We start from the raw sequence: 55,146 nt of genomic DNA on the forward strand, positions 1-55,146 counted from the left end.
GCCACCCAGGTCACCGACGCCGCCAAGGACATGGTCCAGGACCTCAAGGAACCAGCCCAGGAAGCGATGGAGAACGTCAAAACCACCGCCACCGAAGGCGTCCAGAACGTCAAAGCCGAAGGCCAAGGCGCCGTCACCGACGTCAAAGACCGCGCCGCCGACGCCAAAACCAACGTCCAAAACACCTAAGCACCAACGCGGTACCCAAGGCATGAGCATCACCTGACAGGCCGGCCCCGCCATACCGCGGAGCCGGCCTCTCAGTTTTGCGCCCTTAGCGAGAGGACAACCCCATGGCCACTCAGGATTCATCCGAGACCAGCACAGCCAAAGCAGGCCAGGCTCCGGATCCGAACGACTCACGGAAGCCGGACAGCCCCAGGGACCTGGACAAGCCGAACTGGAAGTACATCGCCAAGAAGACCCTGCGGGAGTTCAGCAAAGACCAGTGCCCGGACCTCGCGGCAGCCCTGACCTACTACGCAGTCCTATCGTTGTTCCCGGCCATTCTGGCACTGGTTTCATTGGTCGGAATCTTCGGGGACGCGCAGAAAACGACGGATGCCCTGCTCCAAATAGTGCGGGGATTTGTCCCCGCCGAGACGGCCAATACCGTCGGGGGCGTTGTCTCGGATCTCGCCAACGCACCCGCTGCCGGGCTCACGCTCGTGCTCGGCCTTGCCACCGCCCTGTGGTCGGCCTCCGGCTACGTCGGGGCTTTCGGCCGGGCCATGAACCGGGTATACGAAGTGGACGAGGGCCGTCCGTTTATTAAGCTCCGCGGCACCATGCTGGTGGTTACGCTCTTTGCCGTTGTCGTCGTCGCCATCCTCGCCGGCATGCTGGTCCTGAGCGGGCCGGTCGCCGAGGCAGTGGGCGGCCTCATTGGGCTCAGCGGCGCGTTCCTGACAATCTGGAATATTGCCAAGTGGCCTGTCATGGTGGCGCTCATTATCGTGATCATTGCTGTGCTCTACTACGCAACCCCCAACGTCAAGCAGCCCAAGTTCAAGTGGATGAGCATGGGTTCAGGCATTGCACTGTTCGTCTTCCTGCTCGCATCCTTGGGCTTTGGGTTCTACGTGGGCAACTTCGGAAACTACAACAAGACCTACGGTGCCCTGGGCGGGGTGATCGTGATGCTGCTGTGGCTGTGGATCCTGAACATGTCCCTGCTTTTCGGTGCCGAGTTCGACGCGGAGACAGAGCGTGGCCGCCAGCTCCAGGCAGGCATCGAAGCCGAGGAAACCATCCAGCTTCCGCCGCGTGACACCAAGAAGAGCGAGAAGCTGCAGAAGCAGGCGGAAGAGGATATCCAGCACGGCCGCGAACTCCGCGAAAAGTACAGTGCCGAGAACGGGGGGAATGGGGACTCCGGCGGGGAAGGGGACCGGAGCGAGCGTTCCAGCCAGTCCGCGGAGCGCCACCGCGACAGGGTGCGGGACAAGCTCCGTGAGCGGGGTACCGGCAGCGAGTAGGAGGGTGGCCCCGGGGCGGCCGAAATGGCAGGCGCAGCCGGCGCCGCCTCCGGGGGCTAGGCAGGACCTTCAAGATAGGAGAAAATTGTTGTGAAGGTCCTGTTCAGGTTTCCCGGGTCAGCAAGGTGGTCCGGGACAAGGCGGGGCCGGCGGTGAGATGGCCTCTTCTGAGACCGAGGCCAGTCCCCCCAGTCGCCGTCGGCCCCCTCGATCCCCGCACGCGACGGCGCGACTGGACAAAGTGAACCGCCCTGCAATAGTTTCATGTTTACCCTGCGCGGACTCACTGGAGCCATGCAGGGCCGCTGAAGCAGATACGGCGGCAACACGGTCGACCCCGAATGAGCGAACATGCCTGCCACCCATTTTGAACAATTTATTGCTGAAGCAGTTGTCGCGGACAGGGAGCCCGGACTGGGCCTTCGCCGGGATGAACTCTATGGGCTCTACACCAGTTGGTGCCTGCTCCAGAAAGAGCAGCTTCAGGCACCGGAGGCCCTGTGGGAGGCACTGCAGGTCCACGGAATTAACCCGGACAGCAACAACCTGTCCATGACAGGCCCCGCCGCCGCAGACTACATCGTGGCCAGCGCCCCGGACTTGGTCTGAGTTCTTGTCCAAGGCCTGTTGAAGCTGCTCTTGGCTGGTTAGCATGGAGATCATGGCCGGTGAATTACCGTCTGCCGGCCACCAGCCGAAGGGAGAATCACCATGGGTTTGGATGACAAGATTGACAATGCCGCGGAAAAGATGGGCGGCAAAGCCAAAGAGGGTGCAGGCGCGGCCACGGACGACGAAAGCCTCCGCGCCGAAGGCAAGATGGACCAGTCCAAGGCCGACCTGAAGCAGGCCGGCGAAAAAATCAAGGATGCTTTCAAGAAGGATTAGGTCCGGGAAACCATAACCGCGAAAAAGGGCGGCTGCGGTTCCGCAGCAGCCCTTTTTCGTTCCTCCGGCTCCGGGTTCCCGGCCAGCTTCCCGGGAACCCGGCTAGGCAGGTTCGGTGACGGGTGCCGTGGCCGCCATGGTTTCGGCATTGACCATCCAGGCCAGCTGCTCCAGGCGCTCGATGACGGCATGGAGGAGATCAGCGCTGGTGGGATCTTCCTCATCCACCTCGTCGTGGACGTCCCTCATGGTCTGCACGGTCCGTTCAAGACGGGCGGTCATAAGTTTGACGGTGTCCTTGGTGCTGACCAGCCCTTGTGGGAACTCCTCCAGGCGGCTGCCGGAGGAGACGGTGCTGCTGCGGCCGTCAGGCAGGGCGTGCAGTGCCCGCATCCTCTCCGCTGCCTGGTCGGCGAAGAGCCTGGCTGCGGCAATGATCTCGTCCAGCTGCAGGTGCAGGTCGCGGAAATTGGTGCCCACCAGGTTCCAGTGGGCCTGTTTTCCCTGCAGGTGCAACTCAATGAGGTCAGTGAGCACCATCTGCAGGTTACTGGCAAGGGTGGGCGACGCTTTCATCATTTACCTCCGCTGCGGCTGCGTATCCGGCTGGGATCAACCGGACAATTACTATAAGCATACTTACCAGTTTGATGCAGGCAGTGACACCGGGGCACAGGCCGGCGCTACTTGATCCGGGCCAGTGCGAATCCGTCCCAGCCTTTGGAGCCCACCGTTTGAATGACGGTGGCATCAAGCCGGGGATGCTCGCCCAGCAGCTTCAGTGCGTCAACGATTCCCGGCGCGTTAACAGGATCCATGTCCGGATCCAGCACCGCACCTTCCCAAATGGTGTTATCCAGGACCACGGTGGTCCCGGGGCGGCCGAGTCGAACCGCCCATTCCAGGTAGCGGCTGTTGTTCTCTTTATCAGCGTCGATGAAGATGAAGTCGAAGGGTTCGCGGTCCTCCTCCGCCAAGGCCGCGAGCGTATCCAGGGCAGGTCCCAGCCGGATCTCCACCTTCTGTCCCAGTCCGGCGAAGTCAATATTCGCCCACGCGACTTCCGCGTGCTTGGGGAGGAATTCGCACGTCACCAGCGTGCCGTCGTCGGGCAGGCCCTGCCCCATCCAAATCGTACTGAAGCCCGCCAGCGTGCCAATCTCCAGCACCCGCCGGGCGCCGGACAGCTGGACCAAAAGCTTGAGCAGCTTGCCTGCGTTGGGCGCCACCTCGATGGGCGGCATACCGGCATCAGCTGCGGATTGCACTGCCCGGAGCAGGGCGGGATCGGGATGTACCACCACGTCGGACAGGAACTTTTCGGTGGCGGTCCACTCCGGGCGCGGCTTGTGCTCAAACATGGGCACAGTCTGGCACGGGCTCCGGCGCGGGTCCAGACAATTTGCGCTTCCCGAACCCAGCTGGCCCGGCAGGCAGCCGGCGCTTAGGGGTCCGCCGCCTCAGGAGGGGCCGTCAGCCAATGCTGCTTCGAGCCGGTCCACCTTGGCCGTCAACTCGCCAGAGTATCCCGGCCTGATGTCCGCCTTGATGACCAGGGAAACGCGGCTGCCGTAGTGGCCCACAGCCTCGGTTGCACGCTTTACGACATCAAAGACTTCGTCCCATTCACCCTCGATGGTGGTGAACATTGAATCCGTTGTATTGGGCAACCCTGACTCCCTGACGATTTTCACAGCGGCGGCGACGGCGTCGTGAACGGAGGCGTCCGCGGGCCGGGAGCCTTCAGCGGGGGTACCGGAGGGGGCAACAGAAAAGGCAAGCAGCATAGGGCCAGTGTGCCATGGTGAGGAGGCAGGGCGCAGGCGGAGCACGCCGCTGCGGCCGTCACAAAACCCCCTACCCCCCGGTAACGGTGATCGGCAGGACCACCATTGCTAACCTTTTGGCATGAGCCTCGCAGTCGCCCGCAAGCCGCTCCGCGCCGACGCAGCGCGGAATGTGGACAAGATCATTACGGCGGCGCGCCAATGCTTCCGCGAATTCGGCCCGGAAGTTCCGCTGCAGACCATTGCAGCGACGGCGGGCGTGGGTCCGGCCACCTTGTTCCGGAACTTCTCGGACAAAGAGGAGCTGGTCCTTGCAGCGCTTAACCGGCAGCTCCGGCTCACCGTTGATCCGGTGGTGGACGGCGCCCTGGCCGATATCGATGCCGCTGCAGGGCTGCTGCGTGTCATGGAGGCCCTGATGGCCGCCGCCAGCGACGACGCCAACCTTCTCGGGGCGGTTGCCGGCCGCCGGGAACTGCTCACCGGCATCACGGGCTCATTGATGGAATCGATCAGCATCCTGCTGGTCCGCGGGCAGGGCCAGGGAAGCCTGCGCGAGGACATCTCCATGACGGACATGTTCCGGCTGCTGGCCATGCTCATTGGGGTGGTGGACACCATGGAACCGGGATCAGATGCGTGGCGCAGGCCCCTGGCCCTGGTGGAGGATGCCATCAGGACAGTGCGGCCCAGCCGCCCGCTTCCTGTCCATGTGCCGGTGCCGGCCGCACCCCTGACGTCTCTCCCCTGACAGGCCAAAAACGGGACGCTGCCTTCCGCAAGGCGGCCCGGAGATGGCCCCGGACGCGGGGGACCGGCCCGGCGGGCCTCCCCATTGTGGGCGTTCAGCAGGTGCAATACACTTCAAGTGGGTTACGCAGCCAGCCTCTCTGAACTTTCCGGATGGAGCCCTCCATGCCCCAGTTCCTGCACTTCCAGCCCACGGCCGCATCGTGATGAACACCTCCAGGCTTCTGCACTACATCAACGATCCGCGGGGTCCAGAGGAAGTTCTGCCCACATTGTCGGGTGAGGAACTCGCGAAACTGTTGGATGCCCTTTTCCAAAACCTTGACACTCCCGAACCCGAGTTCGGCGCGCAGGCCTGGTATGAGATGGCAGTCGAAGAAAGCTTGCGACGGTCCACGTCGGCCGGTTCACGTGCAAGGGAAAGCGCTGCTGCAAGCGAAAGCGCCGCGCACGGAGTGGCATAACTGGCTGCTGCCCACAGCGGTTGTCCGGCCGGGCTTTATTCGGGGGCTTTGTCCGGGATGGCCGCCTGCCGGCCCACCACCTGTTCCGCCAATCTAGCCGCCGTTCGCTGCTGCCCTCGCCCGGAGTTCCTCGCCCACCATGGCCTGCAGCGCCAGGACCTGGGACGCCGGATGACAATCCATCCCACTTGCCAGGCTCTCTGACAGGGCTTCCAAGTCTTTGTCGGGACATCGGACAAGCCGGCGAATCGCCTGAAGAAGCGTTTGGCCGGGAGCCCAGCCTGGCGTCGTGAATTCTTGTGGAAGAGGGGGCGTCCGGCTTTGTCCCCGGTCGCGTGCAGTTGATTTTCCATCGTCGCCGTTCATACGAACCGTTCGTGGCCAACTGCATAGCCGTTTTCATACTACAACCCGCCGCTCCCCGCGGCAGTGACTGGCGTCACGCCGCCGGGACGTTGCTCAGTTCCAGCCCAGCATCCTCAACACTGCCGCAGTTCCGGCGCCCAACACCACCACCACCAGGAAGGGCGCCCGCAGCGCGAGTGCGATCGCCGCGGCCGCGAGCGCGCCCAGGCGTGCGTCCGCGGCCAGTGACTGTCCGGAAGCCACGGTGTTCACAACAGTGAGGGACGCCAGCAGACCGATGGTCATGGTTCCCGCCACCCTGGACATCCGGGGGTCCTTGAGGAGCCTGGCCGGGACAAAGTAGCCCATGAGCTTCCACGCGTAGGCCATGGCACAAGCGATGAGCAGCCAGATCCACAGACTCATGCGTCTGCCCCGGAAACGCCCTTGCCGCGCTGCCGGTCCTCACCGCCGCGGTGTTCGGCGCCCCGGTGGTGATGCCCGCGGTAGGGCTCGACATCCGGTTCCAGGCCCTCGTCGCTCCGGCCATGGCTGTACCAGCCGATCGCGGCTGCCACGACGGCCGCGACGAGGATTGGCACCCCCGCCGGAACGAAAGGCACTGCAGCCACCGTGGCAACAGCGCAGGCCACTGCGATGGCGATCGGTTCGCGGCCCTTCAGCCGGGGCCAGAGCAGAGCCAGGAAAGCAGCCACTGCCGCCCCGTCAAGTCCCCACTGCTTCGGGTCGCCCAACCCGCTGCCGGCGAGTGCCCCCACCGCTGTGAACAGGTTCCAGAGCACATAGATGCCGATGCCCGCTGCCCAGAAACCCCGGCGCTGCTCGGCGGGATCGGTCTGGCCTGTGCTCGTGGCGGTGGATTCGTCGATGGTCACCTGCGCCGCGACGTATTTCCGCCAGCCGGTGGGGTGCAGCAGTGCGTTGAGCTGCATGCCGTAAATTCCATTGCGCATCCCCAGCAGCGTGGCGGCGCTCATGGCTGCGATGCCCGATCCGCCCCCGCTTACAACACCGATGAAGGCGAATTGCGAGCCGCCGCTGAACAGCAGCAGGCTCAGCGCCATGGTTTGCCAGAAGTCCAGCCCCGATGTAACGGACAAGGCGCCGAAGGACACTCCGTACAAGCCCGTGGCAACACTGATGGACAGTCCCACCCGAACGGCAGGGGATGACAAGAGCTTCACACCCGGGCTCCCGGCTGGCGCCCGACAGGGGCCGATGCAGGCTTCCGGAGGCTCCAGGCCCACAGGATGAGAGGCGCTTGAAGCGGGAGCCGCAGCGTGTGCACTGTGCGCTGGCCGGGTGTTCCAACCGGGCTGTAGGCGCGGCGCAGGGCGTCGACGTGCCCGGCCAGGAAGACGGTGAACATGGCGGCGAGGGCAGTTGCGGTGGCCTTGCGCGCCGGCGGAACGAGGATGCCGGCGGCGGCCGCCAGCTCCAGCAGGCCGCTTACCGCGATCCACTCCTCCCTGGTCATCACCGCGAACGGCCGACGGCGGTCCGGCTCGCTGCCGTCGTCCCTGCCCTCCAGGCAGAGGTAGTCAGGCACTACCTGGCGGAAGAACAGGGGGTCGCGGAAGTGCTTCATGGCGCTGGCCAGAAGGAGGGCGCTCATGGCTGCAGCGGAAAGGCTTTGGAGGGCCCGGCCGGACCGGGGAAAAGGCATGCCTCCACTCAATCACAAGCGCGGCAGGGCCCGAAAACCAGCCCGGTCCACTGGACCCGTTATGCCCAGGCGAGCGCAGAACTTCCGTACGGTGCCGGCGGGCCGGGATAGTCGAGCGGTTGCCCGTCCACCACGAGGGGCGGGCCGACGTAGCGCAGGCCCCCGTAACTGCTGGCCGTGCTGCGCAGTTCGGGTGCGGGCAACTGCCGTAGTGGAAGATCCGGTGGCGGGGGCTGGAGGCTGAACAGCTCCTCGGCGGTGCGGACAAGGGACAACCGGGCCGATCCGCCCAGCCCCAACTCCTGGCGCCGGGCGAGCAGGGCGATGGCGGCCGCCGCCACGCCGTAGCCAGTGGCGTGGTCCAGGGCCTGGACAGGGAGCGCACCAGGCCGCCAGCCGTCGTCGTGATGTTCCGTCCCGTAAAGGGAGGCGATTCCGGTGGCCGCCTGGACAATGCTGTCGAAGCCGCGAAGGCCGCTCCACGGGCCGGTGCTGCCCCAGGCGTCCAGCGTGACCACCGCCAGCCCGGGCCGGGCCGCCAGCAGAACGTCCGGTTCAAGCCCAAAGCGCTCCAGGGAGCCCCGCCGGTATCCACTGATGACCACGTCGGCAGAAGCCAGCAACTCCTGCAACTGGTGCCGGTTCCCAGGGGCTGCAAGGTCCGCCTCGGCGCTCCGCTTGCCAAACCCGGTGTCCACGAACTGGTCCATAATTTCAGGAAGGCCTGGCGGATCAATCCGCAGGACGTCGGCGCCGAGCGCTCCCAGCAGGCGTGTGGCAACCGGCCCGGCAATAACCCGGGTCAGGTCCAGAACGCGCACGCCAGCCAAGGGGCGGCGTGGGTCGTCGCCGGACAGGCGGCGATTCCGGGCTGTCAAAGGTTCTCCGGAAGCAAAATTCACTTCGATCCAGGGACCACTGCCGTCCGCGCTGCCCATCCGGGAATTGAGCCACTCATTGCGGCTTCGGACGGCAGCGGCAACTCCTCCCCTGGCTTGAATCGCCGCTTCTGCTTCGAGCGAGGTCATGCCGGCAAGTGCCGCCGCCACCCCGTCTGCCGTGCTGACGTCCAGCGCCTGCATCAGCCGCTGTTCATGGTGCGGGTAATTGGCGTGGAGCCGGATCCAGCCGTCGCGGGTGCGCCGGAAACCGGACAGCGGGGCAAAGCCCTGGATGCCCCGCCCGCCAATCCGCAGATAGCCGTACGAATCGAACGCAGCCGCAGTCAGGGCAGCCGTAGTGCCGAACCGGCCCGGAGTTCCTGCCAGGAGGTTCAATGCTGCAGCGGCAGCTCCTACGGACGCCAGGGCCAGGCCTTCCACGTCCAGGAGGCCGCCCCACCACCGGCGCGGGCCGGACCAGGACCAGTCCGCCTTTCCCAACTCCAGCCCGGCGTCCGCGAACACCGGCACCAGGTCACGGAACAGCGGGGGAAGTTCACTGCCAGCCTGCACCATGGCCTAACTACCTTCCTTGCGGCGAGGCCACGTGCAACTGCCCCAACACGCGCGCGGGCACGTTGGTGGTGATCTCGTGGATACCAAGGCCCTGGCACAACGCCACATCCTGGTCCGTGTCCACGGTCCACACCCGGAGGCGCCGGCCCCGCTCCTGCCACCGCAGGATGGTGCCCGGATACCGGCGGACGTACTCGACGCCGGGACCGGCCAGTCCGGCTTCGCCGACGTCCAGGATCCGTTCCCCTTCCAACTGGGCAGCTTTCATCACGTTGGCTATAGCTCCCCCGGTAATCAGCCCCAGGCCCAGTTCCTCGCGGAGTTCGCTCACGTCCACGTCATCCACCAGCTGGCAGACGTATTGCGCCGGAACTGAACGGAGCAGCCGGCGGACGGATTCGGGGCTGAAGCTCATGAAGGTCACCGACACGTTGTCTATGCAAGAGTCCGCCGCACCCCAGCCCGAGGCCCGCAGGACCTCAAGCACCCGGTCCTCCAGCTTGAGCTGATAGGGGCTGGGATGCTTCAGCTCGATGGCGAGCCGAACGGGCCGGCCGGCAGCGCGGAGGATCTCCAGCAGTTCCGGAAGCGTCAGGAACTGCTCCGACCGCGCCCCGTACATTTCCGGAATGCGCACGCCCTTCCAGGACGAAAAGTCCAGGCGGCGCAGTTCGCGCAGCGTGCGTTCCGCCACCGGCCCGGTTCCGTCTGAAGTACGGTCAAGGTTGGCGTCGTGCAGGAGGACGACGTGCTGGTCGCGGGTGAGGTGGACATCGCACTCCACGCCGTCCGCCCCGTCCGCCAACGCCTGCAGATAGGCGGCGCGGGTGTGCTCGGCGAACGCGGCGCTCGAGCCGCGGTGGGCAAAGACCAGCGGCCGCTGCGGCAGTGACTCTTCAGTAGTCATGCAGCCACGGTAGCCGACCCGGCCAGGACTGCGGCGATAGGCTTGGCACATGCAGGTGAACTCTGAGCCAACTACCCGCGAAGCACCCACCAGGCCGGCACCCGCCGGACCATCCGACGAAAAGGCGCGTCCCGCCGTCGTCCGCCAGCAGCTCACTGCCGGCGACGCCGAAAAGGCGGCAGCGCTGCGGAAAATGAAGCTTGTGGCGCTGGGACTGCTCATCGCCATGGCCGTGGTTTTTGTGTTCGCCTTTGCCCTGCAAAGGGAGTACCCGTGGCTCCAATACGTGCGGGCGGCCGCGGAGGGCGGCATGGTGGGCGCGCTGGCCGACTGGTTCGCCGTCACGGCGCTGTTCAAGTACCCCATGGGCATCAAAATCCCGCACACGGCGATTATTCCGCGCCGCAAGGACCAGATCGGCGCCTCGCTGGGCGAGTTCGTGGAGACGAACTTCCTGTCCGAGCAGGTGGTCCAGGACAAGCTGGCAAGCGTGAACATCGCCCGCCGGGCCGGCGAGTGGCTCGCCACCCCGGCCGGTGCCAACCGCGTGGCCAAGGAGGGCGCGGCCGTTATCCGGGGCTTGTTCAAGGTCCTGAACGACGACGACGTCCAGGCGGTCATCGAAGGAATGGTGCGCAAGCACCTGCTCACTCCGCCGTGGGGACCTCCGGTGGGCAAGCTGGCGGAGCGGATTTTCCACGACGGGCACCACCACAAGCTGGTGGACCTGCTGGTGGACCGGGCGGCCGACTGGGTCAGCGAAAACCATGAAACGGTCAGCCGGCTCGTCTCGGAGCGTTCGCCCACCTGGGTTCCGCAGTTCGTGGACGGGCTGGTGGGCGACAAGGTCTACATCGAGTTCCTGAAGTTCGTCCGGGCCGTCCAGTCCGATCCGAACCACCAGGTCCGGCAGTCCATCGACAAGTACCTGAACGATCTCGCCCAGGACCTGCAGCACGATCCGGTGATGATCGCCCGCGCGGAGGACATCAAGGCCCAGGTCCTCGGCGATCCGGAGGTGCGCGAGCTTGCCTCCCGCACCTGGGGCACGGTGAAGAATGCCCTGCTCGGCGCCGTCGAGGATCCGGACAGCGAGCTGACCGTCAAGTTCAAGGCGGCCGTTCGCGACTTCGGCTCCAGGCTGGTCAACGACCCCGAACTCGCCGGCAAGGTCAACGCCTGGATTGGCGATGCCGCGGGCTATCTGGTGCGGACCTACCGCTCGGACATTGCCGGGGTGATCACCGATACCGTGGCCCGGTGGGATGCCGAGGAGACCTCGCAGAAGATCGAGCTCCAGGTGGGCAAGGACCTGCAGTTCATCCGGATCAACGGCACCGTGGTGGGCTCACTGGCCGGCCTGGCGATCTTTACGGTGGCGCACCTGATTTTCGGGTGAGCCCAGCTACTTTTCACAGCAACGCGGGGTCACAAAACGCCCAATAAACGGCCGTACATGGGCCAGGAGTGACCCCGCGTTGCTCCAAAGGCCCGACCTAGGCGAACGGTTCCAGTTCAACGCCGGCGGCCTCCAGCCCGGCCCGGACGGCCGCAGCCATCTCCACGGCACCGGGGGTGTCGCCATGGATGCACAGGGAGTCCGGCCGCACCTGGACCACTGTCCCGTCCAGCGCCACCACTTCGCCTTTAGTCGCCAGGCGCACCGCACGCTCGACGATCGCGTCGACGTCGTGCAGGACGGCGCCTTCCTGCGAGCGCGGCACCAGGGTCCCGTCGCCCTGGTAGGCGCGGTCCACGAAGGCTTCGATGAAGACCGGATGTCCCGCTTCCTTGGCCTGCTTCAACAGCTCAGACCCTGGCAGGCCAAGGATGGGCAGGCCGGGATCGTAGGAGTTCACGGCGGCCACTACCGCAGAGGCCTGTTCGGAGTCGTGCACCAGCCTGTTGTACAGCGCCCCGTGCGGTTTCACGTAATCCACCGAGGCGCCCACGGCGTGCGCCACGCCGTCCAGCGCGCCCAGCTGGTACAGCACATCGCCGAACAGCTCATCGAAGGACGTGTCCAGCGAGCGGCGGCCGAAACCGGCGAGGTCGCGGTAGCCCACGTGCGCACCGACAGTTACATCAAGCTCATAGGCGGCGCGGCAGCTGTCCAGCATGGTGACGGGGTCGCCGGCGTGGAATCCGCAGGCAACGTTGGCGCTGGTGACCAGCTGGAACATCGCGGCGTCGTCCCCCATGGTCCAGGAGCCGAATGATTCGCCGAGGTCAGCGTTGAGATCCAAGGTTGTTGCCTTCCAGCGTCAGGTGGTCCGGTGCGGCAGCGTTCAGCTCGCCGGGAATCGTATCCGGCATGGGACCAAACGCTTCCTTCGCGTTCCCCACCACTGCCCGCCCCATCATGAGGTTACCGGCTCCGCCCACCACGGCGCCGATGCCGAACGGCAGCGCCCGGCCGAACAGGGCAGTTCCCTGGCGTTTGAGGAGGTTCTTGAGGAAGGCTTTCTGGATGCGGTTGCGGACCGAACCGAAGCCGGGCACCGACATGGATTTGGACAGGACATTGCCCCAGGCCCTGGTGGCGTTCATGCCGTTGCCGGCTGCCTGTCCGCCGAGCGTTCCGAGCAGGGCCGTGCCCTCCTCGCCCAGCATGATGGCCATCACCATGGTGCTGGCCTTTTCCGGGTTGGTAAGGCGGATGCCGTGCAACTCCGCGAGGGAGGTGGCGTACAGCGCGGTTGCTTCGAGGAACCCTACTGTCGCCGCAGCGGACAGTCCCAGGGACGCGACTGTGCCAACGCCGGGAACGACGGCGGTGGCCCCCACGATTGCGCCGCCTCCGGTGACGGCACGCAGGTAGTCCCGCTCCAGGATGTCTGCCAGCTGGGCGGCGGTGGCGCGCGGGTGCTTTTTCTGCAGCCGGCGGATGTAGGCCAGGACCAGCGGACGCTGGATCTCCACTGCCTTCAGGAGCGCGTTGTGGACTCCGGGCTTGGGCTTGCCGTCGGCGTCGAACACTGCATTATGGGCGGTTTCGGTTGCGATTCGTACTGCGGGGTTGCTGCGCCTGGCCATGGTCACCTCTGTTGGTCTCGCCGGCCGCGTTGGTTGCGGCTCTCCTGATACTAAGCTTGCTTAACATTAGGCCACGCATGGTGGCTGGCCCCAGTCGGTTTTCACGGTATCAACCGCGTGCCGCCTGTCCGGCCGAAGCCTAGACTTACCCTATGCCCGCTCCCAAAGCTTTGCGGCCCTTTGTCCACCGTGAGTACCGGGTACTGATTTCGGCACTGGCCATCTCCATTTTCGGCTCCGGCATGTGGGCCGTTGCAATGGTTTACCAGGTGATCCATCTCGGCGGTGGACCGTTGGAGCTGTCCCTGGTGGCCGCGGCCGGCAGCGTGGGCCTGGTGGCCTTTGTCCTGGCCGGCGGCATCGCGGCCGACCGGATTCCGCAGCGCCGCCTGATCATTGCAGTCGAGGGTGCCAACCTGGCCGTTATCGCCGCCATCAGCGGACTGGCGCTCGCCGGCTGGCTGCAGCTCTGGCACGTTGCCGCGGGCGCTTTTGTGCTCGGCGTCGGGGCTGCCTTCTTCTTCCCCGCCTACTCCGCGATCCTGCCGCGCATCCTTCCGGCAGAGGACCTGCTGGCCGCGAACGGGATGGAGGGATCCATGCGGCCGGTCCTCCAGCAGGCCGCCGGCCCGGCCGTTGCAGGTGTTGTGGTGGCTGCCCTGTCGCCGTCGCACGCCGTGACGGCTGTGGCGCTGTGCCACCTTTCGGCCTTCATCATCCTGAACTTCCTGGGCCGGCACGAACTGGCTGCGCCGGCCAACGGCACAGAGGACGGTGGCACCCCAAGCCGCAAGTCGTCCTTTTTCCAGGACCTGCGCGAAGGGGTCAGCTACACGCTGCGGACCCCGTGGCTGCTTTGGACCCTGATCTGGGCGTGCATTTCGGTCCTCTTCCTGATCGGCCCCATCGAGGTGCTGCTGCCGTTTGTGGTCCGCGACCAGCTGGGTGGAGACTCCAGCATGTTCGGGTTCCTGCTCGCCGTCATGGGTGTGGGCGCGGCCCTCGGCTCGCTGCTCACGGCCTCCCTGCGGCTGCCCAGGCGCTACCTCACGGTGATGATGGTGAGCTGGGGCGCGGGCAGCCTGCCCCTGGCCGCCGTCGGGATCATGGACACCTTCTGGGCCATCGCGGTGGCGCTGTTCATCTTCGGCGCCACCGGCAGCGTGGGCATGGTGATCTGGGGCACGCTGCTCCAGCGGCGCGTTCCGCCCCACCTCCTGGGCCGGGTGTCCAGCCTGGACTTCTTCGTCTCGCTCGCCCTGATGCCGGTGTCCATGGCCCTGGCCGGACCCGCCGCCGAAGTCCTGCCCATCTGGCTGATCTTCGTGGTGGCAGGGGGCGTGTGCCCCATCATGGCGGTCATCGCCATGATGGTGGCACGGATGCCCGACGACGAACTGGCCCACCCGCTGGACCGGTCACCTGGGGTGGAAAGGACGACGGCGGGCGAAGGCCAGGTGCGCGGCTGAACTTCCGGAAGGCGCCCTTAGCTGTTGGCGTGCACTACCGGGAGGCTCGCCGTCGGATGTCCGCTCGGGAACACCGTGGACTCCGGCACCGGAACCGGCGCGAGTCCCACCCGGACCGGTTCAGCGCCCACAGTCACCAACTGGCCGCGGACGTCCACGTCGAGCGGATCGCCTTCCTGGATGGCCAGGGTGAGCGCGCCGGCGTCGAGCTGGACCCGCAGCAGCCGGCCGCGGATCTTGAGGTGGAAAGTGAGCCCCTCCCACTCGGCAGGCAGCCGCGGATCGAAGAACGGAACAGGGCCCTGGTCCCGCAGGCCGGCAAAGCCGCAGACCAGCGAGCTCCACACCCCGCCGGTGGAAGCGATGTGCACGCCGTCGATGGTGTTGCCATGCGTATCATCCAGGTCGATGAACACCGCGTTGGTGAAGTGTTCCAGCGCTTCGCGCGAGTATCCCACTTCGGCGGCCATGATGCCCTGCACGCAGGCGGAAAGCGTTGAGTCTCCGGTGGTCAGCGGATCGTAGAAGTCGAAGGCCCGGTGCTTTTCCTCGGCGGTGAAATCCTGCCACTGCAGGAACATGGCCAGGACGGTGTCGGCCTGCTTCAGGACCTGGTGGCGGTAGATGACCAGCGGGTGGAAGTGCAGGAGCAGCGGGTACTTGGACCGGGGCGTGGTCCAGTCCCAGGACTCCAGGGTCATAAAGTCGTTGTCCTGCGAATACACCTGCATGCGCTCATCAAACGGCAGCTGCATCCGGTTCGCTGCTGCCTCCCACAGCTGCCGCTCTTCCTGGCTGATGCCGGCGTGCCGCAGGGCAGCGGCGGCGCGCAGGTTAAAGCGGGCCATGACATTGGTGTAGAGGTTGTCATTGACCACTGCCGTGTACTCGTCAGGACCCGTGACGCCGTGGATGTGGAACATGCCGTCTTTGCCGAAGAAGCCCAGTGAAATCCACATCCGGGCCGTCTCGATCAACAGGTCGGCACCGATGCTGTCACGGAACGCCACGTCCCCCGTGGCCCAGACGAACCGGTTGGTGGCGAAGGCGATGGCGGCGGCGATGTGGAACTGGGCCGTGCCGGCGGCGTAATACGCACTGGCCTCAAGCCCGTTGATGGTGCGCCACGGGAACAACGCGCCTTCCACGCTCAGTTCCTTGGCCCGGATCTTGGCTTCAGGGAGCATGGCGTGGCGGAACTCCAGGACCCGGCGGGCGCCAACGGGGTTGGTGTAGGTCAGGTACGGCAGGAGGTACACCTCCTGGTCCCAGAAATAGTGGCCCTCGTAACCGGAGCCCGTAACGCCTTTCGCGGGGATCCCGGCCACGTCCGCGCGTGCCGTTGCCTGGGCCAGCTGGAACAGGTTCCAGCGGATGGCCTGCTGGAGTTCCGGCGTACCGCCGGACACCACGATGTCCGAGGTGGACCAGTGCTCGCGGTAGTGCGCCTCGCTTTCGGCGAAGATGTCAGCAACCGGCTTCAGGCCAGCTTCTGCGACGGCGGCAGCATCAATGGAGGGGTCCTGGATTCCGGCGCCCGCGGCGTAGCTGACGGTCTTTTCCAGGCGGAACGGCTCATCCGGGCCCACTGCCAGCACATAGCGGACGCTGCTGTCGTCCTGGTCCACGAGGGTATCGAACGGCTGGTGGCCCGCCGAGGTCCAGTGGTCCACCGCGACGCCCACCCGCTGCTTGGATTCGGCTGCTTCCCAGGCAAGGCGGAGCGAGCCGTCGCCACCATCGAGGCGCAGCGGCAGCAGCACGCGTCCGGCGTGGCGGCCTGCCCGGCGGGGGTCATGGACCGAGTGGTCCTCCACGGGCTGGTCCTGGCGGTTGATCACCGAGGACGTGACGTCCACGGAGATCTCGCGGTCGGTGGCCACCTCGAGTGAAATGCCGAGGGCGCCGCGGGTTGCGAAGCCGACGGCGCGGCGTTCCGTGGTGGTGACGGCGGCCCCGGAGCGGCACTGCCAGGTGATGCGGCATTCGTAGACTCCGGTAGCGAAGTCAACGGAACGGCGGTAGTCCAGGACCTCGGATTCGGCCAGGGTGAGGGACTCGCCGTCGATGACCACGGTGAAGTTGTTGGCGTCCGGGATGTACAGGATGCGTTGGCCGGTCCTGGCAAAGCCGAAGGCGTTTTCGGCGTGCTTGATGTCCCAGATCTCGTGCAATCCGTTAATGAAGCTGCCCGGCAGGTCGGAGTCTGCCGCCGCCCAGTGGGCGCCGCGGATTCCAAGGTGCCCGTTGCCGAGGGCAAAGAGGGTTTCCAGGGTGCCTTCGACGCCCGGCTCGTGGCGTGTTTCGACGAGTTGCCAGGGGGTGTTGGGGAACCGCTCGCGGTCTGCGGAGATGATAGCCATGGTGTTGGGGTCCTTAGGCGGGTGCTGGGGCAGCTGTCGTTGGCCTGGGGCGGGCTCGGCAGCTTGGGTGCTGCTACTGCGTGCTTAAGTAGTTCGTTGGGTCCGGGTGCCGGGATGGGGGAACCGGCTGGGCCCTGGTCAGAGGAGTTCGTCGAGGTCGTTGACCACCACGGTCGCTCCGGCGTCCAGCAGGGTTTGCCGTCCCGCGCCGCGGTCCACACCGATGACCGAGTGGAACGAACCGGCCTCTCCGGCCTGGACACCGGAGACGGCGTCCTCCACCACTACGCATTCCTCACTGGGCAGGCCCAGCAGCTGGGCGGCGTACTGGTAGGTGGCGGGGCTGGGTTTGCCCGGCAGGCCTTCCCCGGCCGCCACCACGCCGTCCACAACTACACGGAAGTGGTGGCTGAGGCCGGCCGCTTCCAGGACTGCTGGCGCGTTCCGTGAGGAGGAAACGACGGCGACCTTCAGTCCGCGCTCCAGCACGGCTTCCAGGAAGCGAACGGAGCCTTCGAACGGTTCCACGCCCGTGCTGACAATGTCGTTGAAAATCCGGTTCTTGCGGTTGCCCAGGCCCTGCACAGTGGTGTTGGCGGGGTCGTCATCTGTGGGGCCTTCGGGAAGGACTATCCCGCGTGAAGCCAGGAAATCGCGGACGCCGTCAAACCGCGGCTTGCCGTCGATGTGGTCGAAGTAGTCGCTCTCGCTGTAGCCCGTGACCTCCGGCCGGGAGGAGAGGTAGCTTTCGAACAACTCCTGCCATGCCTGTTCATGCACCGTTGCGGTGGGGGTCAGCACGCCGTCCAGGTCAAAGAGGATGGCCGAGGCGCCCGTCCAGGCGGTGAGGCTGTTGACGGGATGGTCTGTGGCGGTGTTTTCAGTCATGGGTGGTGCGGTGTCCTTTCAGACGGCGGGCAGCCTCGAAGGCGGGGTTGCTTCTGGGGTGTGGTGGCTTCGGTGCCCGGATCATCTGCAGAGTCGGCGGGCCTGCCGGCGTTACATGCGCAGCGGTGGTGTCCCAACTGCTGTCCCGGTTGTCCCTGTTGTCATCCCGCCGGGGAGCCTTGCCGGCGCCCTGCTGATCCATCTGTTCCTACCATCATGGGCCTGTTTCGGGCCGCCGGACAAGCCGGCCGGACGTCCGGCGCTGCCGCAGCAGCCACCAATGATGCGCCTGAACGGGCTGCCGCAAAGCATCCGCACCGCACCACCTTCCGTGTCTGCCCAGTTCACGGCCGCGCACGCGGCCGAAGACGAGTGTAAGCGCTTACAAATTTGGCTGGCAACTGTTTTTTCTTCAGCCCTCTTTGTGACGCAAGTCTCGCTATGTCGGTCCCGGAAGTGCTAAGAGCCGGAGGAACCGCCGGGGCGGAGCACGTAGTGGCGGAGGAAGGCGCTGACATCCACCATTTCCGTTTTAGACATGGCGTGGCCCATACCCGGATAGGTCCTGGCGGTGAGAAGCGTGTTCGCCTGGAGCCACTCCTCGGTGTACGCCACCGCGTCGTCGTTGATCACCAGGTCCGCCTTATCCCGCCCCCAGAAGAAGGGCGGCGGGGCATCAAAGGACTCGGTGAGCGAGAGGAGTTCGTTTTCGAGAACAAAGCCGGACAGGCCCACAACGGCAGGGTAGTCCTTGGGATGAAGGCGCAGCAGGGTGCTGGCCATGGCCATGCCTTGGGAATAGCCGAGCAGGCTGACGCTGGTGTGCTCGCCCTTGACGCTGTTAATCCAGGTTTGGACGGCATTGGCTGCCTTGATCACGTCAGCGAAGTCGTTAGCCAGGAAGTAGTCCAGCAGGAACCAGCCGTAATGGTCGCCAATGTTCATGGGAGCCCGGAGTGCTGCGCACGTGAATTCGGCCGGCAGATACTCAAACAGCCGGACCATCCGGGACTCGTCGGTGCCGTAGCCGTGCATCATCACCAGCAACGGAGTGCCCGCCCGCTCGCCCTCCGGCTTTGACCACACCACTGTTTCCATCGGACCAGCCTAGCGAGGCGGAATGGCAAGCAGCCTGAAGCCGTGCCGCACCGGCGGAGCGAAGCTGTTAAGCGGCATGCGGCAGCCGTCCATCCATCCAAAGTGGACCGGCCGGTCATACCAAGGGCGCCAGGGACAGGAGAAGGGCCCGGAAAGGCAACGGGAATCACACCAGCACCAACCGCATCAGCGCCGAAAGCCCCGTTCGAACCATTGAATACCGCTCCACGGAGCTGTAGCGTGACGCTTGACAGCATGCTTAGCAATTCCCGCGGGGCCAGGAAAGTGCCCCCACTCACAACAGGAGCACCATATGAGAATCGGATCCTCCATCTTCCTCATCGCCCTCGGCGCCATTCTCGCCTGGGCGGTTGCTCCCGGCCTTATCCCCTTTGTGGATCAGGTGCTCATCGGCTACATCCTGATGGTGGTGGGTGTGATCGGACTCATCGCTTCGCTGATCCTGGCCTCCCCCGGCCGCAGCCGCCGCGTCAGCGAATCGCGCTCGGTAGTGGATCCGAATACGGGCGAGCGCATCACCAGGAACGAAAGCCGGGACGGCGGTCTCTAACCAGCCCCCAACACGTACAACCCGGGAAGCCGGGCGGAACCACTGCGAACTGGTCCCGCCCGGCATTTTTGTTTCCCCAAAACGGTTCGCATCCCCTGGGGAGCCTTCGGCCGAGGGCCTTTCGGCTTCCAACCTTGGGCCTGGATTTTGTTTCATGTTGGTTTCCATTGACAAACCAACAGAAGCAAAGATAAAGTCAAGTAACTCAACATCATGTGATGCCAGTCACTGACAGCAAGCCTTACGCAACGGAGGGTACGTGTTCGCCGAGGAGCGCCAGCAACAGATTGCCGAGCTTGTAGCCGGCACCGGCCGGGTCAGCGTGACCCACCTGGCCGAGCGCTTCCGCATCACCACCGAAACCGTCCGCCGCGATCTCGCCACCCTCGAAAACGCAGGTACCGTCCGGCGTGTACACGGTGGCGCCGTGGCCGCGGACCGGTTCAGCACCACCGAGGAAAGCGTCACCGAACGGGCCATCCAGCGGCCGGACCAGAAGATCCGCATCGCCGAAGCCGCCCTGGCCCTCATCCCCCGGACCTCCCCCGGCAGCGTCCTGATCGACGGCGGAACCACCACCGAAGTACTGGCAGACCTGCTCGCCAGGCGTACCGCCGTCGAACCTTCCGACGGAACAGGACCCAGGGCCGATCTGGTGGCCGTCACGCACGCCCTTCCAATTGCCAGCAGGCTTTCCAGCATTCCCGGAATCGCCCTCGACATCCTGGGCGGACGCGTCCGCGGAATCACGCAGGTGGCCGTCGGCCAGTCAACCGTGGAAGCCGCCGGCAGGATCCGGCCGGATATCGCCTTCATCGGCACCAACGGCATCCACGCATCCTTTGGCCTCAGCACTCCCGACCCCGAGGAAGCCGCCGTCAAGGCAGCTTTCGTCCATTCGGCCCGCCGCATCGTGGTGTTGGCCGACTCCTCCAAGCTGGACACGGAAACCCTGGTCCAGTTCGCCTCCCTGAAAGATCTGGACACCTTGATTACAGACAGCGAACCCGGCCCGGAACTCGCAGCCGCCCTTGAGGACGCCGGCGTGGACGTGGTGATCGCATGATCGTCACCTTCACGGCCAACCCGAGCCTGGACCGGACGGTGGCCCTTCCCGGCCCGCTCGAACGGGGCGAAGTGCAGCGCGCCGTCTCCGTCAGCCAGGAGTCCGGCGGCAAGGGCGTCAACGTCTCCCGCGCCCTGGTGGCCTCCGGCCTCGAATCCCTTGCGGTCCTCCCCGGCGCGGACAGCGATCCCGTCCTGGCCGGCCTGCGCGAAAGCGGGGTGCCTTTCGTTTCCCTGCCCATCGGTGAGCCCCTGCGAACCAACGTTGCGCTCACCGAACCCGGCGGCGTGACCACCAAGATCAACGAACCAGGCCCCTTGCTGGATGAAAACCAGCAGGAAGCACTGATCAAGCTGCTGGTGGAGAGCGCCCGCGGCGCCAGTTGGGTGGTCCTGGCCGGTTCGCTGCCTCCCGGATTCCCCGCCGACTTCTACGCCACGGCGGCGCGCCGGTTGCGCTCCGCCGCTGATGGAACCGCCCCGCAGATCGCGGTGGATTCCTCGGGCGCCCCTCTTGCCGCCGCCGTCTCCAGCGATAGTCCGTCCGGCGACGGCCTGGCGGGGGCGGGCACTGGTTCGGGAAAACCGGACCTCCTCAAACCCAACGCCGAAGAACTGGCTGAACTGGCTGCCGCAGCCGGTTTCGCTTCACCGGCCACCGCTGACGAACTGGAAGCGGACCCGGCTGCTGCCGCAGCAGCCGCCGCCGCCGTCGTACGCTCCGGTGTGGGTGCTGTGCTGGCAACTCTCGGATCCAAGGGAGCTGTCCTGGTAACGGCCGACGGCGCGTGGCTGGCCACGCACCCGCCGGTCGCCGCGGTCAGTACTGTCGGCGCGGGCGATTCAGCCCTTGCAGGCTACCTGCTCGCCCAAGGCCAGGGCGCCGCCCCGGCCGATTGCCTTCGTCAGGCGGTGGCCCACGGTGCCGCAGCCGCCTCCCTGCCGGGCTCCACGGTCCCGGCAGTTCACCAAACCACCCCGGATGCCGTAACCATCACGGCCCTTCGAAAGGATTGACAGTGACCCAGCTCATCACCACGGAACTGGTCGAGCTCGACCAGAACCTGGGCAATTCCCCCGAGACGGTGATCCGGCACCTGGCAAGCAAAGTAGCTGCCACCGGACGCGCATCAGAAGTCGAAGGCCTCTTCGCCGATGCCTTCGCCCGCGAGCAGAAGACCGCCACGGGCATTCCCGGCGGCATAGCCATCCCGCACTGCCGCTCCGCGGCCGTCACCGAACCCACCCTGGCCATGGCACGCCTGGACCCCAAGGTGGACTTCGGCGCCAAGGACGGCCCGGCGGACCTGGTCTTCTTTATCGCAGCCCCGGACGGCGCGGACCAGGCGCACCTGAAGCTGCTCTCCAAGCTCGCCAGGTCCCTGATCAAAAAGGACTTCACCGCAGCACTGCGCAACGCCACCTCCCGCGAGGAGATCGTTGAGCTGGTGGACGGTGCGCTGGCTGACAAGCCTGCGGCACACGCCGCCGCGCCTGCAGCTGCTGCCGGTGTTGCAGCCGGCGCTGCCGCCAGCGCTTCGGCAGGTTCTTCTTCGGCGGGCTCGGTCTCGACCAGCTCAACCACCGGGGCTTCGGCAGCCCGGGGGCCCAAGCGCCTCGTTGCCGTGACCGCGTGCCCCACCGGCATCGCCCACACCTACATGGCAGCCGACTCCCTCGTCCTGGCCGCACAGGAAGCCGGCGTTGACCTGCAGGTGGAGACCCAGGGTTCCTCCGGCGCCAAGCCGCTGGACCCCGCCGTCATCGCCGCCGCCGACGCCGTGATCTTCGCCGTGGACGTAGACGTACGCGGCAAGGAACGCTTCGCCGGCATGCCCGTCATCAACGCACCTGTCAAGCGTGGCATCGACGAGCCGGCCAAGATGGTCCAGGAGGCCCTCGCCGCCGCCGACAACCCCAACGCCCGCCGTGTCCCGCACTTCGGGGCTGAAGAGCAGGCAGAGCACGATGCAGAGGAAAAGGGCGAGCACATCGGCCAGAAGCTCAAGCGCGCACTGCTCACCGGTGTCAGCTACATGATTCCGTTCGTCGCCGGCGGCGGGCTGCTGATCGCCCTGGGCTTCCTGCTGGGCGGATACAACATCACCAGCGTGGCTGACAAGGTAGTCCTGGCCAACAACTTCGGGAACCTGCCCGAGGGCGGCCTGGCCATTTACCTTGGCGCGGTCCTGTTCAAGATCGGTAACCTGTCCATGGGGTTCCTGGTCCCCGCACTGGCAGGCTACATCGCCTACGCCATCGCTGACCGCCCCGGCATCGCCCCCGGCTTCGTCGCAGGTGCAGTATCCGGATTCATGGGCGCCGGGTTCCTCGGCGGCATCGTGGGCGGCCTGCTGGCCGGCTACATCGCGCACCTCATCGGCACCTGGCAGGTGCCCCGCTGGCTGCGCGGCCTGATGCCCGTGGTGATTATCCCGCTGCTCGCCTCCATCGTTGCCTCCGGCCTGATGTTCCTGGTACTCGGCGGACCCATCGCCGGCCTCACCAAAGCCCTCAACGCCTGGCTCACCGGCATGACCGGCGCCTCCGCCGTGGTCCTGGGCATCATCCTCGGCCTCATGATGTGCTTCGACCTTGGTGGACCCGTCAACAAGGTGGCCTACGCCTTCGCAGTGGCCGGTCTCAGTGCAGGCAGCGCCACCAACCAGGCGCCGTGGCAGATCATGGCGACCGTCATGGCCGCCGGCATGGTGCCCCCGCTGGCGATGGCCCTGGCCACCGTCCTGGACAAGAAGCTCTTCAGCCTGGCCGAGCGTGAAAACGGCAAGGCCGCCTGGCTGCTGGGTGCCTCCTTCATCTCCGAAGGCGCCATCCCGTTTGCTGCTGCAGATCCGCTGCGCGTGATTCCTGCCAGCATGGTGGGCGGCGCCCTCACCGGCGCGCTCTGCATGGCCTTCAACGTCACCTCGCAGGCACCCCATGGCGGCATCTTCGTGTTCTTCGCGATCGGCAACCTGCTGATGTTCGTCCTGTCCATCATCGCCGGAACCATCGTCAGCGCCCTGGCCGTAGTGGCCCTCAAGCGCTGGGCAGCCCCGAAGACCGCTGCTACGGTGGAGACCGTTCCAGCAACCGTCTGACCCTTCCCCACCCACTACCGCTACCCGGCGTCCAACCATCCCGCCGGAAGACAAAGGAGCAAAAATGCCAGAACGCACAGCAACCGTCGCCAGCCGCGTGGGCCTGCACGCCCGTCCCGCCGCCATCTTTGCCGAGGCAGCCGGCGAGTACGACCTGGACATCACCATCGCCCGCGAAGGCGAGCCGGCCGACGAGGCGATGGACGCTGCCAGCATCCTGTCCCTCATGAGCCTGGGCGCCTCCCACGGCGACGTAGTGGTCCTCCGGGCCGAGGGCGACGGCGCTGAGACCGCCCTGGACCACCTGGTCCAGATCCTCGAAACGGATCACGACGCCGAGTAGAAGCCCCGCTGCCACAGGCACCAAAGCCGCGCGGCCGCCGTCGGACTTCCCTTCCCCGGGAGGTGTCCGACGGCGGCTGCCGGCGTTAAGCGGTCCAAGTAGGTAGCGCTAAGTGTCGTTATGAACGTTCATAACGACACTTAGCGCTACTTAGTTGGGCGGGGGTGGGTCAGCCGCGCTCGGACAGCCTCTTGACGTCCGCCACCAGCTTGTCCCACATGCCCTGCGAGTGCTCTGCGGCCTCAGCTGTGGGGTTGTTGTCCTGGGACAGCGTCAGCAGCGTCCGGCCACCCTGGTCCTGCAGCGTCCAGGTGAGCGTGTGGTAGTTTTCCGGCTTGTCCTCCTGGCCCGTGAGCGGACTGAAGTGCGTATACACCAGCCGCCGGCCGGGTTCCACGTCGAGGACCACTCCCTTGTCCTGGTACTCCTTGCCTTCCCAGGTGCCCTGCCAGGTGATGGGTCCGCCGACACTCCAGTCCGTGGCGAGATCGGCGCCGAACATAAACTCCTTCGTGGCCGCCGGATCCGTGATGACGTCCCACACCCGGCCGGGCGGGGCCTCGATGGTGACGGCCGACGCCGCAAGGTAGTCACCGGGCATTGGACTTGGCCTTCTTTGCCGTCAACAGCAGGTACTCCCATTCCATCTGGAACGGGGAATCACCGTGGGCATCGCCGAAGGACTCAGCAAGTTCGGTCAGCGCAGCGTCCAGTTCCTTGACCCTGGCGCTGTCCTCCGCAATGAACTTGTACACGGAGATGGTGGGGCCGTAGTGCGATTTGAAGTAGCGCACGAAATCCTCGGGCTGGTGGAAACTGCGGACGGCCAGGGACTGTTTGCGGGCCTTGACGTCGGTGACCCCGCTGCCAAGCAGTTCGCGTACATGATCCTCGCTCCCCCACAGCGGCGCGGGTTGCGCACCCGGTGGCGGCGGCGGGGCGAACGGCTTCAAGGCGGCGAACATCTTGCCGATGAACCCTTCCGGCGTCCAACTGAGCAGCCCGATGGTGCCGCCCGGTTTGCAGACGCGCAGGAGCTGGTCCGCTGCGGCCTGGTGGTGCGGCGCGAACATCACACCAAGGCAGGACATCACGGTATCGAACTCTTCGTCGCCGAACGGCAGGGCCTCGGCGTCCCCCTCTTTCCATTCCAGCTCAACGCCGCGGTCGGCGGCCTGGTGGCGGCCGGCGTCGAACAGCTCCGGGGTGAGGTCGCTCGCTACTACCTTCGCCCCCATCATCGCGGCGGGGATGGCGGCGTTCCCAGCGCCGGCGGCCACGTCCAAGACGCGGTGGCGGGACGTGATGCCGCAGGCTTCAACGAGGATCGCCCCCAGCTCAGGGAGCAGCTCACTCGCGAGCGCAGGGTAGTCCCCAGAGGCCCACATGGCGCGGTGCTTTTGCTTGAGCGCCCGGTCCGCTTCCAGAACATCAGCCTGTTCAGTCATGACTGTGCCTCCCTACTGTGAATGTTCCCAGTGAGTAACAGCGCGCTGCCGGCACAGCGGAGGCTGTGATGCGACTCATTGTGGACGCGCCCGCCTTCGCTGTAAAGGGACAGCTGAAACGGGCACTGCGCCAGGGGCAACGAACGGGAACACCCGCTATCGCAAAGCCGGAACGCTCAGTAGTTTCATAGCTATGGCACGCACCCAGGTAGCGCTCCTGGCGGGACCGCGATGGTCACGCCGGCTTGCGGGCCCTGGTACTGGTTGCCTTGCCGGCAGCGGTTTTCGCGGCAGGCTTGTCGGCAGTTTTGCTGGCTGTGGACTTAGCGGTCGATTTGGTGGCCGTGGATTTGGTGGTACCGGTCTTGGCAGTGGACTTGCTGTCCGTGGACTTGGCGGTGGTCCTGCTCGCGGTGGCTCTGCTCGCGGTGGTCTTGCCGGCCGTGGACTTGGTCTCAGCGGACTTGCTTTCCGTCGCTTTGCCGGCCGCAGCCCGCTTGCGCGCCGGCTTGGCAGCAGCCTCTTCGTCGTCCTCGGATTCCGTGGAGCCGGCTGTGTCGTCGGAGTCGCCGGCAGCAGTTCCAGCCCCTCCCCCGCGCTTCCGGTCCAGGCTCCGCTTCAGCGCCTCCATCAGGTCAATGACCTCACCCTTGCCGCCTTCACCGGCCTCCACACCAAAGGTCTCGTCGGTGTCCAGTGCATCGCCCTGCTCGAGTTTGGCCTCGATGAGCTGGCGCAGCTGCACCTGGTAGTCGTCGGTGAAGTGTTCGGGGTCGAAATCGGCGGCCATGGATTCCACCAGGGCCGCGGACATGTCCCGCTCCTGCGGAGAGATCTTGATGGATACGTCCAGCGAAGGGAAGTTCGCTTCGCGCACCTCGTCCGGCCAGAGCAGGGACTGCAGCACCAGGACGTCGTCCTTAATGCGGAGCGCCCCCAGCCTGGTCTTCTCGCGCAGGGCGAACTGGACGATGGCCACCCTGTCCGTGTCCTCGAGCGCGCGCCTGAGCAGCACGTAGGCCTTGGGCGATTTGGAGTCCGGCTCCAGGTAGTAGCTCTTCTCGAACATCATGGGTTCAAGCTGCTCGGACGGGACGAACTGGACCACTTCGATCTCGTGGCTGTTCTCGGCTGGAATGGCCTTGAGCTCGTCCTTGGAGAGGACCACGGTCTTGCCGTCCTCCTCGTAGGCCTTCTCGATGTCCGAGTAATCGATGACCTGGCTGCACACCTCGCACCTGCGCTGGTAGCGGATCCGGCCGCCGTCGGCGTTGTGGACCTGGTGCAGACTGATGTCATGATCTTCGGTTGCGCTGTAGACCTTCACGGGTACGTTGACCAGGCCAAACGCGATGGCACCTTTCCAGATGGCTCTCATTCCCTAAGTCAACAGCAAGGAGCGCCGGAGGTGAAGACCTGTGGCCGCCGCTAAGGAGCGTGTCCGGGTTGCCGGCAGGGAAATGACCCTCACCAACCTGGGCAAGGTCATCTATCCGGAGACCGGCACCACCAAGGCGGACATCCTTGCCTACTACGCCGCCGTGGCACACGTCCTGATCCCCGCCGCAGCCAACCGGCCGGCCACCCGGAAAAGGTGGGTCAACGGCGTTGGAACGGAAGAAAAGCCCGGTGAGGTCTTCTTCCAGAAAAACCTGGAAGACTCCGCCCCCGGCTGGCTTCCCCGTGCGGCCATCACCCACAAGGACCGGACCATCCACTACCCCATGGTGAATGATCCCGCCACGCTGACCTGGTTCGGGCAGATCAACTCCCTGGAAATCCACGTCCCCCAGTGGCAGGTGGATTCGCACGGCAACCAGCTGAATCCGGACCGGCTGGTCCTGGACCTCGACCCCGGCACGGGCGCCGGACTCGAGGAGTGCGTGGAAGTCGCATTGCTGGCACGCGGCATCCTCGAGGATGTGGGACTGGACCCGGTCCCGGTGACCAGCGGCAGCAAGGGCATCCACCTCTACGCCGCTCTTGACCGGAGCCAGACCTCTGACCAAATCTCCGCGTTCGCCCGCGAACTGGCCCGCGCCCTGGAAGCGGACCATCCGGACCTGGCCGTCAGTGACATGAAAAAAACACTGCGCAAGGGCAAGGTGCTGGTGGACTGGAGCCAGAACAACGCGGCCAAAACCACCATCGTGCCGTATTCGCTGCGCGGCCGGCCCACTCCGATGGTGGCCGCTCCCCGGACGTGGGAGGAGATCGGTTCGCCGGGACTGAAGCATCTGGACTACCAGGCCGTGCTGCGCCGGGTGCAGGACGGCACTGACCCGTTTGCCGCCGTCGTCCGCGCCTCGAATTTCCGCGCCTCGGACCAAAGCATGGACGTACCGGACAAGCATCACGACGGCGACCCGCGCCTGGGCAAGTACCGCTCCATGCGTGATCCCAAGGCCACGCCGGAACCGTTCAGCGGCATGGCCGGCAGCGGGGACGCGTTTGTTATCCAGGAGCACCATGCCAGCCGGCTCCACTTCGACCTCCGGCTGGAGCACGACGGCGTCCTGGTGTCCTGGGCGCTGCCGAAAGGCGTCCCTGAAAGCGGAGGCAAGAACCATCTGGCGGTCCAGACAGAGGACCATCCGATGGACTACCTCACCTTTCACGGGACCATCCCCAAGGGCGAATACGGTGCTGGCGAAATGACCATTTGGGATCAGGGAACCTATGAACTGCACAAGTGGATCAATGGGCGGGAAGTGATTGTTACCCTGCACGGTTCCGAGGGCGGCGGCCTGGGCGGGACGAAGAAGGTGGCTCTCATCCATACCGGCCGCGGCCAGGGCAAGGATGCCGAAGGCCAGTGGCTGATCCACCTCATGGACAAAGACCGGCCGAGCACCCGGCACCGGCCTGCCGCCGTGCCGGAGGAGCCGGAGGAGGGGGACGAAGAGCCGGACCATGAGCAGACTGCGGCCAGCCCGGAGGGTGGGGCAGGGGAAGTTGCGGAGGAGTCCGTTGTGGAGCCGGACAGCGAATCCGGGCAGCCCGGTGAAAAAGCCCCCGCCGCTGCAGCATCACCTGAAGATTTCAGCCCGATGATGGCTACGTCCGGGAAAGCAGCGGACCTGCAGGGCAGCAACTGGCAGTTCGAGCTCAAGTGGGACGGGGTGCGCGCCATCCTCGTGGCCGACGAACAGACCATTCGTATCTTCAGCCGCAACGGGAACGACGTCACCAGGACCTACCCCGAGTTTACGGACAGGGGCTGCTGGCCGCCCCAGCCGTTCGTCGCCGACGGCGAGATTATCGCCGTCGGACCTTCCGGCCGGCCTGACTTCGGCCAGCTGCAAGGCCGCATGAAGCTCACCCGGCCCGCCGACGTCGCCAAAGCCCGCAGGGCCATCCCGGTCCGGCTGATGCTTTTCGATCTGCTGAACGACGGCGGCACGGACCTTCGCACGCTGCCCCTCGCCAGGCGGCGCGCCCGGCTGGAGCAATTCTTCAGTCCTTCGGACTGCCCGGTGGACCTGTCGATGGTCCTCGATGAGCCGGTGGAACACATCCTCGAGAGCGCGCGGGAACTTGGCCTCGAAGGCGTGATGGCCAAACGCACCGACAGCCGCTACGTCAGCGGACAGCGGACCCGCACGTGGATCAAGCTCAAGCTCGACCAGACCCAGGAAGTGGTGGTGGGCGGCTGGCGGCCCGGGAAAGGCGCCCGTGCGGGGTCGGTTGGATCGCTGCTGGTGGGCATCCCGGACGGGCAGAACCTGCGCTATGTGGGCAGGGTGGGCAGCGGTTTCAGCTGGCGTGAACTCACCGAGCTCCGGCAAACCGTGGACCGGCTGGCCCGGAAAACGTCGCCCTTCCAGGACGTCCCCCGTGAAGATGCTGCCGATGCCCGGTGGGTCAGTCCCCGCTTGGTGGGTGAGGTGACCTACAGCGAGTGGACCGGGACCGGGCGTCTAAGGCACCCCGTATGGCGCGGCTGGCGGCTGGACAAGGACCCGGAAGAGGTTGTGCCGGAAGCGTAAGTCCGCGCCGCGATCCGCATTCCAGGACACCGAAACGGCCGGGCGACCCGCATTCCAGGACACCGAAACGGCCGGGCGACCCCGAAATGTGGGTGCCGCCCGGCCGTTTCCCGTCATGGACGTGTGTCCTAAACGCGCGTGCTCCTAGGACGAGTGCGGCATCTGCGGCCGGCTGGTGCGGTGGACCGCCGTCACGGCTGCCCCCTGCCCCATGCGTCCGTGACCGGCCCCGCGTTCCTTGGGGTGCCGCCGCTTCCCGTTGCCATCTGGCCAGGAGCCCGCTGCACCTGAGTCCATGGAGACGGCCGGAACCGCTGCGCTTGGCATATCGGGGGCTTTCATTGCCTCCGCCAGGTGGTCAGCGACTTCAGGCGCCAGGTTTTTTCGGGTGATTTCGTCAGCCATTTGTTCTTCCTTTCCGCGATGAAATGAAGTGTTACCAAAGTGGGGCCCGGCAAGGCCCGTGCGACTGTGGGTGGCCGGCAACCGCCAGGCCGCAGGCGTCCGCCTGCCCTAAGAAAGTGTTCCCATGGCACCACCTTAGGGAACCGCCGGGCACCTGTGAACCCCCGCCATGAAGCGGCCTCCGTAAGGCCGTGGGCGGCGTCACAATTCGCTTCCCGGAGCGTGCTAAAAGCAGCCCGCCGGGGCACTATCGGGAAAAAATTCGGTAACGATTGCCTTGTACCGTGCCGATCCCAGTGCTGGCGCGGGAAAAGCAGGGAAAAGATCTCAGTGAAGTCGCCATGAAAAGTGCCGAAAGGGGTTGATCCTACGGGATTAAACCGGCGGGCGCCATGGGTTTCGCGTAAAATTGAAGGCCTGCCCGGAGCGGGGCAGCTATAAGTCGCAAGCAAATGACCTCCACAGGAGTTGCCCAAATGCCCACAGACCGAAGCATCACCGACTCTTCCGCAGGCACGTACAGCGCCTCCGGAACCAACCCAGCAACACCCCCGGGCACCCCACCCGCGGCTGCCAAAGCACCACGGAAGCCGGTAAAACTCGGGCGCCGCCGGCTCAAGGAGTCGGACGTCAACGTGGTGAACCAGCCCATGCTCAAGAAAGCACTGGGCGGAACCATCGTGGGCAACACGATGGAGTGGTACGACGTAGGCGTTTTCGGCTACCTCATCACCACCATGGGGCCGGTCTTCCTGCCGGAATCCGATCCCACCACCCAGACGCTGTTCCTGCTCGGAACTTTTGCCGCAACGTTTATCGCCCGCCCGCTCGGCGGCGTGATCTTCGGCTGGCTTGGCGACAAGGTGGGCCGGCAGAAGATCCTCGCCACCACACTGATGATCATGGCAGCCAGCACGTTCGCCATCGGACTCCTCCCCGGCTACGCGCAGATCGGACTCTGGGCCGCAGGCCTCCTGGTCCTGCTGAAGATCGTCCAAGGCTTCTCCACCGGCGGTGAATACGCCGGCGCCACCACCTTCGTCAGCGAATACGCCCCGGACAAGCGCCGCGGCTTCTTCGCCAGCTTCCTGGATATGGGCAGCTACTTCGGCTTTGCCCTGGGCGCAGCGCTGGTCTCTGTGCTGCAGCTGACCCTGGGCCAGGGTGTGATGGAGGAGTGGGGCTGGCGCATCCCGTTCCTGGTGGCCGGTCCGATGGGCCTGATCGCCATCTACTTCCGGAGCAAGATCGAGGAATCCCCTCAATTCCAGGCCACCTTGGACGCGCAGGAAGACCTCGCCAAGCACGCCGCCGCAACTGACGTGGCAACGGCAAAGGGCCCCGTAGGAATCGTGAAGGCCTACTGGCGCTCGATCATTGTGGCGATGGTCCTGGTGGCCGCCGCCAACACCGCCGGCTATGCGCTGACGTCCTACATGCCGACCTACCTCACCGAGGCCAAGGGCTACGACGAGGTGCACGGCACGCTGCTGACCATCCCCGTCCTGGTGGTGATGAGCCTCTGCATCCCGCTGACCGGCAAGCTGTCCGACCGGATCGGCCGCCGGCCCGTGCTGTGGATCGGTGCGCTGAGCACAGTTGTCCTGGCCGCGCCGGCCTTTATGCTGATCGGCGTCGGCGAGATCTGGTCCACGCTGGCCGGCCTTGCACTCATCGCGTTCCCCGTGACCTTCTACGTGGCCAACCTGGCTTCGGCCCTTCCGGCCCAGTTCCCTACGTCCAGCCGCTACGGCGCCATGGGTATTGCCTACAACTTCTCGGTGGCCATCTTCGGCGGCACCACCCCGTTCATCGTGGCAGCCCTGATCAGCGCCACCGGCAACGACATGATGCCTGCCTACTACCTCATGGGCACCTCGCTGGTGGGCGCCGTGGCCATCTACTTCCTGAAGGAATCGGCCCAGCGTCCCCTCCCCGGCTCCATGCCCAGCGTGGACACCCAGGCTGAGGCCCGCGAACTGGTGGCCACCCAGGACGAGAACCCGCTGATCGACCTGGACGAGCTCCCGTTCGAGACCCAGGACATTACCGATTCCAGCGCCGACAAGGTTCCAGCCAAGGTCTAGCGGCCCAGGTTTAGCCAACCAGGTCTAGCGGCCCAGGTTTAGCCAACCAGGTTTAGCCATCCGGGCTGGCAGAGTCCGGACCGGGCAGACCAGCAGCCCACGCTCCCAAGGCCCGTCCAGCGCAGCTTCCACAAGAAGAGCGCGGGGCGGGCCTTTGCCGTGCCGCCGCCCATGTCGTTTTATTTCCCCGCAAGGCTCCAGGACATGCCGTCCGGCGGGGTCCGGTGATACTTTCCAAAGGGACCTTGAAGGGGATCCGGGGTATAGGCAGGGACGGTGCGGCATGAAGCTTCTGATGGAGCAGGTGCGTGCCCTCCACCGGCTGGAACCCGCAAACCGGGACCACCTCGCCGCCCTTCGCGTGGCCATCAGTGTCGCCGTCCCCTCGCTCCTGCTCCTGGCCGTGGGCCGGACCGACCTCATCATGTACGCCGTCTTTGGCGCCTTGACCGGGATGTACGGGCGCTCGGAGCCGCACCAGCTCCGCTTCCTGCACCAGTGCCAGGCCGCGGTGGTCCTGTTGGGCGGCGTGACTGCCGGCCTCTTGCTGTCCGTCAACCACCTGCAGTCCTGGTGGCTTGTGGGCGTGGAAGCTGTCCTCGCCGGGGTGGGATCCGTCTTCGCCGACAGGGTGCGGCTCAAGCCGAACGGCCCATTCTTTGGCATCCTGGCGCTTGGAGCGTGTGCCTCGGTCCCGGTGCCGGTTCCCTGGTACCTGGCCCTGCTCGTTGCGGCAGGGGCTGCTGCTTTTTCCTTGCTGGTGGGTTTCGGCGGCTGGGTCCGGCACAGATCCTGGCACCGGGGTGCCGCCCGGGCGGCGGCCGCCCTGCAGCCCGCCGGCCGGCGCGAGGTGCTGGTGCACGCCACCCGGTACGTGCTCGCCGTTGGGGCTGCCGGTACCGTGGGTGTCCTCAGCGGCAGTGGCCACCCGCACTGGGCGATGGCCGCCGCAGCCGTTCCCCTCGCCGGCGCCGACCTGCCCAGCAGCGTCCGGCGGGGCATCCACCGCATCGTGGGAACGTTCGTGGGACTGGCCGTGACCGCCGTCGTCCTTATTCCCGGGCCGTGGACCCTGGCGGGCCTGTTCCCGGGGCAGCAGGCCGTGCTGCTGGCCGTCCTGGTGATCCTGTTCCAGTTCACCACCGAGCTGTTTATGGCCCGCCACTACGGGCTGGCCATGGTTTCCTTTACGCCGGTGATCCTGCTGATGACCCAGCTTGCCGCACCCATCGACCCCGCGGTCCTGATCCTGGAACGCGGTGTGGAGACCCTGGTGGGCGCGCTGGTGGGCATTGCGGTGGTGGTAGCGGTGCGGCGGGCAGGGTCACGGACCGTTGCTGCCCTCCTTGGGCTTCCGCGGAGGGCCCGCCACTAGTTTCGCCGGGGCTATCCGTGCCAGCGCAGCGACCAGTTTGTAGCGTTTGGTGGGGATGGAAACGGCTTTGCCCCTGGCATTGTCCGCCAGCCCCTCCCGGACCACGCGCCCCGGACGCAGCCAGGTCCACGATGGAACCACGGACTTGTCCATGCCCATGCGCTCATGGAATTCCGTGTGGACAAAGCCGGGGCAGACCGCCGTAACTTTCACGCCCCGGGCACCGTAGGCGAGGTTGGCCCACCGGCTGAAGCTCAGCATCCACGCCTTCGCCGCGGAATACGTGCCCCGCGGCAGGAACGCGGCGATGCTGGCCACGTTGATGATCCGTCCCTCGCCACGGTCCAGCATGCCCTTCAGGGCGGCATGCGCCAGCACCATGGACGTTTCCACATGCAGCTTCAGGTGCAGTTTCTCCTCGGAGACGGGGTTGTCCTCGAAGTTGTGCAGCAGCCCGATGCCGGCGTTGTTGACCAGGATTCCCACCGGCCGCCGGGCATCGGACAAGCGTCCGACGACGGCGGCAACGTCTGCATCGTCCGTCAGGTCCGCGGGCAGCACCTCAGCCGTGATTCCGTAACGCCGTTCCAGGCCCGCCGCCGTTTCCTCGAGGCGGGCCCGGTCCCGCGCCACCAGCACCAGGTTGTGGCCCTGTTCCGCCAACTGCCGTGCGAACTCCGCACCCAGGCCTGCACTGGCACCGGTGACCAGGGCTGTAGTTCCGGAAATCGAAGTGATATCTGAGGTCATGGTGCCAGCCTAGCCGTGCACCTGGCGCCTTTTGCCAGTCCTTCTTCCGTCGCCTTACCCGCCGAACCGGGTCAACGGGTTGGCCAGGCGCCCTGCTCCTCCGGCTGCAGAATGCCCCGCCGTCGCCTCCCGTCACGGCCAACCCAAAAGGGAATGACGGCGGACTAGGGTGGGGGTACGGGCGGCCCGCCAGGCCGCGGATCCATCAGGGGGGAAACATGGAGCAGCCAGCCGGTGCGATCGGCTTCCGGGAAGTGGACCAGGACGGAAATCCGGTGGGCGCCGAGGCTAATCCGGCCATGGCGGAGACTCAGCCTGAAGGGCGTCTTCTTGCCGCCGTGAACCCATTCATCGCCGTCTTGTGGGTACTCGCCATAGCACTGCTGGGCGGTGGAATCCTGGCTTTCCTCACCGCCAACTTCACGATAGGGCCCTCAAGTGGGGCGATGCCCTTGTCCTTTGTGATATTCACCTTTGCCCCGCACGCGGTATTGAGCGGCATCATCGCCATCATTGGCCTGCTGTTCTGGCACGCGCACCAGTGGCAGCGAAGGCATGCCCCGGGCACTAGGGCTCGTCCAAGGGAACCGGATATGTGACCTGGGGAACATACGGATTTGTTTCAGGATTAGTAAGCATGCTTTGCTTATGGGGTAAATGAACCTCCGCAAGCAACCGCGGCGGGCTGCCAACGCCGGCAGGACCGTAAGAAGCCCAAGGACGAACATCATGACCACCGCAACACAAGACCACCTCGCGGCCCCAATGGGAACGGCAGCAGAAGCAGGAGCTCCCGTTGGCTCCATCCGTCCTGTGGACCTGGGTTTGCTGGAGACGTTGAACTCAAGGATGCACTGCCGGACGCCGATGAAGCGTGTGGATCCGGATGAGACGCCCCTCTTCCAGCCGGTGCGGGTGGATGGCTCCACGGTCATTCCTGTCGGCGCCCCGTCACCGGCCGCCGTGTCCCCGGCGGGTCCGTCACCCGCTATGGAAACCTACCGCTGCGCCTGCGGCTTCACCATCGATGTTCCCGTGGCCGAGGCACACGCCCTGGCCAGCTGACGCCCCGGCGCCACTGTAGCCCCGGCCAAGGCGGCCCCAAGGCTATCCGCCCTCGCGGCCGGCTCTACGGCGGCTGGCCGCGCCGCGGGCGGCCTCGGGGACGCCCCTCCGCCCCGTATCTACTCGAAAAGACCCGTACCTACTCGAAAAAGAATTGCCCGGCCCCGCTAACGTGCGGGAGCCCGGGCAGCCTCCACCGCCAGCCGGGTATCCTCCAGCACCAGGTCCGCGTGGATGGCGGCGGCAGCTTTCAGCCCAGCGGCCGCGGCCGTCATCACCTGCGCGGACACATCCGTGACATTGCCTGCGGCCCACACTCCAGGACAGGATGTCAGGCCGGAGTCGTCGGTGTGCAGGCGGGTCCCCGGCCCCTCTTCAAGGCTGTCGGGTTCCAGCCCCAGGACCTCGAGCATGTTGGTTTTGCTGACTGTTGCCGGATTAACCACCAGCACCTCCAGCGGTACCGCCGAACCGTCGTCGAGCGTGACCGCCCTGAGCTTGTCATCCTGGACCACCAGCCCGCGCACCCTGCCATCGGCCACCTTCACGGACCGGGCGTCCAACTGTTCCCTCTGACCGGGGCTGAGGGTCAGTTCGCCGTTGAGCAGGAGTGTCACGTCGCGGCTCCATTGCCGGAAGGTCAGGGCCTGGAGCACGGCATGGGAACCGGAAGCCAGGACCCCTACCGCTTGGTTCCGGATCTCCCAGCCGTGGCAGTAGGGGCAGTACAAAACGTCCCGGCCCCAGCGCTCGCGCAGACCTGGCAGGTCCGGAAGCTCATCCTCACTGCCCGACGTGATCAGCAGCCGGCGGGCTGTGCAGGTGGAGCCGTCGTCGAGCGAAAGGACAAAGTTCCCGTCCTCGCGTACGGCGGAGTTGACGAGCCCGGTCACGGCCGTCCCGCCGTAGCCCTCCAGTTCTGCGCGTCCGGCAGCAAGGAACTGCCGGGGGCTCATTCCCTCGCGCGTCAGGAAGCCGTGCACTCCCTCCGCCCGCAGGTTCCGCTGCCCGCCGGCGTCAATCACCACCACTGAGCGCAGCGCCCTGGCGAGGGCAACTCCGGCGCTCAGCCCGGCCGGCCCGCCGCCTATGACGGCAACATCGAACAGTTCTCCGAGGTGGTCCATCCCCGGTTCCTTCCCGGCGTGCGCAGCACTGTAGAAGCGTGCGCATTCACTATGCGCGCGCCCTCTGCAAGACCGCGCTCAGGAGGAATTACCCTGCCCCCCGACAGAATAACGCGCAGGCCGGGATCGGCGCAGACTGGAGGGGAAGGAGCAGCGGCTACTGGCGCCGGCTCACGCTCCCAGGCCGGTCCGGGCCGGCCGTTCCGGCCAGTCCACGCATTGCTCATAGCCCTCGTGTTTGCGAAGGTAGGCGGCGATGAACGGGCAGTGCGGGATGATCCGCTTTCCTGCTGCCACAACGTCATCCAGGGCGAAGTGGGCGAGGACCTTGCCCAGGCCCTGGCCTTCGAAGTCCGGCGAGGTTTCGGTGTGGCTGAAGTCGATATGGCCGGGCAGGTCCTGGTAGAAGGACTGCACGGCAAGCTTGCCGCCCACCAGCAGCTCGTAGCGGTGTTGCGCGTCATTGCGCCGCAGCGTGACGTCGGGGGTATACCTATCCTCGGTGGACATCATGTTCTCGGTCATGGTTCGACACTGGCACTACTTCACCCCGCTGGCAATGCCCGGGTGCCCCCTCCTGCGGGGATCCCGGGACGTGGACCTCGCAGGACCGGGCACCCTGTCCGGAATTCCGCGCAGCACCAGGACGGCAATGGCAAAGCACAGAGCACCAGCTCCCAGCAGTTCCAGCGTCAACCCGCCCAACGCGGCGGCTGCGACGGGAAGGAAAGTTACGACGACGGCGGCCGCCACGGCAGGCGGGCGGCAGCGGGAAGTGCTGACCGCCGTCGGACGTTCCTCCAGGCGGCCAAAGACCCCCACCACCGGGAGCAGCAGGAGGACCAGGGCCAGGAGCACCACGGGCCTGGCCCACCACCACGGAGCCGTGCCGGATGGGGGCTTGGGGACCGGGGTGAGGAGAAGCAGGCCGGACATTCCCACCAGCAGCGGAAGATGCCAGAGGTACACGGTCAGCGAGCGGACTCCGGCCCGGTACAGCAGGCCGTGCACCCACCGCACGGCGCACAGCGGTGCCAGCGCCGGCCGGGAAAGTTCCAGGATGGCAGCCTGTGACACTCCCAGCAGGAGGAGGCAAAGGGTGGGCGGATTGAGGTTCACCAGCATGTTGCCCGGGTACAGCCCGAGGCCCGTCACGGTTCCCAGGACAAGATTCGCCGCCAAGGCAATGCCCACGAGGCCGGACCGCGAAACCCTGGCCCAGCACCCGTCGGCCGCCAGGAAGCCAAGCTGCTGCACGGCGCACCAGAGGAAAACCAGGTTGGCGTAGGCCAGGGCAGGCAGGGCGCCCCGCAGGCAGTCCACTGCCACCACCAGCGCCATGAGGACGGCCATGGTGAGCCAAGGCGCCCGGGTGTGGCAGGCGGCCAGCAGCGGAATGTTCAGCTGCGCCGCCAGGTAGGCAGCCAGGAACCACAACGGCATCGCCGCGCCCGCCACCATCAGCTGCACCACCTGCGGGTGGACCCCCATCAGCCCGGCGGCGCCGAGGCCCAGGAACATCACGGCCAGCAGTGCCATGGCCGGACGCACCAGGCGCAGCAGCCGGAGCCGGACGAACTGTGCTGCCGTGCCGCCGGCGGCCTTGAGCCGCCGCCACGACTGCAGGCCGGTGGCGCCGCCCGTGAAGAAGAAGAGCGGCATGACCATAAAAATCCAGATGACGGGCACAAACCAGTCCTGCTCCGCAAGGGTGTTTTCCGTGGTCACGGTGCCGTCCGCGTGCAACACCGGGCTGACCATCATGCAATGGCCCACCACTACCAGCGCGAGGCAAAAGAACCGGACAAGGTCGATGACGGGGTCACGGCCGGTTGCCGTGCCGGGTCCCGGGGATGCCATACGCTCCCTGACGCCGCCCACCATGCTGCCTAACGAAAAGCCCTCGCTGCTGACAGCTCCATTGTCCCCCTGCGGCGCTTCCGGATTGAAGAAGGGGCTGGGAAAGTCAGGTCATAACAAGGGCCAGAATGCCCAGCACGACGGCGAGCAGCGGCAGGGTGCCCTGGGTGGCTGCGGGCCGGAGGTACTTCCTGCCGGTTCCGGCCAGCACTGCGGCGGCCAGCAGCATGGAACCGCAGCTGGAGAAAACCAGGGTCCAGCCAGCCACGGACTGGGCCGATCCCCCGTTGCCCAGCGCCACCAGGCCAATACCAATGAAAGCTCCAATGGCCAGGAACAGGTTGTAGAAGCCCTGGTTGTAGGCCAACGGCCTGGTGGTTTCAGCGTCGGCCTGCGAGCCCACACCGAAACGCTTCCAGGTGGCCGGCCTGGTCCAGGTCACCGACTCCATGATGAAGATGTAGACGTGGAGAGCGGCGGCCAGGAAGGCAAAAAGGAGGGAGGCCAGGATCATTGCTTGATCCTAGCCTCCCCTTGACGGAAAACGTCAGCGTGAGAGCGTGGCCAGCGTGGTGCTTGCGAAGCTGGCCGCCGAGTGGTTCCAGTGGCCCAGGAGCCCCTGGAGGTTTTCACCGTCAGACCGGTGGGCCGGCAGCTGTTCCTGCAACGTGGACAGCACACCGGTGCGGAGCTCCGTGTTGAAGTTGACCTTGCCTACGTTCATGGATGCCGCCTTCACCAGCTCTTCAGCAGGAATGCCGGAGGCGCCGTGGAGCACCAGCGGGATATGGGTCCGCACGGCGATGTCCTGCAGGACATCCCAGCGCAGCTGCGGCTCGCCCTTGTACTTGCCGTGGACGTTGCCGACGGCGACGGCCAGCAGTTCCGCGCCGGTCCGGGACACGAAGTCCTCCACCTGGGCCGAATCCGTCAGCCCGGCCACTCGCACGCCGGACTGGTCAGCACCGAAAGCGCGGTCCTCGTCGCCGGCCAGGCCGCCCAGTTCTGCTTCCAGCACCACGTCGGGTCCCAGGAGTTCCCGGGCTGCACGGACCAGCGCGATGTTCTCCTCGTAAGGAAAGGACGAACCGTCGGCGAGGACGGAATCCGCACCCGCCGCAACGGCGTCGGCCATGATTTTAAGGTCAGTGGCGTGGTCAAGCTGCACCGCAACCGGAACGGCCGCAGCATCGGCGAGGCCGCGAAGGGCTCCGGTAAGGCGCATTCCGTTGGGCGTGGCTGCCGTTTTGGGGGCCACCAGCAGGATGACGCCCCGGCCGGCTTCCTCCGCCGCGGCCACCACGGCCAGTGCGGTGGTGAAGTCGTAGCAGGTGAAGGCCGGGACCGCGGATCCGTGCTGGAGGGCGGAGGTGACCAGGTGGTCCAGTCGGGTGCGCATCAGACGCCCAGGCCTCCCACCAGGATCCAGGCCACGAAGGTCAGGGCGAAGCCGGCCAGGCCGAGGATGGTGGTGAGGACGGTCCAGGTCTTCAGGCCGTCCGAGACGGTGAGGCCGTAGTAGCGGACTACGGTCCAGAATCCGGCGTCAGTCACGTGGGAGAGGCCCAGAGCACCGAACCCGATGGCGATAACGATCACCGCGATCTGTGCCGGGGTATAGCCGCCTTCGGCGACGGCGGAGGTGAGCAGGCCCGTGGTGGTGACAATGGCAACGGTGGCCGAGCCCTGTGCTGCGCGAAGGGCCAGGGAGATCACGAAGCCCAGCGCGATGATGGGCAGGCCGAGGTGGTCCAGGGTCTGGGACAGGGCGGCCCCGATGCCGGAGGTACGCAGGACTTCGCCGAACGCGCCGCCGGCGGCAACCACCATCAGGATGGAGGCGATGGGAGGCAGTGCGCCTTCGAAGATTTCACCGGTCTCCTTCAGCGACCAGTTGCGGCGGACCGCCAGCAGGAAGAAGGACAGGGCGACGGCGACGAGGAGGGCGAAGAACGGATTGCCGACGAAGGCCGCCAGGCCGTACCAGGAGTTGTCCTTGGGAATGGTGAGCGTACCCATCGTGCCGATCAGGATCTGCACGATGGGAGCAGCGATCAGGAAGATGATCAGGCCCGGACGCGGCGGAGCGATGGCAGCGGCACCGGGGCCGTCGTGGCCCACCTTTACCAGCGAGTCGGAACCGAATTCCTCAACCTGTGCCTTGACGGACGGGAGCAGTTCGTAATCCTTGCGGTTCATGATGCTGGCAACCCAGTAGGACAGGAAGCCGAGCGGAACGCAGATGGCCAGGGAGATAAGGGTGATGAGTCCGATGTCGGCGCCGAAGACGCCAGCACCCGCCACGATGCCGGGGTGCGGCGGAACTGCCACGTGGATTGCCAGCATGATGCCCGCCATGGGCAGGCCGAACTTGACCGGGTGGACCTTGGCGATCTTGGCGAAGGCGTACACGATGGGGACCAGGACGATGACGCCCACCTCGAAGAATACGGGGATGGCCACCAGGAAGCCGACGGCGGTGAGGGCCACGGCCACGCGCTTGGCGCCGAGCTTTTCGGTGAAGTGGGCAGCGAGCGACTGGACGCCGCCGGATACTTCGATCATGCGGCCCAGGACGGCGCCAAGGGCGATCAGCAGTGCCACTTTGCCCATGGTGCTGCCCACGCCGTTGGCCACAACGGTGAAGACGTCCTTGAGCGGGATCTGCGCGGCGACGGCAACCATAATGCTGACCGTGAGCAGGGCAACGAAAGCCTGGATTTTGAAGCGGATGATCATCACCAGCAGTACGGCGATGCCGATGGCCGCGATGGTGAGCAGCAGCGGCGTGCCGAGCTCCACTGCGGGTTTAATGGCGGGGGCATCAGCCGCCCGCACTATGAGCGGGCTCATGAGGTGGTTCATGAAGGGTGTCTCCTTTGACGAGCCAGTCTTCCAGAAGACGGGCGATCAGGCGCTGGTTTTTCTGAGGGGGAACGCTGGGGACTGCTGGGGAACTGCCGGGAGGTACGGCGACGGCGGAGGGGGGACCGCCGTCGTCGTACTTCCCTGGAGGGCGGCGCTAGTTGGTGCGCTTGGTGGGGGCGACCACCTTGATGACCGCGGAGTCGTCGGCGGCGGCGAGGCCCTGGGCCTGGCCCAGGAGGTAGAGCTGCTCCGCGGCTGCGGCAACCGGGGCAGCCAGGCCGGCGGCGCGGGTGGCTTTGCCCACGATGCCCATGTCCTTGACGAAGATGTCCAGGCGGGAGAGGACCTCGGCGCCTTCCTCGTTGTAAGCCTCCAGGATGCGGGGGCCGCGGTTGGAGAGCATAAAGGAGCCGGCAGCACCGGCTTCGAGGGCGGCAAGCGTCTTGGCCTGGTCCAGTCCCAGGGCGTCGGCGAGGGCCATGGCTTCAGCCGCAGCGGCGATGTGCACGCCGCAGAGCAGCTGGTTCACGGTCTTGAGTGCCTGGCCGTCGCCGGGCTTGTCGCCCACCACGGTCAGGGTGGAAGCCAGGAGTTCCAGCGCGGGGGCGGCCTTTTCCCGGGCTTCGGGGGAAGCGCCGACGACGATCAGCAGGTCGCCTTCGCCGGCGCGCTTGGGGCCGCCGGACAAGGGTGCATCCACCAGCTCTACGCCATATTCCGCCAGCCTGGCGACGGTGGCCGGGATAGCTTCGGTGCCTACGGTGCTGCCGAGGATCACAACGGCGCCGGGCTCGAGCACGGAGGCCACACCGTTTTCGCCGAACAGTACGTCGTTGAGCTGCTCGCCGTTGCGGACGGCCAGGAGCACGGCGTCGGCACCCTTGGCGGCTTCGCGGGCGGTGCTGAACGTGGCGATACCGGCTTCTTGGGCGAGGTTGAGGCGGGGCTCGGCGATGTCGAAGCCGTGGACGGTCAGCTGGGACGCGAGGCGGGTGGCCATAGGCAGGCCCATGGCGCCGAGGCCCAGGACGGTGACGGTGTAGTTGCTGGTCATGGTGTTCTCCATTGAATTCTTGCAGGACTAGGGGTTAGTTGCGGGCCGGCCCGCCACCCGGGAGGGTTGGGAGCCGGTGGGGATTAGAAGGTGTTGCTGAGCTTGCGGGTGACGTCGGCGAGGGACTGGTCGTCTCCCACGTTGCCGGCGAAAACGATGTAGGGGATGCCCTTTGCGGGGCCGTCCACCGGTTCCCAGAGCGAGACGATGCCGGGGAGCATGGGGCCGCGGACGATCGCGTGGCGGATTTCCAGGCCGTGCGCGGCGACGTCGGAGGAGGTGATGCCGCCCTTGGCGATGACGAACCGCGGCGGGAAGGTTTTCAGCGTCCGGTTGACCACGGCGACGACGGCGGCGGAGACGGTGCGTGCGATCCGCAGGCTTTCGGCGGGGTCGTCCGTCTTGATGAGCAGGCGGCTGGTGTGGACGATGACGTCGCCGCTGCGGAGGGCTTCGACGACGGTGTCCACGGTCTGGTCGAGGTGTTCCTCCGCGGTGTCACCGAGGAGTTTTTCGACGTCGATCTCCACGATGCGGGCGGCGCTGTGTTGTTCGGTCAGGGCTTTGAGCTGGCGGGTGGTGACGCCCACGTGGGAGCCGACGACGATGAGGCCGCCGGCTTCGGACGGGGTGTTGCCGGCGTAGGCTTCTGCGCCGCTGAGTTCGGTGCGGATTTCCTGGCCGATGCGGGCGCGGCCGAACGGCGGGCCCACGCGGTAGAGGAGCTTCTTGCCCCGGCGTTCGGCTTCTTCCAGGCCGAGGGACAGGGCGCGAAGGTCGTTTTCGGTGACGATGTCGGCCACGATGGGGGTTGAGTCCGTGGCGGCGTCGATGGCGTCGGCGATGGCGTTGGCGCTGGTCTGTGCACCGGCGGCAGGGTCCTGGGCGGCTGCTCCGGCGCGGATGGTGTTGAGGTCCAGGACGATCACGGATCCGGCGGCGAAGCGTCCCTGGGACTTCTCCTGGACGTAGTCGGCCATCACGGAGGTGGTGAAGCCGAAGGTGGCGTCCTTGGCGAATTCGGTCTCGGATACCGGGGTGAGGGTCCCGGCTGCTTCACCGGTGCCGCGCATGAAGTGGACGCCGCCGATGGTGACCCGCCCGGCGTCGGGGAAGGCTGGAACCAGCACCACGCCGTCGGTCTTTTCTCCACTGACGTCCGCCACGGTGGCGGCGATGACGTCCGGTTCCAGCGGGTAGTGGCCACGGAGGGTGGAATCGCTGCGGCTGACGAAGCCGAGCCGGAGTTCAGCGGGAGACCCGGCGGCGGCGAGGGCGTTGCGGACCACTTCCTCGTTGCGGGCGGCGGCTTCTGCGGGGTCCAGGCTGCGGGTGTTGGTCAGGACGTAGACGGCGGGCTTTGACTGGCCGAAGGCCCAGATGAAGTCCTCGACGTCCCAGCGGGTGAGCACGGGCAGATCTGCCACGGACTGGGTTCCGGTGGGGTCGTCGTCGAGCACTACCAGCACCCGCGGGGTCTCCGCGTTGGAGGCGGCCACGGCATCGGCCACGGTCGCGGCGGAAATCCGGACCTCGGCCGGGTAAGCGGCCAGAACGTCTGCTTCAAGCTTCACGGTGCACTCCGTTGTGTATGGGTCCTCGGAACCTGATGGAACTGTAAGATGTCTGACATCTTGCATTTGAATGCTAGTGTGGCACAGGACATAAAGACGCGCAAGTAGACTTGTCTGACATATCCGCAAAGGCAGTAATGGGGGCAGCAGCATGGCAAGGAAGTCGCTGGTAGGCCAGGTGGCCGATGAGCTCCTGGACCGCATCATTGCGGGCGAATTCCCGCCGGGCTCACTCGTCCCCGGAGAGCACGAACTCAGCGCCCGGCACGAAGTCAGCCGCATGACCGTCCGCGAAGCCATGAAAACCCTGCAGGCGCAGCACATCCTCAGCGTGGAACGCGGCCGCGGCACGTTCGTCAACCCGCTCAACCGGTGGGCATCATTGGAAGCAGTGCTGCGGGCAGCCTCAGAGGGCAAAAACGAAGCCGAAGCCTCTGTCCAGCTCATCGAACTCCGCCGCATGCTGGAAACCGGCGCGTGCGAGCTGGCGGCCGGACGAATCAGCGACAGTGATATCCAGGCACTCTTCGGGTACGTGGCCGCCATGCGCGCCGCCCATGAGGTGAATGATGTCGCCGCATTCGTGGAAGCGGACCTCGCCTTTCACGACCTGATCCTGCATGCCTCCGAGAATGTATTTGTCGCCGTCTTGTTCGAGCCGCTGCACAGGGTGCTGGAGAAGCGGCGCACCGAAACCTCGGCCGTGCCCCAGATCCAGGAACACGCCATCGGCCATCACCAGAACATCGCCGAAGCCCTCGAATCCCGCGACGCGGCGCGATCCCGCGAAGCGATGGACGCGCACATGCAGCAGACCCTGGACGACCTCAAGAACCTGGTACTCGAGGCGAAGTAGGAGCCGGAGTCAACTGACGGGGTCAGTCCGCGGGCGCGGCAGTGGTTCCGCGGATCACCAGTTCAGTTGCCACTTCCAAGGCAGTCGGGGCGGCGGAACCGGGCTGGTCCTGCTGTTCGGTCAGCATCCCCACCGCCATGGAAGCCAGCTGCGCCAAGGGCTGCCGCACCGTAGTGAGTGGTGGCGACGTCAACGCGGCCTGGGAAATATCGTCAAAACCCACAATGCTGAGGTCCTGCGGAACGTGCAGCGAGCGCTGCGCCGCCGCGTTCATCACACCAAGGGCCTGAAGGTCACTTCCGGTGAAAATCGCGGTGGGCGGTTGAGCCAGGTCCAGCAATTCCCCGCCGAGCCGCATCCCCGATTCGGTGCTGAAATCGCCGTCCTGTACCAGCTCGGGCAGTACTGGCAGCCCGGCCTCGTGCAACGCAGCAGCATAGGCGGCATAGCGCGCCCGGCCATGTCCGGGACTGTGCTTGCGGCCGGTAATGATGCCGATCCGGCGGTGGCCCTGCCCCAGCAAGTGGCCGACTGCAGCCAGGGCGCCTGAGAACGACGCCGGGCTGACGCTGGGGATGGCGAGTCCTTCCGCGCCCTCGGGGTCGATGGCGACGGCAGGAATCTTCAGGGTCCGCACCATGCTCACCAGACGGGAGCCCTTCCGCGGAGCCAGCAGGAGCACGCCGTCGAGCCGGTTCACTGACGGCTCCCGCAGCTTGCGCCACCGCTCCGGCGTTACATGCTCGGCCCGGGCATAGGCCACCGCATATCCCAGGCGATCAGCCGCCGCTTCCACCCCTTCCATCAGTTCCAGCACCCAGGGGGAATCGAAGTTGTTGACCACAAGTTGCAGGATGCCCGGCTGGGTGGTTGGAACGGCGCGTTTGGAGTAGTCCAAGTCCTCCAGGGCCTGCTGTACCCTGGCGCGGGTGGCGTCGGAAACATGGGTCCGGCCGTTGAGCACCTTGGAAACGGTGGGCACCGATACACCTGCCGCGGCCGCGACGTCAGCGATCTTGGGACGCGGGGTGGCGGTCACGGGGGCAGTCCTCGGGGTCATGGGGTTGCGGCGGCGAGTTGCGGTGCAGTGGTGCGGCGGGCGGGCGAAACGTCCACGCGCACGGGTCCCACGATAACATTTCCGCTTTCCTCCGAACCCAGTGGAGACGTGGCGAAAAGGCCCAGTTCGGCGCCTATCCACTGGCCCTTGACCACGTGGAAGTCCCAGCCCTGGACCTCCCACGGTTTCCCTGGTCCGGAACGCCAGGCGAAAGTGGCGCGCGGCGTTCCGTCGGTGCGGATCTGCAGCTCTATCCGGGGGCCCGGCAACGCAATCCTTCGGCCCAGCCGCTGCTCGTGCGGACCCTCACCCCCGATGCCATCACCGAGGACATAGCCCTCAGCTGTCCGGATGATGCCGAGCCAGGCGTACTTCATGCCAAGCACCACCACTCCTGCCCGGGTCCCCACCGGCACATCCTGCAACTCCAGGGAGGTGGTGAAGGTGGACGGTGTGCCCGGCAGGATCTGCCCCAGTATGTTGGGCAGCTCGCGCAGATTCACCGGATCGTTGGCCTTCGGCTTCAAAACCAGGTGCCCTCCCCCGCACTGGTGCGCCCAGTCCTCCTGTGGGTTCGCCTGCCAGTGCCATTGCGGCCCCAGCTTCGGTGAGCTGAAGTCGTCGCTGGCCGGAGGCGACACGTCCTGGGCAAAAGTACCCAAAGGGTAGGTGTGGGCGGGCACCGGGGTGCCCGGTCCGCCGTCGGGATCCTGCTCCCCCATCCAGGGCCAGCCGTCCCCGGTCCACCCCATGGGCTGCAGGTGCACCACACGGCCGTATGGCCCGCGGTCCTGGAAATGCAGGAACCAGTCCTCGCCGCGGGGGCTGGTGACCCACGCGCCCTGGTGCGGCCCGTTGACCACGGTGTCCCCCTGTTCCAGGACGCGCCGCTCCTCATAAGGCCCGAACGGGGACCGGGAGCGGAACACTGACTGCCAGCCCGTCGACACACCGCCGGCGGGGGCAAAAATCCAGTACCAGCCCTCGCGCTTGTAGAACTTCGGCCCCTCCAGGGTGGTGTAACCGGGCAGGTCAGCCCCGTTGATCACGTGGGTTCCGTTATCGAGGAGCCTGCTGGCATCCGGGCTCATGCGGTGGACCGTCAGCCGGTTCTTAACCCCGATCCGGCTCTGCGCCCAGCCATGCACCAGGTACGCCTGGCCGTCGTCATCCCATAAGGGGCAAGGATCAATGAGGCCGCGGCCGGCATAGAGCAGGTGCGGCTGAGTCCACGGGCCCTCGGCCTTTTCCGCGCTCAGCACAAAGATGCCGTGGTCCGGGTCCGGGTAGAAAATCCAGAAGCGCCCGTTGTGGTGGCGCAGCGCCGGAGCCCACACGCCGCTGCCGTGCCGCACCAATGAATAGTGGCTGGCCTGCGGCAGTTGGGTCAGCGCGTGGCCGATGTGCTCCCAGTCCACCAGGTTCCGGGAGCGCAGGACCGGCAGCCCGGGCACGCGGTTGAAGCTGGAGGCAATGAGGTAGTAGACGCCGTTGACCTGCACGGCGTCGGGGTCCGGCCAGTCTGCGTTGAGGATGGGATTGCGGTAGACGGGGGCGGGGATCCGGGTGGTCATGGTGTCCTGTCGGGAGAGCCGGGGTTGATGAGGGGGTGCTGGTCCAGAAGTTCCAGGGCGTGGGCGGGCGTGTGGACGTGTCCGTCATGGATAACGGCGTGCAGCGCCAGCTTCAGCGGGTTGTGGTGGTCCACGGTGGCGGGCTTGGCCCACGCCACCGCCGGCCCGGCACCAAGGTAGCCCTCCGCCCGGACGAACCACGGCAGGATGTGGCCGGCATCCTGGGCGAGGATCACCGTTACGGGTGAGGCGTCGATGACCATACCGATGGACAGCCAGCGCGAGCCGGATCCGTGGGCGGGGCCTGCGCCGCTGCCCGCCTCGGACAGGACCAGCGGCTCGCGGGCTGCCTCCGGAAAGCGCCAGAAAATGCCGCCATACCCGGCGCCCTTCCTGCCTTTAACGGCCGACGACGACACCTCCAGCCGCTGTACGCCCACCGCCGGGACAATCATCGAGGACAATGAAAGGGCCCAGCTCGAGGGTCCGGCATTGCTGAAATACTGGATGCGGCGGTGTTCGACGGCTAAATCCCGGCCGCCCTCCGTGAGCCACGAGACCCGGCCTGATTCCTCCTCACTGTGTTCCTCGCCGCCTTCCTGCGATGGAGACTGCCAACCGTGCGGCACCTGCTTTCCGTGGTTGGGCAGCTGCATTGGGCCGTTGGTTGCCGTGTAGGTGGAACCGCCCCAAAAGTTGGTTCCGTTGACGTCGGAAAAGGCGATGGACAGCCCGAGATGGTGCGGGTGGTCCGCGGGTTCGGCGCCGGTGACAACCACACCCGCCTTTGACCGCATCGGGTGGAAATAGGGCCGAGGCGAAAAGCGCGCGGGTTGTAGCAGTGAAGTGTTGTGGGCGGCAAGAGGATGCTTCTGCGGTGCAGCGCCACGTGCCGCTGCAGGGGTATCGATGGGAATGGCCAAGCGGACCTCCGGTGAGGGGCAGTTCCAGGATGTAGGCATCAGCATACGCAGATCAGAAATAGATCGGCAAGCAATTCAGAAACTTTCTGAGTTTGGCATTCATACAAGTTTCCAAAAACGTGTTGACAGTCACAGCGTTCTCTTGCTAGAAATCGTTTACTGAGTTTTGCTTGATGGGCGGTACCACTTGGAACGGTTGGCACCCGCGGTCACGTTGGAGCGCTTGCCATTCCAGAAACTTTCCGGACATCTCGCACCGAAACCACCATCCAACGGTTGGTGGAAACCCTTTAGAGAGGCGTCATTCAATGATGAAGACAGTTGGCACACCCATCTCCCGCAGGCTGGTTTTGGGCGCAGCCATCACGGCCGCCGGACTGGCCCTGAGCGGCTGCGGAGGAGGTGCAACCCCGTCGGCCGGCGGCGATGTGGAGCTCAACTTCGTCTTCTGGGGAGATGCTAACCGTGCCAAGGTGACCGAGGAGGCGCTGCGGATCTTCGAGGAGAAAAACCCCGGCATCAAGGTGAAAACCGAATACCAGGACAGCGGCCCTTACGCGGACAAGCTGGCCACCCGGTTCGCCGGTGGAAACCCGCCGGACGTGCTCGCCATGGCCAACCGCAGCCTGCTGGAGTACGCCCAGCGCGGCACCCTGGCGGACTTGAAGAGCCTGAAGGAACTGGATCTCGGCAACGTCCCGGACACGGTGCTGAGCCGTGGCGAAGTGGACGGCAAGCTCTATGGCCTTGCCACCGGCGTCACCACCATTGGCATGGTGGTGAACAAGACCATCACAGACCAGGCCGGCGTCACCATTCCGGACGACAAGACCTGGAGCTGGGAAGACTATGCGAAGTTCGCCACCGAGGTGACGCAGAAGACCGGCGGCAAAGTCTATGGCGCGGGTTACGACGTGTCCACCGAGACCGGGCCCATCATGCTTGCCAGGCAGCGCGGCGAGGATTTTTACACCAAGGACAACAAGCTGGGCGTTAGCGAGGAGACCATCCGCGACTGGTTCCAGTACAGCGTCGACCTGCGCAAGGCCGGGGGCTACCCGCCGGCGGGATTCTTCGAACAGATTGGCGGCTCCCCCGCCCAGTCCTATCTGGCCAAGGGCACGGTGGCCTCACAAATCATCCCCATCAACAACTACAAGGGCTACAACGACGCTGTTGAAGGAGACGTGGTGCTGCTGCGTATCCCCGGTGAGACCTCCGGCGAGCGCCGCGGCTACTCTGCCGACCCCACCATGCTGTGGTCCATCGCCGCCAAATCCAAGCACCCCAAGGAGGCTGCCAAACTCCTGGATTTCCTGACCAATGACGCCGACGGCGCCGCCCATACGCTGACGCAGCGCGGCGTTCCGGTCAACCCCGAGGTAGCCGAGTCCATCACCTCCAAGCTCAGCGAAGACGACAAAAAGTTCGTTGACCTGATGGCCGGGATCCAGAAGGACGACCTCGCCCCCGCCTACGTGTATCCCAAGGGTGCCAGCGTTGTGGCGGACACCCTCAAGCAACTGGCCACCGAGGTGGAATTCGGCCGTGTCACCCCGGCCGATGCCGCGAAGACGTTCCTCGAGAAGAGCAATGCAGCCATCAACAAGTAGGCGCACTGGCCTCTTTTCACAATCCGAGGCCGCCACATCCAACACCGGTACATCCGACGATAGGAGCCTGGCGCCATGTCAGTGCTGACCAAGCAAGCCCCGGGCGCGGCCGCCACCTTGGCCGCGCCGGGCGGGAAACCCGGCCGGGCACGCCTCAAGCGCAAGAACCAACGTTCGGGCTACCTCTTCCTGCTGCCGTGGTTCATAGGCATGCTGTTCACCATCATCCCGTTCTTCGCATCCCTCTACCTGGCGTTTACGGACTACAACCTCTTCACCGAGCCGAACTTTGTGGGCCTGGCCAACTTCCAGGCCATGTTCGAGGATCCGCGCCTCCTGCAGTCGCTGAAAGTCACGTTTATCTACACGTTCGTATCCGTGCCCATCTCGCTGGCGGTGGCCCTGCTGATAGCCCTGGTACTTAACCGCGGCCTCCAGGGCCTGGCGATCTACCGCTCCGTGTACTACCTGCCGTCCCTGCTGGGCGGGAGCGTGGCGATCGTGATGCTGTGGCGCTACATCTTCGGCAACGAAGGCATCGTCAACGGTTTCCTGGGCCTCCTGGGAATCCAGGGCCCGGCCTGGGTCACCGACCCGGAATTCGCCCTGGGCACCCTGATCGTCCTGAATGTATGGACCTTCGGCTCGCCCATGGTGATCTTCCTGGCAGGGCTCCGGCAGGTGCCAACCATGTACTACGAGGCGGCGGCCATTGACGGCGCCTCCCGGTGGCGCCAGTTCCGCAGCATCACCCTGCCGCTGATCAGCCCCATCATCTTCTTCAACCTCATCATGCAGCTGATCGGGTCTTTCCAGACCTTCACCCAGGGCTATGTGATGAGCGGCGGCACCGGCGGGCCGGCGGATTCCACCCTGTTCTACAACCTGTACCTGTACCAAAAGGGCTTCACGGAGTTCGAGATGGGCTATGCCTCCGCCATGGCGTGGCTGCTCCTGATGATCATCGCGGTTTTCACTGCCATCAACTTCATCGCATCCAAGTTCTGGGTCTTCTACGACAATTAAGGCACCGCTATGGCTCTCCTCGAACTACCCCTCAAAAACAAGCAGAAGAAGGAAGCGCCTGCCGAGGATGCCCTGACGGGCACCACGGGCACCCGCTTCTCCCGGCACCTCATCCTGTGCCTGGTGGGGCTGGTGATGCTCTACCCGCTGCTGTGGCTGATCTCAAGCTCGTTCAAGCCCAGCAATGACATCTTCCGGCAGCTTGGGCTGTGGCCCGAAAACTGGGACTTCAGCAACTACGCCCAGGGCTGGACCGCCCTGGACCAGCCCTTCCATGTGTACCTGATCAACTCACTGATCGTGGTGGTGTTCTCGATCGTGGGCAACATCTTCTCCTGCGCCCTGGCGGCCTACGCCTTCGCCCGGATGGAGTTCACCGGCCGGAAGCTGTTCTTCGCCCTGATGCTGGGAACCCTCATGCTCCCCGGCCACGTGCTCCTGGTGCCGCAGTACATCATCTTTTCGCAGCTCGGCTGGCTGGACACCTACCTGCCGCTGATCGTTCCCAACTTCATGGCCACCAACGCCTTCTTTATCTTCCTGATGGTCCAGTTCATGAAGGCCCTCCCCAAGGAGCTCGACGACGCCGCCCAAATCGACGGCTGCGGCCCGTTCCGGACCTTCCTGCGGGTCATCCTGCCGCTCTGCGTTCCGGCAATGGCCACCACCGCCATCTTCACGTTCATCTCCACCTGGAATGAGTTCTTTGGTCCCCTGCTGTACATCCAGAACCAGGACCTCTACACAGTTCCCCTGGCACTGCGGGCCTTTATGGACTCCGAAGGCCAGAGCATGTGGGGCCCTATGTTCGCCATGTCAGTGGTGTCCATTGCCCCCATCATCGGCTTCTTCATCGCCGGGCAGAAGTACCTCATCAACGGCATTGCGACCACCGGCCTGAAGTAGCGCAGGCCTGAAGTAATGCTGGCCTGATCTCGGGCAGGCCTGAAGCAGGGCAGCCCGAACCGGCAACGGACTGAAGCTCAGTCCGGCACCATCTCCGCATGCATCATCAGCACATCAACCATCCGTGATTGCACGTGCCCGGGCTGGAGGCTGCCCGGGCACAAAAACAAAGGAGTTTTTGTATGAGTTTGCGACGCCTTCTCGGCGCGGCCACCGCCGTCGCCCTCCTGGGAAGCCTGGCGGCAGTTCCAGCCGCCACCGCTGCCCCGCCCAACACCCTGCAACAATCAGGCGCCTTGCCCGCAACTCCCGCACCGGCCGCTGAAAACACGGCCGAGGCAATGTGGAAGAAGACGCCGGACGGCTTCGCGGCATTGCCTGGCTACGGCCTGGCCGGAACTACCGGCGGGCAGGCGGGCCGGATTGTCACCCCGTCCACCATCCAGGAGCTCGAGGACTTTGCCGCTGCGCCTGAACCTCTAGTCATCTTCATCAGCGGCAGCCTGAAAGCCGCCGACTACATCAAGATCCCGGTGGCCGCCAATAAGAGCTTCATCGGCACAGGCGCGGGCGCGGAGGTGGTGAACGCCGGCTTCAAACTCATCAATGTCTCCAACGTCATTTTCCGGAACTTCACCATCCGCGATTCCTACATTCCAGGCGACTGGGACGGCAAGACCCCGCAGAACGACCGCGACGGCATCCAGCTGGACACCACGCACCACGTCTGGGTGGACCACATGAAGATCCAGCGCATGGGCGACGGCCTGATTGACACCCGCAAGGACTCGGACCTGGTCACCTACTCCTGGAACGTGTTCGCGGACAACAACAAGGCCCTGGGCGTGGGCTGGACCTCCAACGCCGTAACCCGCATGACCATCCACCACAACTGGATCCGCAACACCACGCAGCGGAACTTCAGCCTGGACAACACCGCGGCCGCGCACGTCTACAACAACTACCTGCAGGACATCGGCCAGTACGGCATGATGGGCCGCAACGCCGCCAAGGTGGTCCTGGAAGGCAACAGCTTCAGCACCGTGCAGGACCCGATTGTGGCCAAGGATCCCGCCACTGAAGTGGTCAACCGGGACAACATCTTCAACGGCACCCGCGGCCGAAAGGACAACGTGGGGGCCGCCTTCGACCCATCGCAGAACTACAGTTACCAGAAGGACGACGCTGCCCGCGTTCCGGAGATCGTTGCCGCCGGTGCCGGGCCGCGGGAGAACAACGCCCCGAACAACACCACCAACATCACCGTTGCCCTGGATGGCACCGGCGACTTTGGCAGCCTGCAGGCCGCTATCGGCTCCATCCCCAGCGGCAGCACGCTCCCCCGCACCATCACGGTAAAACCCGGCACCTACCGCGAATCGGTGAACATCTGGGCCGACCGCCCCAACCTCACCATCCAGGGCGCAACAGCCAACCCGGCCGACGTCGTCATCAGCTACGACCTTCCGGCCAACGGCGCAAAGTTCTTCGGCGGCACCTGGGGCGCGGGCGGCAGCGCCACGCTCAACGTCCTCGCCGAGGGCACCACCATCCGGAACCTCACCGTGGAAAACGCCTATGACGAGGCCGCCAACGGAGGAAGCCAGGCGCTCGCCGTTCGGACTGTGGCGGACCGGGTAACGTTTGACGGCACCCGCTTCCTGGGCAACCAGGACACCTATCTGGCGGACACCACCGGCCGCGACGCCACTGCCCGCACCTACCTGAAGAACTGCTATGTCGAAGGCGACGTTGACTTCATCTACGGCCGCGGCACTGCAGTATTGGACGGCTGCACCATCCATTCCCTGAACCGCGGCAGCGACACCAACAACGGCTACATCGTGGCCCCGAGCACCAAGAACTCCAACCGGTACGGCATCCTGATCGTCAACAGCGCCCTGACCTCCGATGCCGCCCCGGGCACGGTCAGCCTCGGCCGCCCCTGGTTCGCCAGCAGCGATCCGGACGCCCACCCGATGGCCGTCATCCGGGACTCCGTGCTGGGCAGCCACATCGCGGTCCGAGGTTGGGCCGACATGAGCGGACACGCCTGGACCGAAGGCAGGTTCGCCGAATTCAACAACAAGGGCCCGGGCGCATACGTCAATGAATTCCACCCGCAGCTCAGCCCGGAAGAGGCCGCAAAATTCACCGTGGAAACCTTCCTCGGCGGCTGGACCCCAGCGGGACGTGGTTGAGATGGCTGAAGCATCAGGAATGAGCGTCCGACGGCGGAGCCTCCTCGCGGCCGGCCTGGCAGGTGGCGCTGTGGTTGCGTCCGGCCTCCTGGGTCCGGCTGCCAAGGCCGCGGGGCCTGTGGGACTGGATGCCGCCGTCGGCCCCAACGGCTTTGCCGAAGCCGGGCTTCCGGTAGGCCAAGCTCTTGGCGGGTACGCCTGGGCCTCAGCACCCACCGGCTATGCCGGCGTCGCAGCCCATGGCCGCGAAGGCGCTACCGGCGGGACGGGAGGGGCGCTGGTCCACGCATATACCCCGGACCAGCTCCGCACTTTCGCCAAGAGCCCTGACCCGCTCGTGGTGATCCTGCACGGCGAACTGGCCTTCCCGCAGTACGAGAAGCTGATGGTGACCTCCAACAAGTCCTTCCTGGGGGCTGGCGTTGGAACTGCGGTGGTGAATGCCGGGTTCAAGCTGGTGAACGTCTCCAACGTGGTGTTCCGGAACTTCACTGTGCGGGATTCCTACATTCCGGGCGATTTCGAGGGAAAACGCCCCGATAATGACCGGGACGGGATCCAGATGGACACTTCAACGCACGTCTGGGTGGACCACATGCACTTCACCCGGCTGGGCGACGGCCTGGTGGACATCCGCAAGGACTGCGACAACGTGACCCTGTCCTGGAACGTCTTCTCCGACCACAACAAGGCGCTGGGCGAAGGATGGACCTCCAACGTGGTCACCCGGCTCACCCTGCACCACAACTGGATCCGGAACACTCATCAGCGCAACGCCAGCCTGGACAACACCGCGGCGTCCCATGTCTACAACAACTACCTGGAGGACATTTCCAGTTACGGGATGCTGGGGCGCAACGCGGCCCTGCTGGTGGTGGAGGGCAACTACTTCCGGGATGTGCGGAATCCGCTCCATCACCAGGGGGCGGGCGGTGAACTGGTGGCGCGGGACAACATTTTTGAAGCGTGTAGCGGCAACACCGGGCAGGAGCGCGGGACCGCCTTCGATCCATCGGCGGCGTATTCCTATGAGCTCACGCCAACAGCGGCGGTGCCCGCCTTGGTCCGCGGCTTCGGAGGTCCGCTGGGCGGGACGGAACCTGTGGCCGCGCGCGTCATCACCGTGGCGCTGGACGGCACCGGTGATTACGCAAGCATCCGGGCGGCCGTCGGGGCGATCCCGTCCCGCAACCCCGGTCCGGTTACGGTGCTGATCCAGCCGGGGACCTACCGCGAGCCAGCCGTGATCTGGGGAGACAGGCGCAACGTCACCTTGGCGGGAGTCACCGGAAATGCCGCCGATGTGGTGCTGACCAACAGCGAGGGCGTCACCCTGCTTGTGGCTGCTGACCACGCCGCTATCAAGGACCTGACCGTCACGTCAGACACCCCGCAAGGCGGCAACGTCCTGCGCACCACCGGCAGTAACGTGTCCTTCTCCAACGTGACGGTTCTCAACGGAACATCGGGATAAAGGCTGGCCAACGTTCTTGAACTGCTACTAGTCTTCAAGAACGGCCCGCAACCGGGAGCCCCAAGGCAATCACGAGGAGCGAACTTGTCCAACCACACGTACAGCATTTCTGAAATTGTCGGCACGTCGGATCAGGGAGTGGACGACGCCGTCCGCAACGGTATCGCCAAGGCCTCCCAGACCCTGCGCAACCTTGACTGGTTCGAAGTGAAAG

At 65.7% G+C, this 55,146-nt stretch carries 53 protein-coding genes and 1 pseudogene (1 of these 54 only partly in view); 24 read left to right on the forward strand and 30 right to left on the reverse strand.

The window, feature by feature from the left end:
* The 4 genes and pseudogenes from BMX78_RS19975 to BMX78_RS19990 all read left to right on the forward strand — a co-directional run.
* Positions 1–189 (forward strand): annotated as a pseudogene (locus tag BMX78_RS19975) (DUF3618 domain-containing protein); the annotation flags it as partial.
* Positions 190–293: 104 nt separating this feature from the next.
* A complete protein-coding gene (locus BMX78_RS19980) occupies positions 294–1,478 on the forward strand; it encodes a YihY/virulence factor BrkB family protein (RefSeq protein ID WP_091423533.1) in 1,185 nt (394 codons plus the stop codon).
* Positions 1,479–1,829: 351 nt separating this feature from the next.
* Entirely contained in the window at positions 1,830–2,087 is a 258-nt protein-coding gene (locus tag BMX78_RS19985; RefSeq protein ID WP_091423536.1) for a hypothetical protein, read from the forward strand.
* Between the two features lie 102 nt (positions 2,088–2,189).
* Positions 2,190–2,366 carry a CsbD family protein gene (locus tag BMX78_RS19990; RefSeq protein WP_091423538.1) on the forward strand — a complete coding sequence of 59 codons (177 nt, stop codon included), beginning with the start codon at positions 2,190–2,192 and terminating at the stop codon, positions 2,364–2,366.
* A gap of 102 nt (positions 2,367–2,468) precedes the next feature.
* On the opposite strand, the gene BMX78_RS19995 is transcribed toward BMX78_RS19990, so the two are convergent.
* The 3 genes from BMX78_RS19995 to BMX78_RS20005 form a co-directional block, all read right to left on the reverse strand.
* Positions 2,469–2,942, reverse strand: a complete 474-nt coding sequence (locus tag BMX78_RS19995) for a Dps family protein (RefSeq protein ID WP_091423658.1) — start codon at positions 2,940–2,942, stop codon at positions 2,469–2,471.
* A 107-nt stretch (positions 2,943–3,049) separates the two neighbouring features.
* Complete coding sequence (locus BMX78_RS20000) at positions 3,050–3,727, reverse strand: O-methyltransferase (protein WP_091423541.1); 678 nt, start codon at positions 3,725–3,727, stop codon at positions 3,050–3,052.
* Between the two features lie 99 nt (positions 3,728–3,826).
* On the reverse strand, positions 3,827–4,153 hold the full coding sequence (locus BMX78_RS20005; protein WP_091423542.1) for a thiamine-binding protein: 327 nt from the start codon (positions 4,151–4,153) through the stop codon (positions 3,827–3,829).
* Positions 4,154–4,274: 121 nt separating this feature from the next.
* On the opposite strand from BMX78_RS20005, the gene BMX78_RS20010 reads away from it, so the two are divergent.
* A complete protein-coding gene (locus BMX78_RS20010) occupies positions 4,275–4,904 on the forward strand; it encodes a TetR/AcrR family transcriptional regulator (RefSeq protein ID WP_091423545.1) in 630 nt (209 codons plus the stop codon).
* Between the two features lie 922 nt (positions 4,905–5,826).
* Here the strand turns inward: BMX78_RS20010 and BMX78_RS20025 are convergent.
* From BMX78_RS20025 to BMX78_RS20045, 5 genes are read right to left on the reverse strand one after another with little or no spacing between them, the layout of a single operon-like run.
* Positions 5,827–6,138 (reverse strand): AzlD domain-containing protein, encoded by a 312-nt coding sequence (locus BMX78_RS20025; RefSeq protein ID WP_091423547.1) that lies wholly within the window; start codon positions 6,136–6,138, stop codon positions 5,827–5,829.
* Entirely contained in the window at positions 6,135–6,917 is a 783-nt protein-coding gene (locus BMX78_RS20030) for an AzlC family ABC transporter permease (protein ID WP_091423549.1), read from the reverse strand. Before BMX78_RS20030 ends, BMX78_RS20025 begins: the two co-directional genes overlap by 4 nt.
* Entirely contained in the window at positions 6,914–7,399 is a 486-nt protein-coding gene (locus BMX78_RS20035; RefSeq protein ID WP_091423552.1) for a DoxX family protein, read from the reverse strand. Before BMX78_RS20035 ends, BMX78_RS20030 begins: the two co-directional genes overlap by 4 nt.
* Before the next feature lie 59 nt (positions 7,400–7,458).
* A complete protein-coding gene (locus tag BMX78_RS20040; protein WP_091423553.1) occupies positions 7,459–8,856 on the reverse strand; it encodes a CoA transferase in 1,398 nt (465 codons plus the stop codon).
* A 7-nt stretch (positions 8,857–8,863) separates the two neighbouring features.
* Complete coding sequence (locus tag BMX78_RS20045; RefSeq protein ID WP_091423556.1) at positions 8,864–9,763, reverse strand: glycerophosphodiester phosphodiesterase; 900 nt, start codon at positions 9,761–9,763, stop codon at positions 8,864–8,866.
* 49 nt (positions 9,764–9,812) lie between these two features.
* Between BMX78_RS20045 and BMX78_RS20050 the strand changes: the two genes are divergently transcribed.
* Entirely contained in the window at positions 9,813–11,162 is a 1,350-nt protein-coding gene (locus BMX78_RS20050; protein ID WP_091423559.1) for a DUF445 domain-containing protein, read from the forward strand.
* Between the two features lie 97 nt (positions 11,163–11,259).
* Here BMX78_RS20050 and BMX78_RS20055 read toward each other — a convergent pair whose 3' ends face one another.
* Both BMX78_RS20055 and BMX78_RS20060 read right to left on the reverse strand, forming a co-directional pair.
* On the reverse strand, positions 11,260–12,009 hold the full coding sequence (locus BMX78_RS20055) for a LamB/YcsF family protein (protein ID WP_091423561.1): 750 nt from the start codon (positions 12,007–12,009) through the stop codon (positions 11,260–11,262).
* Positions 11,993–12,799: a hypothetical protein gene (locus BMX78_RS20060; protein WP_091423563.1), complete on the reverse strand. Its 807-nt coding sequence runs from the start codon at positions 12,797–12,799 to the stop codon at positions 11,993–11,995. The genes BMX78_RS20055 and BMX78_RS20060 overlap by 17 nt, the downstream gene beginning before the upstream one ends.
* A 152-nt stretch (positions 12,800–12,951) precedes the next feature.
* Here BMX78_RS20060 and BMX78_RS20065 point away from each other — a divergent pair, with 152 nt between their 5' ends.
* Positions 12,952–14,268, forward strand: a complete 1,317-nt coding sequence (locus tag BMX78_RS20065) for an MFS transporter (protein WP_091423566.1) — start codon at positions 12,952–12,954, stop codon at positions 14,266–14,268.
* A gap of 17 nt (positions 14,269–14,285) precedes the next feature.
* On the opposite strand, the gene BMX78_RS20070 is transcribed toward BMX78_RS20065, so the two are convergent.
* The 4 genes from BMX78_RS20070 to BMX78_RS20080 form a co-directional block, all read right to left on the reverse strand.
* A complete protein-coding gene (locus BMX78_RS20070; protein ID WP_091423568.1) occupies positions 14,286–16,631 on the reverse strand; it encodes a glycoside hydrolase family 65 protein in 2,346 nt (781 codons plus the stop codon).
* Positions 16,632–16,769: 138 nt separating this feature from the next.
* Positions 16,770–17,519, reverse strand: coding sequence for an HAD family hydrolase (locus tag BMX78_RS20075; protein WP_091423570.1), 750 nt, complete (start codon positions 17,517–17,519; stop codon positions 16,770–16,772).
* Positions 17,512–17,721, reverse strand: a complete 210-nt coding sequence (locus BMX78_RS22875; protein WP_139205041.1) for a hypothetical protein — start codon at positions 17,719–17,721, stop codon at positions 17,512–17,514. Before BMX78_RS22875 ends, BMX78_RS20075 begins: the two co-directional genes overlap by 8 nt.
* A 257-nt stretch (positions 17,722–17,978) precedes the next feature.
* Entirely contained in the window at positions 17,979–18,617 is a 639-nt protein-coding gene (locus BMX78_RS20080) for an alpha/beta hydrolase (protein ID WP_091423572.1), read from the reverse strand.
* 313 nt (positions 18,618–18,930) lie between these two features.
* Here BMX78_RS20080 and BMX78_RS20085 point away from each other — a divergent pair, with 313 nt between their 5' ends.
* The 5 genes from BMX78_RS20085 (at position 18,931) to BMX78_RS20105 (ending at position 23,697) form a co-directional block, all read left to right on the forward strand.
* Entirely contained in the window at positions 18,931–19,188 is a 258-nt protein-coding gene (locus BMX78_RS20085) for a DUF6458 family protein (protein WP_091423573.1), read from the forward strand.
* A gap of 259 nt (positions 19,189–19,447) precedes the next feature.
* On the forward strand, positions 19,448–20,254 hold the full coding sequence (locus BMX78_RS20090) for a DeoR/GlpR family DNA-binding transcription regulator (protein WP_091423575.1): 807 nt from the start codon (positions 19,448–19,450) through the stop codon (positions 20,252–20,254).
* On the forward strand, positions 20,251–21,270 hold the full coding sequence (locus tag BMX78_RS20095) for a 1-phosphofructokinase family hexose kinase (protein WP_091423577.1): 1,020 nt from the start codon (positions 20,251–20,253) through the stop codon (positions 21,268–21,270). Before BMX78_RS20090 ends, BMX78_RS20095 begins: the two co-directional genes overlap by 4 nt.
* A gap of 2 nt (positions 21,271–21,272) precedes the next feature.
* Positions 21,273–23,354, forward strand: coding sequence for a PTS fructose transporter subunit IIABC (locus tag BMX78_RS20100; protein ID WP_091423579.1), 2,082 nt, complete (start codon positions 21,273–21,275; stop codon positions 23,352–23,354).
* A gap of 64 nt (positions 23,355–23,418) precedes the next feature.
* Positions 23,419–23,697, forward strand: coding sequence for an HPr family phosphocarrier protein (locus BMX78_RS20105; protein WP_091423580.1), 279 nt, complete (start codon positions 23,419–23,421; stop codon positions 23,695–23,697).
* A gap of 169 nt (positions 23,698–23,866) precedes the next feature.
* On the opposite strand, the gene BMX78_RS20110 is transcribed toward BMX78_RS20105, so the two are convergent.
* From BMX78_RS20110 to ku, 3 genes are all read right to left on the reverse strand, one after another.
* Positions 23,867–24,298 carry an SRPBCC family protein gene (locus BMX78_RS20110; protein WP_091423582.1) on the reverse strand — a complete coding sequence of 144 codons (432 nt, stop codon included), beginning with the start codon at positions 24,296–24,298 and terminating at the stop codon, positions 23,867–23,869.
* A complete protein-coding gene (locus BMX78_RS20115) occupies positions 24,288–25,145 on the reverse strand; it encodes a class I SAM-dependent methyltransferase (protein ID WP_091423584.1) in 858 nt (285 codons plus the stop codon). The genes BMX78_RS20110 and BMX78_RS20115 overlap by 11 nt, the downstream gene beginning before the upstream one ends.
* Positions 25,146–25,380: 235 nt before the next feature.
* Positions 25,381–26,523, reverse strand: a complete 1,143-nt coding sequence (gene ku, locus BMX78_RS20120) for a non-homologous end joining protein Ku (RefSeq protein ID WP_091423585.1) — start codon at positions 26,521–26,523, stop codon at positions 25,381–25,383.
* 82 nt (positions 26,524–26,605) lie between these two features.
* Here ku and BMX78_RS20125 point away from each other — a divergent pair, with 82 nt between their 5' ends.
* Positions 26,606–29,134, forward strand: coding sequence for an ATP-dependent DNA ligase (locus tag BMX78_RS20125; RefSeq protein ID WP_502686316.1), 2,529 nt, complete (start codon positions 26,606–26,608; stop codon positions 29,132–29,134).
* A gap of 144 nt (positions 29,135–29,278) precedes the next feature.
* Here BMX78_RS20125 and BMX78_RS20130 read toward each other — a convergent pair whose 3' ends face one another.
* Positions 29,279–29,539, reverse strand: coding sequence for a hypothetical protein (locus tag BMX78_RS20130; RefSeq protein ID WP_091423589.1), 261 nt, complete (start codon positions 29,537–29,539; stop codon positions 29,279–29,281).
* Positions 29,540–30,015: 476 nt separating this feature from the next.
* Here BMX78_RS20130 and BMX78_RS20135 point away from each other — a divergent pair, with 476 nt between their 5' ends.
* Together BMX78_RS20135 and BMX78_RS20140 are read left to right on the forward strand one after the other, a co-directional pair.
* The gene (locus tag BMX78_RS20135) at positions 30,016–31,626 is read left to right on the forward strand and encodes an MFS transporter (RefSeq protein WP_091423590.1); all 1,611 of its coding nucleotides are present in this window, start codon (positions 30,016–30,018) and stop codon (positions 31,624–31,626) included.
* Positions 31,627–31,909: 283 nt separating this feature from the next.
* Positions 31,910–33,001: an FUSC family protein gene (locus BMX78_RS20140; protein ID WP_091423592.1), complete on the forward strand. Its 1,092-nt coding sequence runs from the start codon at positions 31,910–31,912 to the stop codon at positions 32,999–33,001.
* On the opposite strand, the gene BMX78_RS20145 is transcribed toward BMX78_RS20140, so the two are convergent.
* Positions 32,951–33,751 (reverse strand): SDR family NAD(P)-dependent oxidoreductase, encoded by an 801-nt coding sequence (locus tag BMX78_RS20145; protein WP_091423594.1) that lies wholly within the window; start codon positions 33,749–33,751, stop codon positions 32,951–32,953. The two genes, BMX78_RS20140 and BMX78_RS20145, sit on opposite strands and share 51 nt — an antisense overlap.
* 218 nt (positions 33,752–33,969) lie before the next feature.
* Here BMX78_RS20145 and BMX78_RS20150 point away from each other — a divergent pair, with 218 nt between their 5' ends.
* Together BMX78_RS20150 and BMX78_RS20155 are read left to right on the forward strand one after the other, a co-directional pair.
* Positions 33,970–34,350 carry a hypothetical protein gene (locus BMX78_RS20150; RefSeq protein WP_091423595.1) on the forward strand — a complete coding sequence of 127 codons (381 nt, stop codon included), beginning with the start codon at positions 33,970–33,972 and terminating at the stop codon, positions 34,348–34,350.
* Between the two features lie 130 nt (positions 34,351–34,480).
* Positions 34,481–34,816 (forward strand): hypothetical protein, encoded by a 336-nt coding sequence (locus BMX78_RS20155; RefSeq protein ID WP_091423597.1) that lies wholly within the window; start codon positions 34,481–34,483, stop codon positions 34,814–34,816.
* Between the two features lie 167 nt (positions 34,817–34,983).
* Here BMX78_RS20155 and BMX78_RS20160 read toward each other — a convergent pair whose 3' ends face one another.
* The 8 genes from BMX78_RS20160 to BMX78_RS20195 all read right to left on the reverse strand — a co-directional run bounded on the left by BMX78_RS20160 (position 34,984) and on the right by BMX78_RS20195 (position 43,299).
* Positions 34,984–35,943: an NAD(P)/FAD-dependent oxidoreductase gene (locus BMX78_RS20160; RefSeq protein ID WP_091423598.1), complete on the reverse strand. Its 960-nt coding sequence runs from the start codon at positions 35,941–35,943 to the stop codon at positions 34,984–34,986.
* Between the two features lie 171 nt (positions 35,944–36,114).
* A complete protein-coding gene (locus BMX78_RS20165) occupies positions 36,115–36,468 on the reverse strand; it encodes a GNAT family N-acetyltransferase (RefSeq protein ID WP_091423600.1) in 354 nt (117 codons plus the stop codon).
* Positions 36,469–36,483: 15 nt separating this feature from the next.
* The gene (locus BMX78_RS20170; RefSeq protein WP_091423659.1) at positions 36,484–37,803 is read right to left on the reverse strand and encodes an acyltransferase family protein; all 1,320 of its coding nucleotides are present in this window, start codon (positions 37,801–37,803) and stop codon (positions 36,484–36,486) included.
* 106 nt (positions 37,804–37,909) lie between these two features.
* Complete coding sequence (locus BMX78_RS20175; RefSeq protein ID WP_091423602.1) at positions 37,910–38,317, reverse strand: DUF1304 domain-containing protein; 408 nt, start codon at positions 38,315–38,317, stop codon at positions 37,910–37,912.
* A 33-nt stretch (positions 38,318–38,350) separates the two neighbouring features.
* Positions 38,351–39,202 carry a class II fructose-bisphosphate aldolase gene (locus BMX78_RS20180; RefSeq protein WP_091423603.1) on the reverse strand — a complete coding sequence of 284 codons (852 nt, stop codon included), beginning with the start codon at positions 39,200–39,202 and terminating at the stop codon, positions 38,351–38,353.
* Entirely contained in the window at positions 39,202–40,668 is a 1,467-nt protein-coding gene (locus tag BMX78_RS20185) for a GntP family transporter (RefSeq protein ID WP_091423605.1), read from the reverse strand. The genes BMX78_RS20180 and BMX78_RS20185 overlap by 1 nt, the downstream gene beginning before the upstream one ends.
* Before the next feature lie 157 nt (positions 40,669–40,825).
* Complete coding sequence (locus BMX78_RS20190) at positions 40,826–41,725, reverse strand: NAD(P)-dependent oxidoreductase (RefSeq protein ID WP_091423662.1); 900 nt, start codon at positions 41,723–41,725, stop codon at positions 40,826–40,828.
* Between the two features lie 83 nt (positions 41,726–41,808).
* Positions 41,809–43,299 carry a four-carbon acid sugar kinase family protein gene (locus tag BMX78_RS20195; protein ID WP_091423606.1) on the reverse strand — a complete coding sequence of 497 codons (1,491 nt, stop codon included), beginning with the start codon at positions 43,297–43,299 and terminating at the stop codon, positions 41,809–41,811.
* A 151-nt stretch (positions 43,300–43,450) separates the two neighbouring features.
* Between BMX78_RS20195 and BMX78_RS20200 the strand changes: the two genes are divergently transcribed.
* Positions 43,451–44,155 (forward strand): FadR/GntR family transcriptional regulator, encoded by a 705-nt coding sequence (locus tag BMX78_RS20200; protein WP_091423609.1) that lies wholly within the window; start codon positions 43,451–43,453, stop codon positions 44,153–44,155.
* Between the two features lie 22 nt (positions 44,156–44,177).
* Here the strand turns inward: BMX78_RS20200 and BMX78_RS20205 are convergent, their stop codons facing one another.
* The 3 genes from BMX78_RS20205 to BMX78_RS20215 are packed head-to-tail and all read right to left on the reverse strand — an operon-like array spanning position 44,178 to position 47,757.
* Entirely contained in the window at positions 44,178–45,194 is a 1,017-nt protein-coding gene (locus BMX78_RS20205; protein ID WP_285250140.1) for a LacI family DNA-binding transcriptional regulator, read from the reverse strand.
* 17 nt (positions 45,195–45,211) lie between these two features.
* Entirely contained in the window at positions 45,212–46,789 is a 1,578-nt protein-coding gene (locus BMX78_RS20210; RefSeq protein ID WP_091423615.1) for a glycoside hydrolase family 43 protein, read from the reverse strand.
* Positions 46,786–47,757, reverse strand: coding sequence for a DUF6807 family protein (locus tag BMX78_RS20215; protein WP_091423619.1), 972 nt, complete (start codon positions 47,755–47,757; stop codon positions 46,786–46,788). The genes BMX78_RS20210 and BMX78_RS20215 overlap by 4 nt, the downstream gene beginning before the upstream one ends.
* Before the next feature lie 263 nt (positions 47,758–48,020).
* Here BMX78_RS20215 and BMX78_RS20220 point away from each other — a divergent pair, with 263 nt between their 5' ends.
* The 6 genes from BMX78_RS20220 to BMX78_RS20245 form a co-directional block, all read left to right on the forward strand.
* Positions 48,021–49,325 carry an ABC transporter substrate-binding protein gene (locus tag BMX78_RS20220; RefSeq protein WP_091423623.1) on the forward strand — a complete coding sequence of 435 codons (1,305 nt, stop codon included), beginning with the start codon at positions 48,021–48,023 and terminating at the stop codon, positions 49,323–49,325.
* 75 nt (positions 49,326–49,400) lie between these two features.
* Entirely contained in the window at positions 49,401–50,351 is a 951-nt protein-coding gene (locus BMX78_RS20225) for a carbohydrate ABC transporter permease (protein WP_091423626.1), read from the forward strand.
* A gap of 9 nt (positions 50,352–50,360) precedes the next feature.
* Positions 50,361–51,257: a carbohydrate ABC transporter permease gene (locus BMX78_RS20230; protein ID WP_050056629.1), complete on the forward strand. Its 897-nt coding sequence runs from the start codon at positions 50,361–50,363 to the stop codon at positions 51,255–51,257.
* A gap of 182 nt (positions 51,258–51,439) precedes the next feature.
* Positions 51,440–53,458, forward strand: a complete 2,019-nt coding sequence (locus BMX78_RS20235; protein WP_091423629.1) for a pectinesterase family protein — start codon at positions 51,440–51,442, stop codon at positions 53,456–53,458.
* Between the two features lie 19 nt (positions 53,459–53,477).
* The gene (locus tag BMX78_RS20240; protein WP_286139188.1) at positions 53,478–54,932 is read left to right on the forward strand and encodes a pectate lyase family protein; all 1,455 of its coding nucleotides are present in this window, start codon (positions 53,478–53,480) and stop codon (positions 54,930–54,932) included.
* A gap of 84 nt (positions 54,933–55,016) precedes the next feature.
* On the forward strand, positions 55,017–55,146 hold the 5' portion of the coding sequence (locus BMX78_RS20245) for a dodecin (RefSeq protein WP_091423633.1). 83 nt of this gene lie beyond the right edge of the window; the window shows 130 of its 213 coding nt (coding positions 1–130); it begins with the start codon at positions 55,017–55,019; its stop codon lies beyond the right edge, outside the window.

Source organism: Arthrobacter sp. OV608, assembly GCA_900110595.1.
Lineage (GTDB): Bacteria > Actinomycetota > Actinomycetes > Actinomycetales > Micrococcaceae > Arthrobacter.

Bases quoted from the DNA above. Each gene is read 5' to 3' on its own strand.
- BMX78_RS19980 (WP_091423533.1), top strand. From the start codon at position 294: ATGGCCACTCAGGATTCATCCGAGACCAGCACAGCCAAAGCAGGCCAG.
- BMX78_RS19985 (WP_091423536.1), top strand. From the start codon at position 1,830: ATGCCTGCCACCCATTTTGAACAATTTATTGCTGAAGCAGTTGTCGCG.
- BMX78_RS19990 (WP_091423538.1), top strand. From the start codon at position 2,190: ATGGGTTTGGATGACAAGATTGACAATGCCGCGGAAAAGATGGGCGGC.
- BMX78_RS19995 (WP_091423658.1), bottom strand. From the start codon at position 2,942: ATGAAAGCGTCGCCCACCCTTGCCAGTAACCTGCAGATGGTGCTCACT.
- BMX78_RS20000 (WP_091423541.1), bottom strand. From the start codon at position 3,727: ATGTTTGAGCACAAGCCGCGCCCGGAGTGGACCGCCACCGAAAAGTTC.
- BMX78_RS20005 (WP_091423542.1), bottom strand. From the start codon at position 4,153: ATGCTGCTTGCCTTTTCTGTTGCCCCCTCCGGTACCCCCGCTGAAGGC.
- BMX78_RS20010 (WP_091423545.1), top strand. From the start codon at position 4,275: ATGAGCCTCGCAGTCGCCCGCAAGCCGCTCCGCGCCGACGCAGCGCGG.
- BMX78_RS20025 (WP_091423547.1), bottom strand. From the start codon at position 6,138: ATGAGTCTGTGGATCTGGCTGCTCATCGCTTGTGCCATGGCCTACGCG.
- BMX78_RS20035 (WP_091423552.1), bottom strand. From the start codon at position 7,399: ATGCCTTTTCCCCGGTCCGGCCGGGCCCTCCAAAGCCTTTCCGCTGCA.
- BMX78_RS20040 (WP_091423553.1), bottom strand. From the start codon at position 8,856: ATGGTGCAGGCTGGCAGTGAACTTCCCCCGCTGTTCCGTGACCTGGTG.
- BMX78_RS20045 (WP_091423556.1), bottom strand. From the start codon at position 9,763: ATGACTACTGAAGAGTCACTGCCGCAGCGGCCGCTGGTCTTTGCCCAC.
- BMX78_RS20050 (WP_091423559.1), top strand. From the start codon at position 9,813: ATGCAGGTGAACTCTGAGCCAACTACCCGCGAAGCACCCACCAGGCCG.
- BMX78_RS20060 (WP_091423563.1), bottom strand. From the start codon at position 12,799: ATGGCCAGGCGCAGCAACCCCGCAGTACGAATCGCAACCGAAACCGCC.
- BMX78_RS20065 (WP_091423566.1), top strand. From the start codon at position 12,952: ATGCCCGCTCCCAAAGCTTTGCGGCCCTTTGTCCACCGTGAGTACCGG.
- BMX78_RS20070 (WP_091423568.1), bottom strand. From the start codon at position 16,631: ATGGCTATCATCTCCGCAGACCGCGAGCGGTTCCCCAACACCCCCTGG.
- BMX78_RS20075 (WP_091423570.1), bottom strand. From the start codon at position 17,519: ATGACTGAAAACACCGCCACAGACCATCCCGTCAACAGCCTCACCGCC.
- BMX78_RS22875 (WP_139205041.1), bottom strand. From the start codon at position 17,721: ATGGATCAGCAGGGCGCCGGCAAGGCTCCCCGGCGGGATGACAACAGG.
- BMX78_RS20080 (WP_091423572.1), bottom strand. From the start codon at position 18,617: ATGGAAACAGTGGTGTGGTCAAAGCCGGAGGGCGAGCGGGCGGGCACT.
- BMX78_RS20085 (WP_091423573.1), top strand. From the start codon at position 18,931: ATGAGAATCGGATCCTCCATCTTCCTCATCGCCCTCGGCGCCATTCTC.
- BMX78_RS20095 (WP_091423577.1), top strand. From the start codon at position 20,251: ATGATCGTCACCTTCACGGCCAACCCGAGCCTGGACCGGACGGTGGCC.
- BMX78_RS20105 (WP_091423580.1), top strand. From the start codon at position 23,419: ATGCCAGAACGCACAGCAACCGTCGCCAGCCGCGTGGGCCTGCACGCC.
- BMX78_RS20110 (WP_091423582.1), bottom strand. From the start codon at position 24,298: ATGCCCGGTGACTACCTTGCGGCGTCGGCCGTCACCATCGAGGCCCCG.
- BMX78_RS20115 (WP_091423584.1), bottom strand. From the start codon at position 25,145: ATGACTGAACAGGCTGATGTTCTGGAAGCGGACCGGGCGCTCAAGCAA.
- ku (WP_091423585.1), bottom strand. From the start codon at position 26,523: ATGAGAGCCATCTGGAAAGGTGCCATCGCGTTTGGCCTGGTCAACGTA.
- BMX78_RS20125 (WP_502686316.1), top strand. From the start codon at position 26,606: ATGACCCTCACCAACCTGGGCAAGGTCATCTATCCGGAGACCGGCACC.
- BMX78_RS20130 (WP_091423589.1), bottom strand. From the start codon at position 29,539: ATGGCTGACGAAATCACCCGAAAAAACCTGGCGCCTGAAGTCGCTGAC.
- BMX78_RS20135 (WP_091423590.1), top strand. From the start codon at position 30,016: ATGCCCACAGACCGAAGCATCACCGACTCTTCCGCAGGCACGTACAGC.
- BMX78_RS20140 (WP_091423592.1), top strand. From the start codon at position 31,910: ATGAAGCTTCTGATGGAGCAGGTGCGTGCCCTCCACCGGCTGGAACCC.
- BMX78_RS20145 (WP_091423594.1), bottom strand. From the start codon at position 33,751: ATGACCTCAGATATCACTTCGATTTCCGGAACTACAGCCCTGGTCACC.
- BMX78_RS20150 (WP_091423595.1), top strand. From the start codon at position 33,970: ATGGAGCAGCCAGCCGGTGCGATCGGCTTCCGGGAAGTGGACCAGGAC.
- BMX78_RS20155 (WP_091423597.1), top strand. From the start codon at position 34,481: ATGACCACCGCAACACAAGACCACCTCGCGGCCCCAATGGGAACGGCA.
- BMX78_RS20160 (WP_091423598.1), bottom strand. From the start codon at position 35,943: ATGGACCACCTCGGAGAACTGTTCGATGTTGCCGTCATAGGCGGCGGG.
- BMX78_RS20165 (WP_091423600.1), bottom strand. From the start codon at position 36,468: ATGACCGAGAACATGATGTCCACCGAGGATAGGTATACCCCCGACGTC.
- BMX78_RS20170 (WP_091423659.1), bottom strand. From the start codon at position 37,803: ATGGCATCCCCGGGACCCGGCACGGCAACCGGCCGTGACCCCGTCATC.
- BMX78_RS20175 (WP_091423602.1), bottom strand. From the start codon at position 38,317: ATGATCCTGGCCTCCCTCCTTTTTGCCTTCCTGGCCGCCGCTCTCCAC.
- BMX78_RS20180 (WP_091423603.1), bottom strand. From the start codon at position 39,202: ATGCGCACCCGACTGGACCACCTGGTCACCTCCGCCCTCCAGCACGGA.
- BMX78_RS20185 (WP_091423605.1), bottom strand. From the start codon at position 40,668: ATGAACCACCTCATGAGCCCGCTCATAGTGCGGGCGGCTGATGCCCCC.
- BMX78_RS20190 (WP_091423662.1), bottom strand. From the start codon at position 41,725: ATGACCAGCAACTACACCGTCACCGTCCTGGGCCTCGGCGCCATGGGC.
- BMX78_RS20200 (WP_091423609.1), top strand. From the start codon at position 43,451: ATGGCAAGGAAGTCGCTGGTAGGCCAGGTGGCCGATGAGCTCCTGGAC.
- BMX78_RS20210 (WP_091423615.1), bottom strand. From the start codon at position 46,789: ATGACCACCCGGATCCCCGCCCCCGTCTACCGCAATCCCATCCTCAAC.
- BMX78_RS20215 (WP_091423619.1), bottom strand. From the start codon at position 47,757: ATGCTGATGCCTACATCCTGGAACTGCCCCTCACCGGAGGTCCGCTTG.
- BMX78_RS20220 (WP_091423623.1), top strand. From the start codon at position 48,021: ATGATGAAGACAGTTGGCACACCCATCTCCCGCAGGCTGGTTTTGGGC.
- BMX78_RS20225 (WP_091423626.1), top strand. From the start codon at position 49,401: ATGTCAGTGCTGACCAAGCAAGCCCCGGGCGCGGCCGCCACCTTGGCC.
- BMX78_RS20230 (WP_050056629.1), top strand. From the start codon at position 50,361: ATGGCTCTCCTCGAACTACCCCTCAAAAACAAGCAGAAGAAGGAAGCG.
- BMX78_RS20235 (WP_091423629.1), top strand. From the start codon at position 51,440: ATGAGTTTGCGACGCCTTCTCGGCGCGGCCACCGCCGTCGCCCTCCTG.
- BMX78_RS20240 (WP_286139188.1), top strand. From the start codon at position 53,478: ATGAGCGTCCGACGGCGGAGCCTCCTCGCGGCCGGCCTGGCAGGTGGC.